Below are 57671 nucleotides of genomic sequence, written 5' to 3' on the forward strand. Positions count from 1 at the left end.
GGGGCATGTCCTCGGCAGTGTCATCCAGACGATGGTGTGCATGGTCCCGGTCGTGGGCGTCGCGCTCGCCGTCGGCTTCCGGTCCGGGGCGACCCCGCTGGAGTGGCTGGCCGCCGCCGGCCTCCTCACGGCCATCGCCTTCGCGGTGACCTGGCTGTCGGTGGCCCTCGGTCTGATCTCCAAGACCGTCGAGTCCGCGAGCAACAAGCCGCTGCTGATCCAGTTCCTGCCGTTCCTCGGCTCGGCGTTCGTACCGGCCGACTCGATGTCGCCGGGCCTGCGCTGGTTCGCCGAGAACCAGCCCTTCACACCGATGACGGAGACCCTGCGCGGCCTGCTCTCCGGCTCCGCGATCGGCAACGACGCCTGGATCTCGCTCGCCTGGTGCGCCGGCATCACCGTGGTCGGCTACGTCTGGTCACGCTCACTGTTCAACAGCACCACCAAGCGCTGAGAGCCCCGTCTCGCGGCCTCGGTCTGATCTCGCACAGGCACTGCGAGCGGAGGGCTCGATACCCACAGAGCCCTCCGCTCGCGGTGGTCCGGCATCCACTGCCCGGGGGACCGGCCGTGGGCTGCGGCCCATGGCCCACGGCCGGTCCCCCGGGCGGTGGCTCACGCGGCGTGGACGGTCCCGGCGTAGCGCTGGGCGAAGCGGGTGCCCGTCGCCGCGGAGACCGTGACGTCGTAGCGTCCGTCCTCGGTGCGCCACGTCAGCCGGGTGTGGCCGCCGGCCTTGACCCACAGGGTCTGTTCCTCGCCGGCGAAGTCGTTCGGCGTGATCGTGAAGGCCACCTCGGTGCCGCCGGCGTTGCGCAGGTCCAGTTCCACCGTCGCGTGCTCCGGGCGCCCGGGGTGCCGCAGGGTCGCGGTGACCGACGGCACGGCCACATCGCTCTGGCCCTCGCGGACCACCGTGCCGGAGAAGCGGCGGACGAACCCGTCGGCGCCGTACACGGAGAAGTCGTAGCGGCCGTCGGTGGCCGTGGCGTCCCACACATAGGTGCGGGAGGCGCCCGGCGCGACCGTGAACGGGGTGCCGGTGAAGGGCAGGGCGGTGTTCGGCAGCACGGTGAAGTGGTAGCCGACACTGCCCTGGTTGGTGAGCGTGCAGGTGACCTTGCCGGTGGCGCGGTCGACCGTGACATCGGCCCACGGCCGGTAGGGAAGCGCGCGGCGCGGGCGCGTGCCCTCCTCCTGCACGGGCATGGACTGCTGGTCGGGGATCTTCACCGCCGGCAGGGAGTTGCCGGCGTCGGCCTTGGCCATCAGGGCGACCGTGTCGGGCAGGTCGGGGATGCTGTAGTCGGGCCTGGTGAAGTCGAAGCAGCTGGTGAGGTCGCCGCAGACGGTGCGCCGCCAGTCGGAGATGTTGGGCTCCTGCACACCGGTGACGCGTTCGAGGAATCGCAGCACCGACGTGTGGTCGAACACCCGGGAGTTGGTCCAGCCGCCGCGCGACCACGGCGACGCCACCCACAGCGGCACCCGGCTGCCCAGGCCGATGGGCTTGCCGTTCGCGAACTCGTCCTTGGTGCCCGGCTCGGGGAACGGCGGGATGACGTGGTCGAAGTAGCCGTCGTTCTCGTCGTACATCAGAAGGAAGACGGTGTGCTTCCACACCTCGGGGTTGGAGAACAGCGACTGCAGCGCGGTGTTGACCCAGTGGGCGCCGTAGTCGGGGCCGGCGTTCGGGTGCTCGCAGAACAGGTAGGGCGCCACCAGCCAGGAGACCGTGGGCAGGGTGCCGTCCTTGCAGTGCTTGTCGAACGCCGTGAGGTCCCACTTCGTCATGGCGTTGATGTAGCGCGGGTCGTCCTTGGGGAACTCGTGGAACTGCTTGAAGTACGACAGCGCGTTGTCGTCGTAGTCGCCGTACCGGTCGTCGGAGCCGTCCGGGTTGTGGTAGACGCGCCAGGTGACGCCGGCCTTCTCCAGACGCTCGGCGTACGTCGTCCAGTCGGCCACCGGGTTGCCCGTGACAGGCGTGTTGTCGGTCCACGGGCCGGTGGTGCCGTCGACGCCGGGGCCCGCGGTGCCGGTCCACAGATAGAGGCGGTTGGGGTCGGTGGGGCCGTTCAGGGAGCAGAAGTAGCCGTCGCAGAGGGTGAAGGCGTCGGCCAGGGCGTACTGGTAGGGGATGTCCGCACGAGTGAAGTAGCCCATGGTGCGCTCGCCCTTGGACTGCACCCACTTGTGCAGGGTGACTCCGGGATGCGTTCCGCACGCGGCTGCGCGGCGGACGGCGGCCTCGAGGCGCGGGGCCGATGTTCCCCCTGGGGCTACCGCGCAGTAATCCCGCGCTTCTAGGCTGCCGTCAACTCGACTACAGATAAAGGGAGTTGGCGTGCGAGTGATGAGACGCGTGGCGGCGCTGCTGGGTGCCGCCGTGATGGTGATGGGCGTTGGGGGGAACGCGCATGCGGCGGGGTCCACGTTCGCCGATGCGACCACGATCGGGACGCACAACGCCTATGACAAGGCCAAGTACACCTACTTCGCGCAGGCGCTGGACTCCGGTGCCTCGCTGCTCGAACTGGACGTGTACGTGGACAGCCTGACCCACCGGTGGCGGGTCAGCCACAGCAACCCGCTCGGCAACGACAACAACTGCGAGGCCGCGAAGAACCCGGGTGAGCTGTACAGCAAGAGCCGCAACCAGGACCTGGGCAGCTGCCTGGACAACATCGCGGCCTGGAACCAGCTCCACCCCGACCACCCGCCGATCGTGTTCAAGGTCGAGATGAAGGTCGGCTTCAACGCCAAGGCGGGGCTCGGCCCGCACGAGTTCGACACACTGGTGTCGCAGAAACTCGGCAGCAGCGTGTACAAGCCGGCCGACCTGCTGGGCGGGACGTACTCCTCCCTGGACGCGGCGGCCAAGGCGAACGCCTGGCCCTCCCGCGACTCGCTCAAGGGCAAGTTCCTCTTCGAGCTGATTCCCGGCACCGTGGAGCAGGCCAACCCGTTCGACCACTACTGGACGGACCAGGAGTACGGCGATCACCTGCACGACCTGTACGCGGCGGGGAAGGTCGCCGAGGCGCAGGCCTTCCCGGCCGTGCTCGGCGCCGCGAACGGCGACCCGCGCACCAGCCGCTACGACGCCTCGATCCGCCCGTGGTTCGTGTTCTTCGACGGGGACGCGGCGACGTACGTCAACAACGGCTACGACACCGCCTGGTACGACGCCAACCACTACTTCCTGATCATGACGGACGCTGCGAACGTCTCGCCGGCGATCTCGTCCACGAACCCGACGGACGCGGAAGTGGCGGCACGGCTCGCACTGTTGGCCTCGCACCACGCGAGCGTGATCACCTCGGACTGGTCGGCCGAGTCGGCCTCGGTTCTGAGTTCGGTGGCCGACCGCGGCTGATACTCCCGCTCAGGGGGCATACCACCTGTACCAGGGTGAACCAGGCAGCGATCCCTGCCCCCACGAGCACTTCAGGGAGCCCTCATGCTGCAAGGCATCGATGTCAGCGCGTACCAGTCATCCGCGTACGACACGGACGGCCTCTCCTTCGTCTTCATCAAGGCGACGGAGGGGCGTTCGTATGTGAACCCCAAGCTCACCGCCCAGACCAAGACGGCCCGCGACGCCGGCTGCGTAGTCGGCTTCTATCACTTCCTGTGGCCCGGGGACCTCGCGGCCCAGGCCGAGTACTTCGTCTCCAAGGCCCCGGAGCGGGCCGGCGACGTGCTGGCCGTGGACTGGGAGACGACCGGCGACGGGACACACGCGAGCAACGCCGAGAAGGACAGCTTCATTCGCCAGGTGAAGAGCCTCCGGCCCCACAACCGCGTCGTCCTCTACACCAACCGCAACTTCTGGCTCACCATCGACACCACGTCCTACGCCGGGGACGGTCTGTGGATCGCGGACTACGTCACCGCGGGCAAGCCCCGCATCCAGGCGGCGTGGCGCTTCCACCAGTACACCTCCGACCCCGTGGACCGCGACGTCGCGAACTTCACGACCAAGGCCGCGCTCCAGCAGTGGGCGGCGGGTACCTGAGCCGCACACGGGCGGAGGCCGGGGCGGGCCGCGTTCGCCGGCCCGCCCCGGCCTCCGCGTCGGCGTGCTGGTGCAGCGCTAGCCCCGGAACTCCGATGTGCGCACCGCAGACGCCTCCGCCAGGGCCTTGGTGACCCCGTCCGTGCCGGCGCGCAGGCCGTACACGGGGGTGGCGGGCTGCTGGCGCCAGGAGTCGTCGATGCCACCCGCGTCGACGGTGTCGAAGCCCAGCTCGTCGATCAGGGCCCGCACCGTGCGCTTCGCCGTCTCGTCGTCGCCCGCGACCGGGAGCGCCATCCGGTCGGGGGCGCCGGCCGGGCGGGGGCGGTCCAGGATGTCCTGGGCGTAGGTGCCGTTGAACGCCTTGATCACGGGGTGGCCGATCTGCCGTTCGGTCCAGCGGCTCTCGGTGATGCCCTCGTCCTCGATGCCCGCGATCCTGCCGTCCCGCTCCCTGGGGTAGTAGTTGCCGGTGTCGATCACGGCGACGCCCTCGGCCGCGCCGTCCAGCAGTCCGGACGGCAGGTCCGGTACGGCCTTGACGGGGACCGTGACCACGACGACCTCGGCGCCGCGGGCCGCCTCCTCGACCGGGACCGGCTTCGCGCCGGTCTCCTCGGCCAGTGCGGTGAGCGTGTGGGGTCCTCGGGAGTTGGCGACGGAGACCTCGTGTCCGAGGGCGGTGAGCCGCCGGGTGAGGTTGCCGCCGATGTTGCCCGCGCCGATGATGCCGATCTTCATGACTCGCCTCGCCCTTCCGGGGGGTCGGTGTCCTTGTACAGCGTCCAGGGCAGAACCAACCGCCGCACCGCGCGGCCTATTCCTCGACCGGGCCGTTCGGGCGCGTCGACACCCGGGGACGGCGAAGGGCGCCCGTCCCCGGGAGGACGGGCGCCCCGACGCGCGAGCGGTCGTGTCACTGCTTGTTCAGGTACGTCCAGAACTCGTCGAACGACAGGACCTTGTCGCCGTTCAGGTCACGGGTCTTGATGACGGCCTCGGCCACCGCGTCGGTGACGTTCCAGTCGCCGCCCTGGGCCAGGGCCGACTTGAACTCGGCGGCGGTGATGAATCCGTCACCGTCCGCATCGATCCGCTCGAACTGATTGCGTGCTTCCTCGATGTCCGCCACCGATCCGCCCCTTCTTGGTGCCTTTGCCGTCGTACGGCCGTCCTACTGACGGAGGTCAGATTAACGGTCCGTCCGCGCCCTCAGTGCGGCGACCACCCAGGCGAAGTCCTCCCCGTGCGGTGGGGCGGGCGAGCCGTTCACCACGGACAGCAGTGCGCGGTAACGGGCGACCCGCTCGTCGAAGGCCGTCTCCATGCGTTCCAGCACCGCGACCGGGTCGGCGTCGCCGAGCAGTTCGCGCAGCACCGCGTCGGCCTCGGGGGCCTCGGGGACGACCCCGCGCCGCCGTGCCGCCCCCACCAGGTCGACGAGCCGCCTGACGAACCACAGGGACGCCCCGGCGGGCACATCGGGGCCCCGGTCGGCCGCGTTGAACTCGGCCGCCTTCCGCATCAGGTCCCGGAACTCCGGGTCCCGCACCATCTCGGCCAGCTCCACCCAGGCGTCCACCTGCTCGGGTGTGGGGTCCTCCGGCAGTTCCGTGGCCGAGCGGCGCATCCGCTCCCGGATCTCCGGATCGACGGTGTCGAGCCCGTGGAGCATCTCCTCCACGAACTCCTCCATGATCCGTCTCCGCTCGGCCACCGACAGCCGTGCCAGTCTGTTCATCAGGGTCGTCTCCTCCGCACTCGAGCCGCGCCGGGCCACCGTCGACAGCACCGCCCGGGTCACCTTCAGGGCGCTGATCTGCGCGTCCAGGGCGGCCACATGCGCGGCCGCCACCTCGGCGACGGTTCGCTCGCCGGCCAGCACGCCACGCACGTCGTCCAGGCCGAGGCCCAGCTCGCGCAGGGTGCGGATGAGTTCCAGACGGGCCACGGACCGCGGGTCGTAGAGCCGGTAGCCGCCCGAGGAGCGGGCGAGCGGGGGCAGGGCGCCCTCGTCCGACCAGTACCGGATGGTGCGGACGGTCAGTCCGGTGGCCCGCGCCAGCTCGCCGATGGTGAAGAGGCCGGTGCCGCTGTCGTTCATGCCTCCGAGTCTGGGCCTTCCAGCGGGTGGAGACTCAAGCCCGGGTCAGCGGTAGACGCCCGTGTGCCCCAGGGAGTAGCGGCCCGGCTGCGGATAGACCGCGAGGCCGTGCGGGCCGCTGCCCACCTTGATCCGGGCGAGCTGCTTCCCGGTCCGGGTGTCGATGGCGTAGACCACGGAGTTGTACCGGCCGGACAGCCACAGCACGGTGCCGTCGGTGGAGACGCCCCCCATGTCGGGGCTGCCGCCGCCCGGCAGGCGCCATTTGGCGGTCAGCTTGTCCTTCGCGAAGTCGAAGACGGAGATGGTGCCCTCGCCCCGGTTGGAGATGTACATCTCGTGGGAGTCGCGGCTGACGTAGAGACCGTGCGCCCCCTTGCCGGTGGCGAGGAAGGACGGCTTGGCGAAGGTGTCGCCGTTCAGGATCCACAGTCCGTCGGCCACCATGTCGGCGATGTAGAAGGTCTTGCCGTCCGGGGAGAGCTTGACGTCCTGCGGCATGGCTCCGTGGACCGCCAGCTTCTGCTCGCCGGTCACCTCCATCTTCGCGGTGTCGACCTTGAGCAGTTCCCCGCTGAACTCGCAGGAGACGATGAAGTAGCGGCCGTCGATGGAGAAGTCGGCGTGGTTGACGCCGTAGCAGCTCACCGGCAGCGCCTTGACCACCTTCATGGTGTGCGCGTCGCGGAACACCAGCTCGCGGTCCCTGGAGGCCATCACGACCGCGTACCGGCCGTCCGGCGTGAAGTACAGGTTGTACGGGTCGTGCACGGCGACGGGCTCGCCCGCCTCGCCGGTTCTCGGGTCGATCGGCGTGAGGGAGTTGCCCAGGTCGTTGTTGACCCACAGGGTCTTCAGGTCCCAGGAGGGCACCACGTGCTGGGGCTGGCGGCCGACCGGGATCGTGTCCAGGACCTGGTACGTCTTCGGGTCGATGACGGTCACCGTGTCGGAGTTGGTGTTGGGGACGTAGACCCGGGACGGGAAGTCCTTGACCACCTCGGAGAGCCGGCCCGGCCGGTCGGCCGAGTAGATGTCGCTCGGGTCGAGCACGGGCGGCATGCCCGGCAGCACCCGAACGGCGTTCTGCTGCTGGGCTCGGTCGATGGGGGCCTTGGAGGGCAGGGCCCGGTCCTTGTGGGATCCGCTGCTGCAGCCGGCGAGCGCGACGAGGGCGGCGCCGGCGATCAGTACGCGCGAGACGGTCGAGAGGGGCATCAGCTCAGCAGCTCCGTGGTGGTCACCGCGGCGAGGCCACGGTGGTCGAGTTCGTGGAGGATGGCGGGGAGGGCTGCGACCGTGTCCGCGTACCCGAAGTGCAGGCTCACCACCGACCCGTTGCGGATCTCGTCGGTGACCTTCTGAGTGACGGCCGGGGCGCCCGGCGAGGTGTAGTCGCGCGAGTCGACGTCGTACGACAGGACGTGCGGGTAGCCGACGTCACGGGCCAGCCGCTCGACGAGCGGGCTGGCGCGGGGCGCGCGCGAGGGGCGGAACCAGGTGCCGATGGATCCGGTGAGCCGCCGCAGCCGGTCCGCGCATCCCTGGATCTCCGCGCGTGCCTCCGCCTCGGTCATGGTGTTGATGGCGAGGTGGCGCTGCGTGTGATTGCCCAGGTCGTGACCGCCTCTCAGGATCCGGCGGACGATGTCGGGGTGCTCGTCCAGCCAGGAGCCGACCGCGAGCACGGTGACCCTCGCGTCCGCGTCCTCGGCCCGGTCGAGGATCGCCGCGGCGATGCCGGGGTCGCCCTGCCCGTGGAAGGTGAGGGCCACCCGGGGCCGGTCGCGCGGGCCGTGCTCGATCTCGGCGGGCTGCCCGGGGAAGGACCGCGGCGTGGGCGCCCAGGTGCCGGCGCGGGGGGAACCGCCGCCGTCGGAGGGGGAGGGAAGCGCGGGATGGACGACGGTCGGGCCGGGGGAACAGGCGGTGGCGAACGCGCCGGCTGCGAGCACCGCGCCCGCGCGCAGCGCCGAGCGGCGGTCGGGCACCGAGCGTGCGGTGCCCGTCGCGGGGTCCGGTGGTGGGGAGGGGACGGGCGTGGTCACTCTCCCCATTTAAGGGGCAGATGACGCCCAAAGCGGCGATTGGCCCACCCGGCGGCCTGGCGGGTCGCACCGGCGCATGATACGACGAACCGCCCACAGACCCGGCACAGGCAGGGTTCCATGACCGAACCCCGTCGCGCATCCGTGGTTCCGGTCTGCCATAGTCGACCTTGCGGCAGCCACCCATTGACCCGGGCAGCGGTTCGTCGCGGGTGTCGCGGCCAACACCCCAACTCTGTGCCGTACCACCCGAGGAAGCCCCGGCCGCCTCGCGACCGGGGCTTCCGTAGGGGCGCACGCACGCGATTCGGCGCCGGGCGCGGTCAGCGGTCGGCGGCCCGCATCTCGAACCATGTCATCTTGCCCCGCGGCAGCAGGTCGACGCCCCAGCGGTCGGCGAGCTTGTCGACGAGGAAGAGTCCGCGGCCGCTGACGTCCAGCTCCTGTACGGGCATCAGACAGGGCAGCCCTCGAGAGGGGTCGCGGATCTCGACACGGATTCGGCCCCGGCGCCGGTGCATACGTAATCCGAAGACGCGCGCGCCGGTGTGCCGTACGGCGTTGCCGACGAGTTCGGAGACGAGCAGGACCGCGTCCTCGGCCATTCTCGGGGAGAGCCCCCAGTGGCGCAGGACAACCACCTGGGCGAGGCGGCGCGCGATGGCCGCGGATTCAGGGAGGGACGGAAGCGGAACTTCCGTCTCGGCGGGGTTGCCGTACAACTCCAGTGCCTTCAGCGCCCGTTCGTCCTCGACCGCAGGCGACCAGCGTGCCGCGGTCGCACTCGCGTGCCGCCGCGGCTGTTCGATACCCTCCAGCCCCGCCATGACCCCATCATGGCCGCCCAGGGGCTCGCCGGGGGGCGATACGACGGAACACGACCCCAGGGATCACATATCCCACACGATTCGATTGACATATGCCAGGCGCAACTTGGAGCGGCGCATACCCCAACTGACCTGCGATCAAAGGTAAGTTGGGGGCATGAGTCAGTTGACGATGGCGGTGCAGCCTTAAGGTTGTCTTAAGGCTGCCATAATCCGCTCCTTCGAGGGACAGCGGATAAGACACGGCGTCAACTGCAAGTTGATCAGCGTGATTTCCTGAACAATTCTCAGATCCGCCCCACCGCCGTCCGCCGACCCCGTCAGACGAACTTCGCCTTGCCGGGGCCCTCCTCCACGAAGCTGCGCATGCCGCGCTCCCGGTCCTCGGTCGCGAACAGGCTCGCGAACCAGCTGCGTTCCACCGCGAGCCCGGTCTCGACGTTCGACTCCAGGCCCGCGTCGATGGACTCCTTCGCGGCGCGCAGCGCGATCGCGGGCCCCTTGGCGAGCCTGGCGGCCCAGGCGTGCGCCTCGGTGTACACGTCCCCGGCCGGCACCACCCGGTCCACGAGGCCCAGCGACAGCGCCTCGTCGGCCTTCACCATCCGCCCGGTGAAGATGAGGTCCTTGGCCTTCGACGGGCCGATCAGGCGCGCGAGCCGCTGGGTGCCGCCCGCTCCCGGGATCAGGCCGAGCTGGATCTCCGGCTGTCCGATCTTCGCGTCCTCGGCGGCGATGCGGTAGTCCGCGCAGAGCGCCAGCTCGCAGCCGCCACCCAGGGCGTAGCCGGTGACGGCTGCGACGACCGGCTTGGGGATGCGGGCCACGGTGGTGAAGCAGTCCTGCAGGGCGCGGGAGCGCAGCACCATCGCGGTGTGGTCCATGCCCTGCATCTCCTTGATGTCCGCGCCCGCCGCGAACACCTTCTCCCCGCCGTAGAGGATCACGGCGCGTACGTCCTCGCGGCGCGTGACCTCCTCGGCGAGTTCCCTGATCCGGTCCTGGATGGCGACATCCAGCGCGTTCATCGGCGGGCGGTCCAGGCGCAGGGTGCCGACGCCCTCGGCGACTTCGAGATGCACAGTCATGCCAGGTAGGTTAACGGGCACTAACGCGACGGGCCCGGTGCACCCGCTCACAGCGGTACACCGGGCCCGGCCTCTCGGGTGCTTCTACTTGATCCACTCGCTCCAGGGCATGTTCCAGCCGTTGAGCCCGTTGTCGGGCGCGACCGTGTGGTCGTGCGAGTTCTTCACGACGACGACGTCGCCGATCATCGAGTTGTCGTAGAACCACGCGGCCGGCACGGACTTGTCGTAGCCACCGCGGACATCGCGCAGGCCGACGCAGCCGTGGCTGGCGTTGTAGTTGCCGAAGGCGTCGCCGCCCCAGTAGTTGCCGTGGATGAAGGTGCCGGAGTCGGTCAGGCGCTGGGCGTGCGGCACGTCCTTGATGTCGTACTCGCCGCCGTAGCCGACGGTCTCGCCGTTCATCCGGGTCACGACGAGGCGCTCGCTGATGACCATCTGGCCGTTCCAGGTGTCGTAGCCCGGCTTGCCGGTCGTGGCCGGGAGGGTCTTGATGACCTTGCCGTCGCGCTTGACGACCATCTTGTGGGTCTTGGCGTCGACGGTGGAGACCTGGCTGCGGCCGATGGTGAAGTGCACGGTCTTCGCCTGCTTGCCGTAGACGCCGGGGCGGCCCTCGACACCGTCGAGGTCGAGCTTCACGGTGACCTTGGTGCCGGCCTTCCAGTACTCCTCGGGCCGGAAGTCGAGGCGGTCGTTGCCGAACCAGTGGCCGCGGACCTCGACGGCCGGCTCGGTCTTGATGGTGATGGCCTTCTCGACGGCCGCCGGGTGGGTGATGCCCCGGGTGAAGTGGATCGAGAACGGCATGCCGACGCCGACCGTGGTGCCGTCGTCGGGCTGGTAGGTGCCGATGAAGGTGTGCTGCGGGGTGAGCGTGGTGAACGAGGACTCCTCGGCGGAGGCGAGCCCCGCGGAGTCCTTGGCGACCGCGTGCACCTTGTACGTCGTGGCCCCGGTCAGATGGGTCGAGGGCGTCCAGGTGGTGCCCCCGCCGGATATCGTCCCGGCGACCTCGTGGCCCTTGGTGTCCACGACCTTGACCTCGGTCAGCTTGCCCTTCGCGGCGGTCACCTTGAGGGCGCCGCCGGTGTCCACGGCCTTGGCGCCGTTCTCGGGGGCGATGGTGACGACGGCCTGCGACTGCTTGTTCGCGGCCTCCCCCGAGTCCTTGCCCTTGCCGCCGCCGGCCCCCGAGCCGGCGTTCCCTCCCCCGCCGCACGCGGTGGCGGTCACCAGGAGGGCACCGAGTACCAGTGCCGTGAGCCCCTTGCGTCCCCGCCGGGCACTGCCGCTCCCCCGCTCCCGTCTTCCCCGCGCATCAACCGACGCCCCCGATATCGGTCGCCCGTTCACGTTCGTTCTCCCCTCGCACGGCCTGATCAGGCCCGCACACCCCGACATGTCTGCGCCTCAGGGACGCCCGAGCCGGTGGTGGTGACAACCGGCCGTGCTCAGCCCTTCGGGCCTGCGCGTGCTCGGTCTCCCGCCCCTGGCACGTCGCCGCCGTCCCGGCTCGCGACCCGCGCGCGCATTGCGCAAATCAATCACACGCCCCGGCCGGATGACTCCCCGCTATTGTCACTGTTCAGTCCCAACTTCGGGGCGCGCGAAGGAGCGTCCCGGACCGCCGGGCGCACACCCCCCGCGCACCCCCTCCCGGCCGACGGTCCGTCCCCCTCCCGACTACCGGTCCGCGCCGCCCGCCGTCCACTCCGGCCAGCTCATGTTCCAGCCGCCGAGCCCGTTGTCGGGAGCGACCTGCCTGTCCCTGCTGTGCACGACCTCGATCACGTCGCCGACGAGGCTGCGGTCGTAGAACCAGCCCGCGGGCGTGTGGGAGCCGCCGCCCTTGACGTCCTCGAGGCCCACGCAGCCGTGGCTGACGTTCCTGTGCCCGGGGGCGCCCGGTGCCCAGTAGTTGCCGTGCACGAAGGTGCCGGAGTCGGTCAGGCGCAGGGCGTGCGGGACATCGGGGATGTCGTACTCGCCACCGAAGCCGACCGTGCGGCCGTCCATGCGGGTGACCTCCAGCATCTCCATGACCACCATCTTCCCGTTGTACGTGGTGGTCTTCGGGGCGCCCGCGGTGATCGGCACGGTGGCGATCAGCCGGCCGTCGCGCCGGACCTGCATGGTGTGCGCGGCCGCGTCGACGAGGGAGACCTGACTGCGGCCGACGGTGAACGAGAACGTCTTGTACTGCAGGCCGTAGACACCGGGGGCGCCCTCCACGTCCCGCAGCCGCAGCGTGACGGTGACCCGGGTGCCGGGCCGCCAGTACCGGCGGGGCCTGAAGTCGACGCGGTCCCGGCCGAACCAGTGCGGGCGGATCTCCACCGGCGGGCTCGCGCTCACCCGGATCGCGCGCTCGACGGCGGCCCGGTGCTCGATCTCCCGGTTGAACTGGAGGGAGACGATCATCCCGGTGCCGACCGTGGCGCGGTCCTCGGGGGTGACGTAGCCGATGAACCGGCGGGCCGGGACGAACGTGGTGAAGGTGGCGTGCCGGGCGAAGCGGCGGCCGCTGCCGTCGTGGGCCACCGCGTCCACGGTGTAGCGGGCGGCGAGGGCGAGACGGTCGTCGTCGGGCCGCCAGACCCTGCCGTCGTCGGAGAGATGCCCGGGCACCGGGGTGTCCTGCGCGTCCTGGGCGGCGACGACGGTCACCGACTCCAGCCGGCCGTCGGCCACCCGCACCCGCAGCCGCCTTCCGGGGCCCACGGCCCTGCTGCCGTCGTCGGGGGAGACACGGATGACGTCCCGGGACGCGGGCGACTTCCCGAGCGCCTCGTCGAATCCGGAGCTGCAGCCGGTCACCAGGCCCGCCCAGGTCAGTGCGGCGGCCAGCGCGGCTCCCGCGCGCCGCCGTTGCGTCTGTACGTGGATCACGCCGGGCCCAACGACCCAGGCCCTCCTGGGGAAACGTGAGTGCGAGCCACGCTCTGGGCAGAACAGTGGGGAGGACGACGCGACGGGAAGCCGCGCCCCTGAGCCGCAAGGGCGCGCCCGTGCCGGGAGATCGGTGTGCGCGGGCTTTTGAGGCCCGCACGGCCGGTCCCCTGCACCGGCCCAGGCGCCCCGGAGCCGGGCAGGCCGGAAAGGGCGGATGCCGCACGCCCTTGTTCCGTGTCGCCCCGACGAGCCGCGGGAGGCTGAACGGTGTCGAGCGCAGCCGAGCAGGAGGCAGTGGAGAGGCAGCGGGCGGACGAGGGACGGTCCGCGCGCCCGGCCGCCGTGCTCAACGGCAGGCGCCGCCCGGTGCCGGCCGTACCCGTGTGGCCGGGTTCGCCCACTCCGCTCGGGGCGCGCTTTCGCGCGGGCCCGGACGGGGCCGTGGGCACCAACTTCGCGCTGTGGGCGGGTGGCGCCGAGGCGGTCGAGCTGTGCCTGTTCGACGGGCGGGGCGCCGAGAGCCGCGAGACCCGGGTCGCGCTCACGGAGTTGACGCACGAGATCTGGCACGGGTTCGTGCCGGGCGTGATGCCCGGTCAGCGGTACGGCTACCGGGTGCACGGCCGCTGGGACCCCTGGACGGGCGCGCGCTGGAACCCTGCGAAGCTTCTCCTCGACCCGTACGCGCGTGCCGTGGACGGCGACTTCGGTCTGCCGCCGGAGGTGTACGGGCATGTGCGGGACTGGCCCGACCAGCGGGTCGCGGACACCGTGCGCGACGAGCGGGACTCGGCGCCGTACGTCCCCAAGGGTGTCGTCGTGCACGACGGCGGACCCGACGACGAATGGACGTACGACCACCGTCCGAAGACCCCGTGGGCGGACTCGGTGATCTACGAGCTGCATGTCCGCGGCTTCACCCGCCTGCACCCCGGCATCCCCCCGGAACTGCGCGGCACCTACGCGGGCCTGGCGCACCCCGCGGCGGTCGACCATCTGGTGCGGCTCGGGGTGACGGCCGTGGAGCTGCTGCCCGTGCACCAGTTCGCGCACGAGGACCATCTGCTGCGGCGGGGCCTGCGCAACTACTGGGGCTACAACTCGATCGGCTACTTCGCCCCTCACGCGGCCTACGCCTCCACGGGCACGACCGGTCAGCAGGTCGGGGAGTTCAAGCGGATGGTGCGGGCGCTGCACACGGCCGGGATCGAGGTGATCCTCGACGTGGTCTACAACCACACGGCGGAGGCGGGCGAGCTGGGCCCGACGCTGTCGCTGAAGGGCATCGACAATCGCGGCTACTACCGTCTGCAATCCGACGGGCGCGGATACGCGGACTACACGGGCTGCGGCAACACCCTGCACGTGGTGCAGCCGCAGGTGCTGCGGCTGATCACCGACTCCCTGCGGTACTGGGTCACGGAGATGGGGGTGGACGGCTTCCGCTTCGATCTGGCGGCGGCGCTGGCGCGGTCGATGCACGACGTCGACATGCTCTCCCCGTTTCTGGCCGTGATCGCCCAGGACCCGGTGCTGCGCCGGGTGAAGCTGATCGCGGAGCCCTGGGACGTGGGCTCGGGCGGCTACCAGGTCGGCGCGTTCCCACCGCTGTGGACGGAGTGGAACGACCGCTACCGCAATGCCGTACGGGACTTCTGGCGGGGCGCGCTGCCGGACGTACGGGACCTGGGGTACCGCCTGTCGGGTTCCAGCGATCTGTACGCGTGGGGTGGCCGCCGCCCGTACGCGTCGGTCAACTTCGTGACGGCGCACGACGGTTTCACGCTCCGCGACCTGGTCTCCTACGAGCGCAAGCACAACGAGGCCAACGGCGAGGGCAATCGCGACGGCTCCGACGACAACCGCTCCTGGAACTGCGGCGCGGAGGGGGACACGGACGACGCGGGGGTACGGGCGCTGCGCCGGCGGCAGCTGCGGAATCTGCTGACCACCCTGCTGCTGTCGACGGGGGTGCCGATGCTGGTGGCGGGCGACGAGATGGGCCGCACCCAGCGCGGCAACAACAACGCCTACTGCCAGGACAACGAGACCGGCTGGGTGGACTGGAGCCTGCTCGAGGACCCGGGCTGGCGGGAGCTGTTCGAGCTGACCTCCCGGCTGATCGCGCTGCGCCACCGCCACCCGGTGCTGCGCCGACGGGCGTTCTTCTCCGGGCGGGCCCATTCGGCGGACGGCCTGCGGGACCTGGCGTGGTTCACGGCACACGGGCAGGAGATGACGGAGGGCGACTGGTACGCGCCCGCGTCGACCCTGGGCATGTATCTCTCGGGCCGCGACATACCGGGCCGTGACGCACGGGGGGCACCGGTGGTGGACGACAGCTTCCTCGCGGTGCTGCACGCCGGGGAGGCGCCGGTGGACTTCGTGCTGCCGGGAGGTCCCTGGGCGCGGCGCTACGAACTGGTGGTGGACACCTCCCGGGAGGAGCAGTCGCGTCCGCCGGGGACGCCGCACCGGGCGGCCACGACCGTCACGGTGCCCGCGCGGACGGTGCTGCTGCTGCGGGTGGTGGACTGACGGAAGGTCCGGCGCCGCGACGCCGGCTCGCGACGCACGGCACGGCACGGCACGGCACGGCACGGCACGGCACGGCACGGCACTAGCCGAGGATCCTCCGGTCGTAGGCCACCGTCACCGCCGCCGCGCGGTCCTTGACGCCCAGCTTGGCGTAGAGGTGGGTGAGGTGGGTCTTGACCGTGGCCTCGCTGATGAAGAGGACGCGGGCGATCTCGCGGTTGGAGGTGCCCTTGGCGACCAGGGCCGGCACTTCGCGTTCGCGGGCGGAGAGCGGCTCGTCGCCGGGGGCGCGGACCGCCGAGACCAGAGGGGAGGCCACCGCCGGGGACAGGACCTGCGGCCGTCGGCCGCGGCCCGTACCGCGGTGGGAGGCCGTGGACCACCGGCGGATCCGGGTCGGGCCAAAACTCGGTGGGCACTGTCAGTGCCGGTCCGTAGGCTCGCACTGATGCCCACTCAACCTGTGACACCCAAGGACCGCTCGGCCGTCCGCACGCTGCTGCGCCTGTGGCCCTATGTACGGCCGGTGCGGGCGCGGCTGCTGACCGCCGCGTTCGTCGCGATCGTCGCGTCGTGTGTCGGCCTGGTGATCCCGCTCGTCCTGAAGTGGATGGTGGACGGGCCGGTGGCCGACCGGGATCCGGCCGGTGTGTGGCTCGGTGCGCTGTATCTGCTGCTGCTCGGGATCGCCGAGGCGGTGCTGTTCGGGATACGGCGGTGGCTGGTGGCCCACCCGCTGTCCCGCGTCGAGGCCGACATGCGGGCGGATCTGTACCGGCATCTACAGCGCCTTCCGGTCGCCTTCCACGACCGCTGGGCCTCGGGACAGCTGCTGTCGCGGGGCACCACGGATCTGATGCTGCTGCGTCAGTTCCTCGCCTTCCCGCTGACGTTCCTGCTGGTCAACGGGGTGACCATCCTCGTGGGCGTGATCATCATGCTGTCCCAGGACGCGGTGCTCGGACTGGTCGTCCTGGGGCCCGGCATCCCGGTGGTGGTCATGTGCTGGGTCTTCGAGCGGCGTTACGCGGAGGTGGCGCGGCGGGCGCAGGACCAGGTGGGCGATCTGACGACCGTGGTCGAGGAGAGCGTGCTCGGCATCCGGATCGTCAAGGGGTTCGGCCGCCACCGCAGCCAGGCCCGGGCGTTCCGGGAGCTGTCGCGCACCCTGCGCGGGACGGAGCTGGAGAAGGCGCGGCTGCTCGCGTGGATCTGGGCGGTCATCGTCACCCTGCCGGAGCTGGCCATCGGGGTCGTGCTGGTGCTCGGGACGGTACGGGTGGCCGACGGCGCCCTGTCCGCGGGCACGCTGGTGGCGTTCCTGTCGACGGCGCTGGCGCTGCGCTGGCCGGTGGACTCGATCGGCTTCCTGCTGGCGATGAGCCAGGAGGCGGCCACGGCCACGGAGCGGTACTTCGAGGTGATGGACGAACGACCCGAGAGCGACGCGGTCGACGTGGGCGTGGAGTCCCTCGGTGTCCCGGCGGTCCCGCCGTCCGCGGTCACGGACGGACTGCGCTTCGACGGCGTCCGCTTCCGCTACCCCGACGCGCCCGCCGGTTCCGCCGCCGTCCTCGACGGCGTCGACCTCCACATCCGCCCCGGCGAGACCATGGCCCTCGTGGGCGCCACCGGCAGCGGCAAGACCACGCTGACCGCGCTCATCCCCCGGCTGCACGAGGTCACGTCGGGCCGGATCACGCTGGACGGCGAGGACATCACGGCCCTGTCCCGCGCGGAGCTGCGGACCCGGGTGGCCGTCGCCTTCGAGGAGCCGACCCTCTTCTCCGCGACCGTCGCCGACAACGTTCTCATGGGTGCCCCGGACACCGCCGGGGACCTGGAACTGGAGCGCGCCCTCGGCGTCGCGCAGGCCGACTTCGCCCACGCCCTGCCCCAGGGCACCCGGACCCAGGTCGGCGAGCAGGGCCTCAGCCTGTCCGGCGGCCAGCGGCAGCGCCTCGCGCTGGCCCGTGCCGTCGTCGGCACCCCCCGCTTCCTGGTGCTCGACGACCCGCTCTCCGCCCTGGACGTGCACACCGAGGCCGCGGTCGAGGCGGCGCTGCGCCGGGTGCTGGACGGCACCACCGCCCTGGTCGTCGCGCACCGCCCGTCCACGGTCCTGCTCGCCGACCGCGTCGCACTGCTCTCCGGCGGCCGCATCGCCGCCGTGGGCACCCACCAGGAACTGCTGCGCACGAACGCCGAGTACGCCCATCTGATGTCCGGACGCCCCGAGCACGGCGAGGACCGCGAGGAGGCCCGATGACGGCGCAGACGACCACCGCGCCGAACGACGAGGACGAGCGGCAGGGGCCCTCCGCCCCGCCGTCCGCCGCCTCCGGCGACCCGTTCGACCGTGACACCCTGCCCACGCCCCCGGGCGCCACGGCCGCGCTGCTGCGCTCCCTGCTCGCCCCGCTGCGGGCCCGGACCGTGGTGACCTGTGTGCTGCTCCTGCTCCAGCAGGCGGCCGTGCAGGTGGGCCCGCTGCTCGTGGCGTACGCCATCGACCGGGCCGTGCCCGCGTTCCGGGACGGCGACCACGGTCCGCTGATCGCGGTGGCGGTCGGCTATCTGCTGTCCGCCCTGGCCGGCGGCGGGCTCCAGTACGCGTTCATCATCGCCTCCGCCCGCGTCAACCAGGACGTGCTGCTCGATCTGCGCGGCCGGATCTTCCGCCATGCGCAGGCACTGAGCGTCGACTTCCACGAGCGCTACACCTCCGGCCGGCTGATCTCCCGGTCCACGACGGACGTGGAGTCGCTGCGGGAACTGCTCAGCGAGGGCCTGCAGGAACTGGTCACGGTCATCCTGTCGTTCGTCTACATCTCCGCGATGCTGCTCTGGCTGGACCTCGGCCTGGGCGCGGTGGCGGTGGTGTCCCTGGTGCCGCTGTACTGGCTGGTGCGGCTCTACCGGCGCCGGGCGGGCCGGATCTTCCGCCGCCGGTCGACCGCGATCGCCGCGGTCATCGTCAAGTTCGCGGAGACGATGAACGGCATCCGGCCGGTGCGCGCGTTCCGCCGCGAGGCCGCCAACGACGCCGGCTTCCGCGTCCTGAACGCGCGGCACGCGAAGACCAACGGCGACGCGCTGCTGGAGATGGCCCGCTATGTCACCGGCTCCCGGCTGGTGGCCAACACGGCGGTGGCCGGAATCGTGCTGTGGGGCGCGTCCCGGGTGGCGGACGGGTCGCTGGCGCTGGGCGTGCTCGCGGCCGCGGTCCTCTATCTGCGGCGCCTGTACGACCCCATCGACCGCCTCGGGATGTTCCTCAACGCCTACCAGTCGGCGGCGGCCTCGCTGGAGAAGATCGCGGGCCTGCTGGCGCAGACGCCTTCGGTGCCCGAGCCGTCCGCCCCCGTGCCGCTGCCGGCCCTCACGGGCGAACAGCCCGGCCGCCGGGTCGTGTTCGAGGACGTACGGTTCGCGTACCGCACGGGCGGGGAGGTGCTGCCGCACTTCTCGCTGACGCTGCCCGCCGGGCAGACGGTCGCGGTGGTCGGCGCGACGGGCGCCGGCAAGTCGACGCTCGCCAAGCTGCTCGCCCGCTTCTACGACCCCTCCGACGGCCGGGTCCTGCTGGACGGCGTGGACCTGCGGGACCTCGCCCTGCCCGAACTGCGCCGGGGGGTGGTGATGGTGACCCAGGAGGCGTTCCTGTTCTCCGGTACGGTCGCCGAGAACATCGCGATCGGCCGTCCGGACGCGACCCGCGAGGAGATCGAGCGGGCGGCCAAGGCGATCGGCGCGCACGACTTCATCAGCGCGCTGCCCGACGGCTACGACACCGACGTACGCAAGCGCGGCGGCCGTATCTCCGCCGGTCAGCGCCAGCTCGTCGCGTTCGCCCGCGCCCTGCTGGCGGATCCGGCGGTCCTGATCCTCGACGAGGCGACCAGCTCCCTGGACATCCCCGGCGAACGGGCCGTGCAGCGCGCCATGGAGACGGTGCTGCGGGGCCGTACGGCCGTCGTGATCGCGCACCGGCTGTCGACGGTGGAGATCGCGGACCGGGTCCTGGTCATGGAGGACGGACGTATCGTCGAGGACGGCCGCCCCGCCGAACTGATCGCGGGAACGGGCCGGTTCGCGGATCTGCACCGTGCCTGGCGGGACAGCCTGGCGTGACCGGGGCGGGCCGGGGGCCGGGGCCTTCGCCCGGGAGCGCGGGCATCTCCGTGGTGACCCAACTCACCGCGCGCAGCGCATGATTGACGTAGATTTCGTAGTGCGCGTAGCGACCCCGCCAGCGATGGATCACCGGCGAGCACGGAAGGACCACCCTTGAGCGGCATCGTGACCCGTCCCACCACCGAGGTCCGGCTGTTCGGATTCCACCATGCCGGGGGGTCGAGCGCTCTGTTCCACCCCTGGCGCCGGCTGCTTCCGGAGGGCTGGGAGCTGCGGGCGCTCGACGCGCCCGGGCACGGCACCCAGATGAGGCATCAGCCGATCGACGACCTCGACGCCCTCCTCGCGCACTTCCTCGACGTGGTCCCGCCCGAACCGGAGGTCCCCTACGCCTTCTTCGGGCACAGCATGGGTGGCATCGTCGCCTACGAGCTGACCCGCCGGCTGATCGCGGAGGGACGCGTACCCCCGGTCTGGCTCGGCGTCTCCGCCTGCCGGGCGCCCGGCACGCCGCTCTCCGTCCACCGGCACACGCTCGACGACGAGGGGCTGCGCAGGAGCGTCGCCGAGCTGGGCGGCACCCCCGCGCAACTGCTGGACAACCCGGCCCTGTGGGAGATATTCGGCCGGCTCATCCGGTCCGATCTTCGACTGGTGGAGACCTGGCACTCCGAGCCGGGCCCGCCGCTGCGCGTACCCCTGTCGGTGTTCGGCGGCCGCTACGACGTCTCCCCGCCTCCGGAGCAACTGGCCGCGTGGACCGGGCGGTCCTCCGCTTTTCTCGGTATGCGGATGTTCGACGGAGGCCACTTCTACTTCGCCGCGGACCCACAGCCCCTGCTCACCCATGTCGTACGGGACGTGCGCACCGCGGTTGACGCGGCCGCGCAGCGGGTCGGATGAGCCCCGCCGTGGCTTGCCGGGTGTGGTGGGCCGGGGCCGGCGACCACCGGCCGGAACTGGACGCCCTGCTGGGTCCAGCCGAGGCCGTACGACGCGAGCGGTACGCCAGTGCTGCGGACCGCCGTCGCTTCACCGTGTCCGCCGCCCTGCTGCGGCTGGCCGCCGCACGGGAGTTGGGGTGTGCGCCGCAGGAGGTGCCGGTGGCGCGGAACTGCCCGGACTGCGCCGTGCCGCACGGGCGGCCCCGGATCGAGGGGCCGGTGCATGTGTCGGTGTCGTACGCGGGGCAGGCCGTCGCCGTCGCGGTGAGCACGGGCGCGGCGGTCGGTCTCGACGCGGCCGAGGCCCCGGCCGGCGGGCCGACCCCGGCGAGCCTGGCCGCCCTCGAACGGGCGCTGCGGCCGGAGGAGCGGGCGGAGCTGCGCGAGGCGCCGGAGGGGACGCGGGCCGGGATGCTCGTGCGGTGGTGGACGTACAAGGAGGCCGTCCTCAAGGCCACCGGGGACGGTCTGCGCGTCCCGCCCACCGACATCGGGGTGAGCGAGCGGTTCGGGTCGGCCCGGCTGACGGCGTATCCGGGACGGCCCGAACTCCTGGACGGCGGAACGGTGTTGCGGTCGGCCGGCGCGTCCCTCGCCCGGCTCTCCCCGGCGGCCATGGCGTCCGTCGCGTTCTTGGTGGATCGTGGGACCCGTGTCGATCACGTACGAGGGGAAGACGGCCGGGAGCTGCTCGGCACCGTCGCCGTGCACTGAGTCGCTCCCCGGGCGTACCGGCACGACCGCACCGGCATCATCGAGGGGAGACACACCGTGACGGGACAGGCGAGGCCGCGGCTGACGGTCGTGGGCAGCGGAGGGCAGCCCTATCGGGAGTACTCCTTCCGCGCGCTCGTCGAGGACTACGAGCTGACGGCGGTCCTGCCGACGCCCCCCACCTGGCAGTCCCGGTATCTGACGGACCACCGGGTGGCCGACTGCACGGACCCCGGCGCGATCGCCGCCGCGGTGTCCGAACTCGCCGGGCCGGACGGGCGGGGCGGGGTGTTCACCTGGGACGAGCTGGTCCTGGAGGCCACCGCCGTGGCCGCCGGAAAGCTCGGACTGCCGCATATGTCGGCCACCGCGGTGGCCCGGTGCCGGGACAAGTACCTGACGAGGTCGCTGATGGCCGAGGCGGGGCTGCCCTCGCCGCGCCACCGGCTGGTGCGGTCCGCGGACGAGGCGGCGCGCGCGGCGGCGGAGTTCGGCCGGCCGGTCGTGGTGAAGCCGCGCTCCCTGGCGGGCAGCATCGGGGTGGTCAGGGCCGAGGACGAGGCCGCGGTCCGTACGGCGTTCGAGCTGGCCTCCGGGGCGGCGTACGCCACGCTGCCGGCCGGTGAGGGCATCCTCGTCGAGGAGTATCTGGACGGCCCCGAGATCAGTGTCGACAGCGTTGTCTTCGAGGGCGAGGTCCGCTGTGTGCACGTGGCCCGCAAGCGGCTCGGGTTCCCGCCCTACTTCGAGGAGGTGGGCCATCTGGTGACGGCCCTCACCTCGCAGGCGCTGGATCCGGAGGTGGTGGAGCTGGTGCGCGCCACGCACCAGGTGCTCGGGGTCGACTTCGGTGTCACGCACGCCGAGGTCCGGCTCACCCCGGCCGGACCCCGGCTGGTCGAGCTGAACGGACGGCTCGGCGGGGACCTGATCCCCCTGATCAGCCGGATGGCCACCGGGATCGACCTGGTGAAGGCGGCCGCCGAGATCGCCCTGGGCCGGGTGCCCCGGTTCTCCGAGGGCGGGGGCGGCGGGCCGGGCCGCACCGCGGAGGTCCGCTTCGTCTATCCGGCGCAGGACTGCGAGGTGCGCGGCGTCGATCTCCAGGAAGCGGCCGCCGTGCCCGGCATCGCCCACGCCACGGTGCTGGCCCCGCCCGGGACACGGCTGCTGCTGCCGCCGAAGAACCCGATCCCGCGGCTCGCGGCACTGGTCGCGGTGGCCGACGACGAGAAGGCCACGGGGCACGCGCTGGACGTCGCCGAGCAGAAGGTCGTGGCGGACACCGTCCCGCTGCCCGGCTGAGCACGGCCGGGAGCCGGTCCGGGAGCGATCGGCACGACCCCCGGTCGGGTCGGTGCCGACTTCGGGCCGGCTCCTAGCTCTCGGCCGGCGCCTAGCTCTCGGCCGGCGCCTTGGCGAGGCGGGCGACGAAGAAGCCCTCGAAGGTGTCGGTGGGCGCCACCCGGACGGCGTTCCTCACGCGCTCGTCGAACTTCATACCGCGCCAGGAGGTGACGCCGGGCAGGAACGACGGTTCGGCGAAGTCCAGGGGCTCCACGGTGAGGTCCTTGTGCCGTTCCAGGTTCTTGCTGACCGGGAACTCGTTCTCCTCGGGGCTGAGGGTGCAGGTGGAGTACACCATGACGCCGCCGGGCCGCAGCAGCTTGTAGGCCGCGGTGATCATCTTGGTCTGGAGGAACTTGTACTTCTCGATGCGCTCCTCGGACCAGAACTTCAGGGAGCTGGAGCGGCGCAGATCGATCCGTCCCTCGCCGGAGCACTGGACGTCCAGCAGGATGCGGTCGAAGGACTCGGCGGGCAGCGACTTGTCGATGTACTGCGCGGGGTGCGTGGTCAGCTCCGCGTAGCGCACGCCGTACAGCTCGGCGAGCTCGCCCATCTTGCGGGCGCGGGGGGCGGCACCGTCGTTGAGCCACAGCCGGCAGTCGTTGCCGACGCGCGCGGCGACGTGGAAGGCCTTTCCGCCGGGGGCGGCGGCCACGTCGAGGAGGTCCTCGCCGGGGCGCGGCGACAGCGCGACGGGCGGGATGAGGCTGGAGGCGTTCTGCAGATAGACCCGGCCCTGGTGGGCCAGCTCGAGCATGTCCTCGAAGCCGTCGTTCTCCGGCCACAGGAAGGTGTGCTCGCACCAGTCGACCGGGAAGGCCTTGGGTGCCTTCTCGCGCACGGCCCGCAGCGTGTCCTGGTACGTCTCCTCGTCGAGCAGCCGGTTGACGCGGATGGAGGTCGGGCGGGCCCCCCGGAAGATCTCCTTGACCTCGGTCGGTCGGATCCGGAGGACCTCGGCCATACGCTGCTCGAACTGGCGGATGGTCCGCGCACTGGACACGGCCGGGCTCCCTTCTGGCCGACCCCGCGGTCGGATGGTCTCTGGGCCACCAGTCTCTCACTCGACGGTGGCCCACAGATCCGTGCGACGGAGCGGCCGGAACCTCGGCCTATTCGAACACGAGTTTGACGCGCTTCCGGGTCTCCTCGTGCAGATACGGGATCCGGTCGACGTCCGTGCAGTGATAGAAGGCGTCGTAGGTGTACATCCAGCCCTCACGGGTGGCCTTCGACTCACCACGGGCCGGCACCCGGTGGCCCGGCTCCAGATACTGCTGCTCGAAGTCGAACTCCGGCTGGGCGTGCACCCAGTCCAGCCCGGTGAACTCCTTGAAGATCCCGGACTCCTCGGCGTTGACGAACACCCCGAGGAGGAAGCCCTCCTTGGCGCGCGGGTACGTCCGCGGCAGCGGCTCGCCCATCTGGAGCTTGCGGCCCATGTCCCGGACGTCGACGCCGAGCCACGCGATGAGCGTCTTGGCCACGCTGCCCCCGCCGATCCGCGGGTTCACCTCGATGATCGACACGCGCTCGCCGTCCCACTTCAGCTCGATGTGGACGAAGGTGTCGTCCACGCCGAGCTTGCGCAGCGCGTCCTGGAGGATCACACGGATGCGTTCCTCTTCCTCGGCCGAGACGAAGGGGGTCGGGCAGACGTTCGCCGTCTCCAGCCGGAAGCCGCCCTCCTGGGCCCACAGCAGCTTCTCCTGGATCAGCAGCGACACCAGTTGGCCGCTCTGCATGAACGCCTCGAAGGACAGCTCCCGGCCCTCGCCGATGAAGGACTCCAGCAGCACCTCGCCCCGCGGGTCCCACACTCGGGTCCCGTCGTCGAACGGGCCGTGCGGATGGCCCTCCCGCAGACTCTCGAAGGTCTCCGCCAGCTCGTCGTAGGCACGCTCCGGGTCCTGGACGATCTCCACGAAGGCGCTCGCCGTGCCCCAGATCGGCTTGATCACAAAGGGCACGCCCAGCCGCTCGACCGCCGCGGCGACGTTCTCCCGCGACAGGTCCGCGGCCTTGAACACCTCGGTGCGCAGCGGCAGCATGCCGCCGAGCACCTCCCGCAGCCGGGGCTTGATGCGGCAGTTCAGCTGCCCCTCGAAGCCGGGGAAGTCCATGCCGAGGCGGCGTGCGGCGCCCAACTGCACCGGCCAGATCTTGTCGTTGATGATCGAGAACCGGTCGAGCCTGCCCCGGTAGGGGCTCAGCGCCTCGACCACCGCGTCCTCGGAGAAGACATCGGAACAGACGATCACTTCGTCCGCGCACTCCTCGTACACCGAGACGAACTCGGCGGCGCAGAGGAAGAGAACGGGAACGCCGTGCTCGCGGAGACTTCGGGCGCGGTTTCGCAACTCCGGCCAGAGTTCCATTCCAGGAATGGACACCTCGACGAAATATCCCGTATCCACGGACGAGTTGTGCTGGTCCATTGCATTCACGGTGGTCACGCTAACACCGGCCCGCAGGGGCGGCAAGGTTCGATGAAGCGGTCCACCAAGGGATGTGACGGCATGTCAAGCAAGGTCCACGGATCTCGGGGGCCGGGCGTGGAGTTCTTGCGGCTGATCCCCCGGACCTCATAGGATCCGAGCGGCCGATGGAATGGCGGGGGAGGTGGCCGGTGAGCACGACCGAGACGGGCTTCGACGATACCGCTGTCGTTTCGGCCAGAGGCCTGAAAAAGCAGTTCGGCTCGTTCGAAGCGGTGGGCGGCATCGATTTCGAGGTGGCCCGCGGTGAGGCATTCGGCCTGCTGGGTCCGAACGGCGCGGGCAAGTCCTCGACCATGCGGATGATCGCCTGCACCTCTCCCCGCACCGGCGGCACCCTGAGCGTGCTCGGCATGGACCCGCAGACGCACGGCCCGGCCATCCGGGCCCGGATCGGCACCGTGCCGCAGACCGACAACCTGGACATGGAGCTGACCGTACGGCAGAACCTCCAGACCTACGGGCGGTACTTCGGGCTGTCGCGGGCGCATGTGCGCGGCAAGGCCGTCGAGCTGATGGAGTTCGCCCGGCTCTCCGACCGCGCGGACGACGAGGTCCAGCCGCTGTCCGGCGGCATGAAGAGACGGCTGGCCATCGCCCGCGGTCTGGTCAACGACCCCGAGGTGCTGCTCCTCGACGAGCCGACCACCGGGCTGGACCCGCAGGCCCGGCATCTGCTGTGGGAGCGGCTGTTCCGGCTCAAACAGAGCGGAGTCACCCTCATCCTGACCACGCACTACATGGACGAGGCCGAGCAGCTGTGCGACCGCCTGGTCGTGATGGACGGCGGCCGGATCGTCGCCGAGGGGTCCCCCGCCGGCCTCATCGAGCAGTACTCCACCCGTGAGGTGCTGGAGCTGCGCTTCCACCCCGGCACCCAGACCCGGCACGTGTCCGCGGTGGAGGACCTGGCCGAGCGCGTCGAGGTGCTGCCGGACCGGCTGCTGCTCTACACCAAGAACGCCGACGCGACGGCGACCCGGGTCGTCGAGCGGGACGTCCATCCGCTGTCCAGCCTGGTGCGGCGCTCCACCCTGGAGGACGTCTTCCTGCGGCTGACCGGCCGGACCCTGGTGGACTGAGATGGCCACCGACACCTCCCGGCAGACCCTCGCCCCGCCCGCCCGGGCCACGGGCGCCGTGGTCGGCCCCTGGCGGGCCATGGGCTTGCGTCTGGAGGTCCAGTGGGCCTGGTACCGGCGCTACTGGCGGGCGAACCTGTACTCCTCCGGCCTCCAGCCGCTGCTGTTCCTCGGCGCGATGGGCCTCGGCCTCGGCTCCCAGGTCAAGGACGCCTCGTTCCTCGGCGGGCACACCTATCTCCAGTACATCGCCCCGACGCTGCTGGTCAGCGGCATCGTGGCCACCGCGGTCAACGAGGCGGGCCACCCCGTCCTGTCCGGCTTCAAGTGGAAGCAGGACTACATCGCGGTCGTCGCCACCCCCATCACCCCCCAGCAGCTGTACGGGGCACAGCTGTTGTGGATCGCCCTGCGTCTGTCGATCTCCGCGGTGATCTACGGGATCACCGCCGCCCTCTTCGGGGCGTGGACCGGATTCGGGGTGCTGCTCGCCCTGCCGCTGACGGTGTTCACCGGGGCGGCCTGCGCCGCGCCGGTCATGGCCTTCGCCGCCGTCACCCGCGGGGAGGGGCACGCCTTCGTCGCCCTGAACCGGTTCGTCGTGCTGCCGATGACCCTGTTCGCCGGCACCTACTTCCCCGTCGACCGGCTGCCCGGGCCGTGTCTGCCCCTGGTGTGGATCTCCCCGATCTGGCACGGCAACGAGCTGGTCAGGGGGGTCACCCTGGGCGGTCTGTCGCCCCTGCCTGCCCTGGGGCACGCGCTGTTCCTGCTGGCCATGCTGGTCATCGGCGTGCTGCTCGGCCGCCGGAGCTTCTCCCGCAGGCTGGTGGTCTGACGTGAACGAGCCGACGACCACCGCCCGGACCCCCGAGGCCGGTGCCCGGCCCACCGTCGGCGGGCGGCCCGTCGGCGGCGGTCCGCTGCTGCGGATGCTGCCCGCCGGCTCGTACTCCGGACTGTCCTTCCGCCTGGTCGAACGCAGTGTGCTGCTGTACTCCCGGGCCTGGCTGGTGCTGGTGTCCGGAGTCTTCGAGCCGCTGTTCTATCTGCTGGCGTTCCAGGTCGGGTTCAGCTCGCTGATCGGCGAGGTGACCGGTCCGGACGGCCGTCCCATGAGCTACGTCGCGTTCGTCGCCCCGGCGCTGCTGGTGGCCTCCGCGATGAACGGCGCGGTCTACGAGACGCTGAGCATCTTCTACAAACTGCGCTTCGACCGGCTCTACGACGCGGTGCTGGCGACCCCCATGGGCACGCTGGACGTGGCGATCGGCGAGATCTCCTGGGCGGTGCTGCGCAGCGGTCTGTACGCGGTGGCGTTCCTCGGTGTGATGGCGGCCATGGGGCTCGCCACATCCCCGTGGGCCCTGCTGCTGATCCCGACGGCCCTGCTCATCGCGACCGCGTTCGCGGCGATCGGCATGGTGTGCGCGACGCTGCTGCGGTCGTCCTCGCAGTTCGACTACATCCATGCCGTCGTGATGCCGATGTTCCTGTTCTCCACGACCTTCTACCCGATGTCGGTGTACCCGGCGTCGCTGCGGTGGCTGGTGGAGCTGTCGCCGCTCTACCACGGCATCGAGCTGGCCCGGGGACTGTCCGTCGGGGTGCTGGACCCGACCATGATCGGACACGTCGGGTTCCTCGCCGTACTGGCCGCCGGCGGGCTGTACATCGCCTCGCGCCGGATCGGGAAGCTGCTGCTGAGCTGAGGACCGGCCCCGGACGACGGCGGGGCCGGTTCGGAGGGTGTCAGAGGGTGGGCGCCAGTTCGTACCACCTGACGGGCGGGTCGTCCGCCCGCAGCGGCAGCAGGAACCGGTCGATCTCCAGATCGGCCAGGGGGTAGCGCTGGAATCCGTCCTGGAATCGCCGGCGTATCGCCTCGGAACGCGGGTGGTAGTCGTCTTTCGTCAGCACCCGCACGATCGCCGCCTCGGGCTGGAGCATGAAGATGAAATGGCCCTCGACACCATTCATGTACCGCGAATGGTCATGCGGGTAGCACGGCGCGAACACACTGATGAAACATTCCTCTCCCTCCAGAACGAAGTACCACCGGGGATCGGTCGCGATCGCCGGATCAAGACCCGCGGGAGCCGCTTCCGTGAGATTCCGGTGCAAGAACTCCATGAAATTCCGGAAAACCTGGGTCAGCTCGTCGAACGTGTCGCCGAACACCCGGGTGGGAAAGGCGTAGACGAATCCGTCGATGACATCGCGGTCCAGAATCCGCAGGAAGCGGCGCACGGCCGGCAGGGACGCCTTCATGTTGTCCGCGAACGAGCGGTCCTCGTCGTAGGACGGCGGTCCCCACAGCACCGACTTCTGGGCGAACGGGCAGAAGGTCTCCATCTGGATGGGGCGGATGAGCCGGACGGACTCGGCCCGGGACGGGTCGAACTCCGACTCCGCCACCGCCCGTTCCCTGCCCCGGGTGGACTCCAGCAACCGCACCAGCTGCTCGCTCAGCTCCTCGTACGAGGCGAAGCCGGCGATCGCGGCCCTCAGCACGTCGGGCAGCAGCCGGCGCAGGGCCACGAGGTCCGGATCGCCGCCCTGCCGGGCGTCGGAGCGATGGAAGGCCATGGTCCGGCGGACCGGCTCGGCGGCGGCGGTCAGCCGGTCCACGGCCTCGGGCAGCGGCAGCGGCCGCTCGGGCCACAGCGACGCCTCGGTCAGGTCGGCGGGCCAGGACGACTCGATGAACGCCTGTTGCAGCGGGATGCCGTAGCCGTTGGCCAGGGCCACCGCCGCGACGATCACCTCGGCGAGGTGCCGCCCCGCGGCGGACCGGTCGGCGGCATCGCCGCCACCGGCCTCGCGCAGGGCGGCCACCCGCTCGGCGAGATACACATCGGCCGGGTCCGGCGCCCAGTACGGGCCCCGGTCCTCGACCATGCGGCGCACCGCCTCCTGGATGCGCGCGATGTGCGGCCTCATCCCGCCGCCCCCTCCACGCCTCCTTCCGAGACGTCCTTGCGCACGAGGAACGGTCCGATGGCCAGATAGTCGATCTCGGTCTTGAGGAAGGTGGCCAGGGCGTCGGCCGGCGAGCAGATGATGGGCTCCTGGTCGTTGAACGAGGTGTTCAGGACCATGGGGACACCCGTGAGCGCCTCGAACTCGCTGATGATGCGGTGGAAGCGCGGGTTGACGTCGGCGCGCACGGCCTGGATGCGGCAGGTGTTGTCGACGTGCAGCACGGCACCCATCCGGTCGTACTTGTCGGCCTTCGCCGGGTACGCCATCAGCATGAAGTCGCCCGCGCTGGTCTCCTTGGCGACCTCGAACCACTCGGGCACCGCCTCGCTGAGCACGCTGGGCGCCAGCGGACGGAAATACTCCCGGTGCTTGACCTTGTGGTTGAGGTCGTCGCGCATGGAGCGGCTGCGAGGGTCGCCGATGATGCTGCGGTTGCCGAGCGCCCGGGGGCCGAGTTCCATGGCCCCCTGGAACAGCCCGATGACATGGCCCTCGCTGAGCAGGTGCGCCACCCGCTTCTCGTAGTCCTCGGGGCGCTCCACGACCAGGCCGTCGCGGGCGGACAGCTCCTTCTCGATCTCCGCCTCGGTGTAGGACGGACCCCAGTAGGCGTGGCGCATCTCCGAGCCGCGCTTCTGGCCGAGGATCGCGTTCCACACATGGAGGGCGGCGCCCAGGGCGAGTCCGCCGTCGTGAGCCGCGGGCTGGACGTACAGCTCGTCGAACGGGCCCTGCTCGAAGGCCACCTGGTTGGTGACGCAGTTGAGGGCGACGCCGCCCGCCAGGCAGAGCCGGGTCGCGCCCGTCACGTCGTGCAGATGGCGCGCCATGTGCAGGACGAGTTCGTTGGTCTTCTCCTGGAGCGCCGCGGCGATGTCGTGGTGCACGTCCTCCAGCGGCTCGTCGGGGCGCCGGGGCCGGACGCCGAGCACCGACTCCAGGCCCGAGGTGTCGGCGGACGGCGGGTAGTACAGGATGTCGCTGAACTTCAGCAGGTCGTGGCGCATGTCGAAGCCGCCGTCCTCGGTGGTCCGGGCGAGCCGGTCGAAGCCCTCCGTGAACCGTGCCGGTTCGCCGTACGCGGCGAGGCCCATGACCTTGGCGGCGTCGTAGACCCCGAAGCCGAGGAAGACCGAGACCAGTTCCCACAGATAGCCGATGGAGGCCGGGTAGCGGACGCTCTGTACGCACTCCAGGGCGTTGCCCCGGCCGTGGTAGAAGCGGGTCGAGTAGGCGTCGTCGCCGAGCGCGTCGACGACCAGGACCGCGGCGTCGGGGAAGGCGGACGCGAAGTACGCCGACGCGCCGTGCGCGGTGTGGTGCGCCACCCAGTGGAAGTCACCGGTGAAGCCCGACTCCGCGAACTTCTTGGGGATGCCGGGCAGGGTGGCGAGGAACAGCGACTGCTTCTCGGTGCTGTCCCAGGGGGAGGGCAGTCCGCCGTCCCTGACGGCCTGGATCTCCGCCGGGTCGGCCGCGCAGGTGACGTGGTCCACGTCCGCCAGGGTGATGCCCGCCTTGTCCAGGCAGAACCGGATGGCGTTCATGGGCAGTTCGTCGGGGTTGTCGGCACGGGCCTGCTTGCCGTGCTTGACGCGGTTGAAGCGCTCCTCCTCCGCCGACGCGACCAGTTCGCCGTCCTTCAGCAGAGCGGCCGAGGACTCGTGGTAGACCGAGTTGATGCCGAGGATGTACATGGGGGCTCCCATCGTGAGCGGTCAGACCAGCGGCTGGTAGGCGAGACGGGGGAAGTAGTCCTCGCGGGTCCCCTCGCGCCGCACGTCCCAGGTGGCGCAGTGCAGGGAGCCGCCGTACTCGAAGACGTTGCGGAAGGGGACGGTGAAGACCTCGAAGCCGAGCTTGTCGAGCAGGTCCTGCAGGGGCTTCTCCTGCTCCTCGCAGATCAGCTTCGTCGGGGAGATGCTGAGCACGTTCATCGACAGCCACTTGGAGGACTGGCAGTACAGCGGCATCTCGTCGTTGTTCAGGACCGGCTGCGGGGCCTCGACCAGCTCCCAGTCGTTGTCCAGGAACATCCGCTCCTCGCCCTCGCGCAGCGGGCGCTCCGGGTTGGTGAGGATGAGTCCCGGGCGCAGCGGCACGAAGGTGCAGTCGATGTGCGAGGGGAAGAAGTCCAGCGGGAAGTGGACCGGGTGGACGCGGAAGCCACGCGGCTCCAGATGGCGCCTGAGCCAGTGGATGCCGGCCCGGTTGGTGGTCATCGACTCCTGGACCAGGATGTCGCGGCCCAGCCGGCTCATGTCGGCGGCGTCGAAGACGACCTCGTCCTGGTTGACGCAGAACTCGAAGGAGTGCATCTTGGCGTGCCGCTCCTGAAGCGGCCACTCCCAGAACTCCTCGCGGTACATCCCGTCGGCCATCGACGGCTTGGGCGCGGTCGTCCACTCGACGCGGGGGTCGGCGTTCCAGTACTCGTAGACCAGCTTGCGGTAGGGCTGGTACTCGAAGTACCGGGCGCGGCGCGACATGGTGGCCTCGATGATCTCGTTGCCCATGGTGATCATCACGTCGCGCGGGCAGACCGCGCAGTACTGGTTCTCCACCTCGAAGTCGGGGGTGCGCACCGGGGCCGAGAAGTCGTGCGGCTCGGGGCGGCGCACGGTGACGCCCTGGGACTGAAGCACCCGGACCAGACCGTCGAGTTCCTCGTTGGCCCGGTCGATGGCCTCCTTGGACTTGGGGCCGGTGGGGAACGGGGTGTCGGGCGCGTTGCGGACGGCGGGCCGGCTGCCGGGCTCCACGGGTTCGAAGGAGGCGTTGTCGGCGGAGCCGACCACCATCTCCTGCAGCGGGTCCCACTCGTTCCACGAGTTGACGATCAGCGGCTTGTCCATGAGCGGTACCTGTCTCCTGGTGTCGGATGTGCGGGAGTCGTGACGGGCCGCGCGGGGTCGGTCGGGGACCTCGGACGCGGGTTCAGTCGTAGGCCTTGGAGAAGAGCTCCACCACGTAGGGGCCGAACTGGACGGCCTCGTAGCGCGGCGGGTTCTCGTCGTCGCAGCAGACGTCCAGCGGGCTGATCACGGCGTCGTAGGCGGGCTCGAAGAAGAAGGGGATCGAGTAGCGGTCGACGGCCCCCGGGAGCTGCACGCGGTGCCAGGTGGCGCGGTAGCGGTCGTTGGTCCAGCGCTGCATCATCTGGCCGATGTTGACGAGGAAGGTCCCGGGGATGTGCGGTGCCGGGATCCACGCACCCTCCGCGTTCAGCACCTCCAGACCGCCCACCTCGTCCTGCTGGAGCACCGCGAGGAAGCCGTAGTCGACATGCGCGCCGAAGCCGTGGTCGACCTCCGCCATCGCCAGCTTCTCGGGCGCGGTCCGGCCGACGGTCTCGTTGTACGGCGGGTAGTGCACCATCCGCAGGTCGCTCAGCTCCACGCCGTGGTACGGCGCGAAGTGGTGCTCGTCGACGCCGAGGCTGAGGGCCATACCGGCGGCGATACGGGCGCTCAGGCCGTACAGCTGGTCCCAGGCGCGCATCACGGTCTCCCGGAACGACGGCAGCGCCGGCGGCCACTGGCCCGGGTCGTCCAGCGGGTGGACGCCGGCGCGCCGGGCCGCCGCGGCGGCGGCGATGGTGCTGGCCTGCCGGCCGGACTCCGGCTGGAGGTCCAGGCACTCGTGCCAGTCCGTCTTGCCCGCGGTGACCTCGCCGCCCAGCGGGACATAGCCGCGGAACTGTTCGGTGATGCCGAGCCGGATCCTCATCTTCTCCTCCAGCGGGAGGGCGAAGAAGTCCCGGGCCGCGCCGAACAGGGCGCGGCTGTCCGCCTCGGAGATGCCGTGGTCGGTGATGTAGAAGAAGCCGACGTCGCGGCAGGCCTCGCCGATCCGCTCCACGGTCAGCCGCAGCTCCTCGGGGTCGGGGTCGGCGGTGACCAGCGGGCCGATGCCGATGACCGGGACTTCCTTGAAGGCCGTTCCGTGGGTGTTGTGGTTCATTGCCCCTCTCCGTTCTCGGTGTGCGTGCCGTCGTCGTTCCGTCCGGGGAAGATCACGTTCATGCGCGCCCACTCAAGCTCGCCGACGGGGGTGGCCGGGTTCGGCCCCCGGCCCCCGGCGAGCCATGAGTTGCCGGCGGGCACCGCGAGGGGGCCGCTCAGCCGCGGTCCGGCCGCGCGGTCCACCGGGACCAGCGGGCGGCGCAGGTCGGGCAGGAAGAACGACGCGTAGGAAAGCCGCTCGCCGCGCAGCGCCGAGTTGTGGACGCGGTGCGGACAGGCCCGGTAGTAGCCGTGCGTCCACACCTCCATCAGTTCGCCGCCGAACACCGACAGGACGTCGGCGGGCGGCTCCACGGGCAGCCAGCGGCCGTCCGCCGCCTCGGCCTCGAGTCCCGGCTGCTCCTGGAGGCTGACGGTGAGCAGCCCGCTGTCGGTGTGCCGTCCCAGCCGGGTCTGGTCGGCGCCGAAGCCGGCCGGGTCGCGGTAGCGGATCAGCCGCGAGTAGGAGCACAGCTCGCCGGCCGTGACGGAGTCCTCCGCGTCGGCCGGCTGGTCCAGGGTGAGCAGCAGACCGCGCAGCACCGCCAGGGCGATACGGTCCATGGCCGCCGAGTACGCCTCGACCACGGGCCGGAAGCGGGGCAGCACGGACGCGTCGGGCCACTGGTTCGGGCCGTACAGGGCGGCGTGCCAGGGCTGCTCCTCGCCCTCGGGCGCGGTGGTCTCCCTGCCGAACTCGAAGGACTCCTTCAGATCGGGCACGCCGCCCGTGTACTCGGCCCCCTGCGCGACATAGCCCCGGTAGTTGGCCGACCTGTCGATGTCCAGTGCCTGCTTGGCCGCTTCGGGCAGGGCGAAGAACGCCCGTGTCTGCTCGTGGAGCGCGGGGAAGAACCCGGGTCCGAGGTCGGCTCGGGCGTCGACATGGACGAGGGCGTGTTCACGGAGCGCGTCGTGCAGCCGGTCGAGCGTCGCGGGCCGGCCGGCCTCCAGGTCGGCGAGTGCGAGTACAGGGATCACGGGCTCTCCTCGGGTCGGGGCTCGGTGTGCACTCGGGCAGGTTCAGCGCGGCAGCTCCTCGACACGCAGCTCGGGACGGTCGGCCAGTGCCTCCAGCAACGCCCGGAACCTGGCGGCCCAGGCGCGGACACGGGCGTCGTCGAAGAGGTCCGTGCGGTAGTCGAAGTCCAGGCGCAGTCCGCCGTCGTGCTCCAGGGCGTCTAGGCGGAAGTCGGTGAGGGCGAACCGTGTCGGCACGGGCCGGAACTCGGCCTGGAGCCCGTCGAAGTCGGGGCACGGGGTGGCCCGGTCCAGGTTGAAGACCGTACGCAGCGGCAGCGGGAAGGCGGCGGGGTCCGCGCCGAGCGCGTCGCGCACCCGGGTGAACGGCACCTCCTGGTGCTCGAACGCGGCCAGCACGGCCTGCCGGGTGGCTCGCAGTTGGCCGGCGAGGGTGGTGTCAGAGGCCAGGGTGCTGCGGACCGGCAGGAAGTGGGCGCAGTAGCCGACGGCCGAGTCGCTGTCCTTCAGGGAGCGGCCCGCCTGGGGGGTGCCGACCACGATGTCGTCCTGGCCCGTCAGTTCGTGGACGAGCAGGTTGTACGCGGTGAGCAGGGTCATGAACAGGCTGGCCTTGTGGGCCCGTCCGGCCTTCTTGACCGCGGTGAGCGAATCGGCGTCGAGGGTGGTGGTGAAACGGGCGCCGTGGTGGGTGCCCGGGTCGCCGTCCCGGTCGCGGTCGGTGGGCAGCAGCGTGTCGGGGAAGCCGTCGTGGAACCTCTCCAGCCAGTACGCCTGGTGCTCGGCGAGCTCGGGCCGCCGCCGCTCCTGCCACTGCACGATGTCCCGGTGCTGGAGGGGACGGCCGAGCGTCGCGGGGGTGCCGCGGCGTTCGGCGGTGTAGAGGGCGGCCAGCTCCTCGGTGAGGACGGACACCGACCAGCCGTCGGAGACGATGTGGTGGGCGAGCAGGGCCAGTTCGTGCAGATCGTGGGCGAGCCGGAGCACGGCGACGCGCAGCAGCGGCCCCTCGGTGAGGGAGAACGGCCGCGCCATCGCCTCCCGCCACCACGCCTCGACCGCTTCGTCCCGCCGGTCGGCGGGGACCTCGGTGAGATCGACGGTCTCCACCGGGAGGTCGACGGCGGCCCGTACCTCAGCGGTCCCGTTCGCGCCGCCGTCGGGGAAGACCGTGCGCAGCGCCTCGTGGCGAGCGGTCAGTGCGGCCACGGCGCGGCGCAGTGCGGGCAGGTCGAGGGGACCGCGCAGCCGGATGTCCTCGGGGACCGTCCAGGAGGGCGCGCCCTCGGCGGCGGCGCGCTCCAGGGCCAGCAGGGGGCGCTGCTCCTCGCCGAGGGGGACGGGGCCGGCGGCGGCACCGGGGGCGGGCGGCAGGAACTCCCCCTCGCGCATGGCCGCGACGGACTCCCTGACGGCGGTGACGATGCCGTCGATGTCCTCGTCGGTGTGCGCGGTGGACAGGAAGCAGGTGCGCCCCTCCCAGAGGTAGATGCCCCGGGTCAGCAGGTGGAAGTGGAACACCTCGATCTCCAGCGGCTGGTACGCGTAGCTGGCGTTGCCGCGCCACGCGAACCGGAACACCGAGGAGAAGTGCAGGACCCGGATGGGCACCTCCTCGGCCTCGAAGAAGGCGTTGAGGGTCTCCGCGAGCAGGGTGGTGCGCGCGGTGAGGGCCTCCTGGAGCCCGGGGCCCTGGTCGCGCAGATGCCGCAGGATGCCCCGGGCACTGGCCATGGCCAGCGGGTGCATCTCGAACGTGGACCCGATGTAGGTCTTCTCGCTGTCGGGGTCGGGGCCCGGCCCGTCGGCCCACACCCCGCCGTCGACGCGGTCCAGGTACTCGGCCTTGCCGGCGACGACGCTCACCGGCAGGCCGCCGCCGACGACCTTTCCGTAGGCGACGAGGTCGGCCTGCACCCCGAAGTACGCCTGCGCGCCGCCCGGGTGGACCCGGAAGCCGGTGATCACCTCGTCGAAGATGAGGGGGATGCCGAGCCGCGCCGTCAGCTCCCGCAGTTCCTTCAGGAACTCCGCCGGCTGAAGCGCCGGGTTGCGGCTCTGCACGGGCTCGACGAGCACACCCGCCAGTTGGTCGGCGTGCTTCTCGATGGTTCTCAGGGCGGAGGCGGCGCCGTAGGTGAGGATCAGCGGGTCCTGGGCGGCCTGCGGGGAGATGCCGGGCGCCATCGGCACGGAGTGCGTGGGGTCGCCGAGCACGTCCGGCAGGGCCAGCACCCGGTCGTCCTGGCCGTGGTAGGACCCGGAGAACATCACGAACCGGGAGCGGCCGGTGGCCGCCTGGGCCATGCGCAGCGCGCCCCGGACCGCGTCGGTGCCGGTCACCGCGAAGAACAGCCGCTCGACGCCGGTCATCTCGCACACCAGCTCGGCGACCTCGTCGGACAGCGACGAGATGGGGCCGAGCTGGAGGCCGTGGCCCAGCCGGTCGGCGACGGCACCGGCGACGAAGTCGGGGTCGTGGCCGCACAGCAGCACGCCGACGCCCATGGCGATGTCGATGTACTCGTTGCCGTCGATGTCCCAGAAGTGGGCGCCGTGCGCGCGCTCGCCGATGACGGGGTACGACACGGAGCGGGTCTCGGGCCGCACCGAGCGCATCCGGGTGTCGGCCCGCCGCGCCCGGTGGTCGACGGCCCGCGCCAGCGAGCCCGCGGTCCGCTTCTTGTACGTGTCCAGCAGCTCGTCCAGGTGCGCCCGCTGGACGGAGGTCAGCTCCCGTGGCGAGGCGGCGGCCGGGGCGGGGCGCCGGGCGGCGTCGGGCCGGGCGGTGGGGGCCGGTGCGGGGGCCGTCTCGCGACGGGGCGCGGGGAGGACTGCGGCAGCAACCGCGGGTGCGGGCAGCGCGGCGGGAACGGTCTCGCCGTGCCCGGCCAGAACCTCCAACTGCCGCTGCATCACCTGGAGTTGCGCCGCCATCAACTGGGCGAGGCCGCCCTGGTCCGCGGCGGCGGCCGGGAGGACGGGCAGGGCGGCGGGGGCGGGCGGCCGCGCCGGAGCGGACTGCTGCGCCGGGGCGGGCTGCTGCGCCGGGGCGGGGACGTCGCCCGGCAGGGGGTGCCCGGCCGGGACATGGGAGTCCAGGTGCTCGGCGATGGCCTCGGGGGTGTCCAGGTCGTCGAAGAGACGGCCGACGGTGAGCGTGATGCCGTAGAGATCGGTGATGTCCTGGATGATCCGCACCATCAGCAGCGAATCCGCCCCGAGGTCGACCAGGGTGGTCCCGGGCGTCATGTCCGAGACCACCATCTCCAGTCCGGCGCCGACGCGTTCACGCAGATCGGCGAGGATGCGCTCGCGCCGCCCGGCCTCGGTGGCCGGCGCGGGGGCGTACACCTGGGGCGAGGCTTGCTCAGGCACAGTGGGCTCTTCTCTCCGTGCGAACCAGTGGGGAGTGCGCTGGAAGGGATACGTGGGGGCGGGCACACGACGGCGCGGGTACGGGCCGTCGAACGCGGCCCAGTCGACGTCCACGCCCGCGGTGTACAACTCGGCGACGCTGTGCAGCAGTTGCTTCCAGTCGTCGCGGCCCTCCCACAGGGAGGACGGCCAGCGCACGGCGGGCCCGGTCCAGCTCTGCCGGCCGAGCAGTTGCAGCACCGGCTGCGGACCGATCTCCAGGATCGCGCCGCAGTCCTCGCGCGCGAGGGCGGCCATCCCGTCGGAGAACCGGACCGGCTCGCGCATATGACGGCACCAGTAGGCGGCGTCCACCGCGTCGACCGGTGCGCCGGTCACGTTCGAGATCATCCTCACCCGTGGCGCGGCGTAGGTGACCTGCGCGGCGGCCTTCTCGTACGCGGCGAGCGCGGGCTCGATCATCGGGGAGTGCGGGGCGTGCGGGATGCGCAGCGGGCGGCCGTCCAGCCCCCGGGCCTTCAGCGCCGCGAGCGCCTCGGCGACGGCGTCGGCGGTGCCCGCGATCAGGGTCTCGCGGGGCCCGTTCAGCCCGGCGACGCCGACCTGCCCGGCGAAGGGCTCGAGCGCCGGTACGACCTCGTCCGCCGGGGCGAGGACCGCCGCCGTGGCGCCGCCCGAGGTGGTGTCCTCGATGAGCCGGGCGCGCCGGGCGACCAGCCCGAGCCCGTCCTCCAGGCCGAAGAAACCCGCCACACAGGCGGCCGCGTACTCACCCGTGCTGTGGCCGAGCACGACCTGCGGCTCGACGCCCCACGAGCGCCACAGCTCCGCGAGCGCGTACTCCAGCGCGAAGAGGGCGGGCTGGGCGTGCGAGGTGCGGTCGATCAGGCCCTGTCCCGGGCCGCCCGGCCTCGGGTACAGCACGTCGAGCAGCGGGACGTCCAGCAGAGCCTGCCCGCGCAGGATCTCGTCGCAGGTCTCCAGCGTGCGCCGGAAGCCCGGGTGCGTGTCGAACAGCAGCCGGCCCATTCCCTCGTACTGGGAGCCCTGGCCGGTGAACAGGAACGCGACGCCCGGGCGTGCGGGGCCATGGCCCGACGAGACACGGGCGCGGCGCCCCTCCGCGTAGGCGGCCAGCAGTCCGGCCGCCTCGGCGCCGTCCGCCGCGGGGACCGCCAGCCGGTGCGGGTGGACCGAACGCGCCGTGCCGGCGGTGTGGGCCGCGTCGGCGAGCGCGGGCGCGCCGGGGCCGGTCAGGAAGGCGGCGTACCGGCCGGCGAGCTCGCGCAGGGCCTCCGGGGTGCGCGCGGACAGCGGGAGTACGTGACGGGGGCGGTCGGGGAGCGGGGCCGCCTCGGGTGCGGCGGGGTCCGTGGGGACGGTCGCGGCGCAGGCGGCGGGCGCGGGCTCCAGGACGACATGGGCGTTGGTGCCGCTGAAGCCGAAGGAGCTGACTCCGGCGGCGCGGGCGCCCTCGGGCCACGCCCGTAGCTCGGTGGGCACCTCCACGGGCAGGTCCGCCCAGGGAATGTGCGGGTTGGGCTCCTGGAAGTTGAGGTTGGCGGGCACCTGGCCGTGCCGGAGCGCCTGCACCGCCTTGATCAGCCCGGCGGCCCCGGCGGCGGCCTCCAGATGCCCGATGTTGGTCTTCGCGGCGCCGATCAGCAGCGGCCCCGCCGGGCCCCGGTCGGCGAAGACCGTGCCGAGCGCCTCCACCTCGATGGGGTCGCCGAGCTGGGTGCCGGTGCCGTGCGCCTCGACATAGCCCACCTCGTGCGGCGCGATCCCCGCGTCCGCCAGGGCCGCCCGGATGACCTCCTGCTGGGCGAGGCCGTTGGGCGCGGTCAGTCCGTTGGTCCGTCCGTCCTGGTTGACGGCCGTGCCCCGGATCACCGCGTGCACCGGGTCGCCCGCCGCGACGGCGTCCGCGAGCCGCTTCAGTACGACGACGCCCGCGCCCTCGCCGCGGGCGTAGCCGTCGGCGCGGCTGTCGAAGGTCTTGCAGCGGCCGTCGGCGGCGAGCGCGGAGCCCTTGCAGAACGCGATGAACGCGTCCGGCGACAGCATCAGGCTGGCTCCGCCGGCGAGCGCCATGTCGCACTCGCCGGAGCGCAGGCTGCGGACCGCCAGATGCACGGCGACCAGGGCAGACGAGCAGGCCGTGTCCAGGGCCAGGCTGGGACCGCGCAGCCCGAGGTGGTAGGAGAGCCGGCCGCTCGCCACGCTCAGGGCCGTGCCCGTCACATCGTGCATCTCCACGGAGTGCGCGGCAGAACGCTGCATCTGGTGGAGGTACTCGGCCTCCGAGATGCCGACGAACACACCGGTACGGCTGCCGCCCAGCCGGCGCGGGTCGTGCCCGGAGTCCTCCAGCGCCTCCCACGCGACTTCGAGCAGCAGCCGCTGCTGCGGGTCGAGCCGTTTGGCCTCGCGCGGCGAGATGCCGAAGAAGCCCGTGTCGAACCCGGCGACATCGTCGAGGAAGCCGCCACGTCGGCAGTACATACGGTCCTCGGCACCGGGGTCGGGATCGTAGAGCCCGTCCACGTCCCACCGGTCGGCGGGGATGTCCCCGATCGCTTCGCGGCCGGTGCGCAGCAGCTCCCAGTAGGCGTCCGGGTCGGGGGCCGACGGGAGGCGGCAGCCCATGCCGATGACGGCGATCGGCTGCGACCGTTCCTGTTCGAGTTCGCGGACCCGGGCCTGGAGTCCGCGGATGGCGGTGAGCGCCTTGCGCAGTCGGAGCGCGTCGTTGCTGTCGTGGTGGTCGGTCACGGCGTGGCGTCCTCATCGTCGTTCAGCAGCAGGTCGAGTTCGCGGTCGACGAGCGCCCGCAGGTCGTCCAGGGGCAGTGCGTCCGGGCTGCCGGAGGCGTCGGGGCCATCGGCGGCGTTCGCCGAGCCGGGGGCCGACGCGGTTGCCGCCGTGCCGCCGGGCTCCGGGTCGAGGCCCAGCTGTTCCTCCAGATGGGTCTGGAGCTGTTCGACCGTGGGGTGGTTGAAGGCGACGGTCGAGCCGAGTGACACCTCCAGATCGCGCTGGAGGCGGTTGCGCAGCTCGACGACCATCAGCGAGTCCATGCCGAGTTCGGAGAACGTGGTGTGCCCGTCGACGCGGTACCCGGCGGGCAGCTCCATCAGAGCGATGAGCTGCCGCTCCAGATAGCCTCGCAGCAGCCCGGAACGCTCGGCGGCCGGCGCCTGCGTCAGCCGGGTGCGCCAGGACTCGGAACGGGCGGCCGGGGCGGACTCGGCGCCGTCACCGGACCCGGCCCGGCGGGGACGGTCGCGGCCCACGGTCGGCATCACGCCGATCTGGGCGACGGGGGCACCGAGCAGGGCCATGAGCGCGTCGGCGCCCAGCTCCGGGGGGATCATCGCGGTGCCGGTCCTGGCCATGCGGTCGGCCATATGGGCGGCCATGCCGACCTCGGCCCAGGGACCCCAGTTGACCGCGAGACCCGGCAGACCGTCGGCACGGCGGCGCGCCATCAGCACGTCCAGGAAGGCATTGGCGGCCGCGTAGTTGCCCTGGCCGCCGTCCTCCAGGAGGGCGGCGACGGAGGAGAAGGCGACGAAGAAGTCCAACGGCACCTTCCGGTCCCGGATCACCCGGTCCAGCTCACCCGCACCCACCACCTTCGGCCCGAACACCCGCCCGAACCGCTCCCCCGACTGCGCCCCCAACACCCCGTCGTCCAACACACCCGCCGCATGCACCACACCCCGCAACGGAGCCACCGCACACACCCGATCCACCAGATGCCCCACCTCACCCGGCACCGACACATCAGCAACCACCAGATGCACCCGCGCCCCCAACGCCTCCATCTCCCCAACCGCGGCCCTCACCCCAGCCGACGGCTCCCCCGCACCCCGACCCGCCAACACCACATGACCCGCACCCTCCGCCGCCAACCGGCGCGCCACAACCAACCCCAGACCACCCAGACCACCCGTGACCAGATAGGCCGACCCCGACGACAACCGCACGGGCCGGTCGAAGGTGAGCACGACCTTCCCGATGTGCCGGGTGTGCTGCATATGGGCATAGGCACGGGCCGCGTCCCGGCGGGGGAACACCGTCATGGGCAGCGGGCGCAGCGCGCCGGACGCGAACAGCTCGCCCAGCGCCTTGAACAGGCCGGGCAGCAGCGTGCCGTCGCGTTCGGCGTCGTCACCGAGGTCGAACGGGAAGTAGCCGACGTCGGGCCGTTCGCTCCGCATCCGGTCGGGGGACCAGATGCCGAGCTTGCCCATCTCGACGAAGCGACCGCCGGGCGCGAGCACCGACAGACCGGCGGGGATGAAGTCGCCGCTGAGGCTGTTGAGGATGACGTCGACACCCTTTTGGCCGGTGAGGGCGAGCAGTTCCTCGGCGAACGAGGTGCTGCGGGAGTCCAGGACATGGGTGACGCCCAGGGCCCGTACGGCGTCCCGCTTGCCGGCGCCGGCCGTGGCGAACACCTCCGCGCCGAGGGCCTGCGCGATCTGCACCGCGGCCCCGCCCACGCCGCCGGAGGCCGCGTGCACCAGCACCCGTTCGCCGGGCCGCAGCGCGGCCAGGCGGGCGAGGGCGTAGTAGGCGGTCAGGAACGCCAGCGGGACCGTGGCGCCCTCGGTCATGGACAGCCCTTCGGGCAGCGGGGCGACCTGGGTCGCCGACGTGGTGACGTAGTCCGCGAAGCCGCCCTCGGTCATCGCCATCACCGCGTCGCCGACGGCCGGTCGGGTCACCCCGGGACCCACGGCGGTGACGACGCCCGCGCATTCGAAGCCGAGCGGGACGTCCCCGGCGCGTTCGAGACCGTAGGCCTGCGCGTAGTGGTCCCGCATCATGCCCAACGAGACCAGCACATCACGGAAGTTGAGGCCGGCGGCCCGCACCTCGATCTCGACCTCGCCCACCTGCGGGGGCCGGCGCCGGACCGGCTGCGACCGCAGATACTCCGGTCCGCCGTACTCGGTGAGCACCAGCCTGCTGGGGTCCGGGGCGGGGGTGGGGTCCGCGACGGGAGTCAGTTCCGGGCGCAGCCGCCGCGTGCCCCGTACCGCGCTGTACGGCAGTTCCGTACGCAGCAACCGCTCCAACGGCGTCGCCCCGTCACCGTCCACCACCACACACCGCAGCTCCGGATGCTCGGCATGCACCGTCCGCACCAGACCCCACAACGCACCCTGCGCCGGATCAGGCCGCTCCAGCCCCCGCACCACCTGACCCAGACGCGTCACCACATACAACCGCGGCGGCACCGCACACGCCGCCAACCGCTGCACCAACCCCAGCAACCCCACCGACAACGACAACGCACGCGACGCGTCATCAGCACCCGCCGACAGTCCCCCATCCATCACCACGTCGCCCGCGGAAGCCACGAACACCACGTGCTCCGCCTCCGCCACATCCCCCACCAACGACACACCCGGCCCCAGATCCACCAGGCCGGAACCACCGAAACCACCGGACCCACCGGACCCGTCGACTACGCACCACCGCCCCGAAAGCCCAGGACCCACAACCTCCCCAGCCACCTCCGACCACTCCACCCCCACCAACCACTCCACCCACTCCGCAGGAGCGGCCGTGAGGGCACGGGCAGGACGGTCCTCGAAGCCCTCGACCTCGGTCAGGGGCCTGCCGTCGGCGTCCAGGAGGTCGATGTCCCACCGGCCGTCGCCGGTACGGCGGGCGTGGATCCAGTGGGCGCGTTCGTCGGCGTGCGGATGCACCACGAGCCGGGCCACCGCGAACGGCAGCCGGGCCTCGTCCGGCGCGTCCGAGGCGAACGCACACGCCTCGGTGACCTGGAACAACGCATCCAGCAGGCCGGGGTGGACGGGGGCGAGCGGGGCGGCGCCCGGCTCCGGCGGGGTCACGGTGGCCAGGGCCTCGTCCGTGTCCGCCCAGATCCGGTCGAGCCTGCGGAAGCGGGGCCCCAGTTCGATGCCGTGGGCGGCGAGCCGTGCGTAGAGCGCGTCCCGGTCGGTCTCCCGGCCGAGCCGGTCCCGCACGGCGGCCACCTCCACGACCCGGTCCGTCCCGGGTCCTTGCGAGGTGACCACCCGGCCGCCGGCGAACACGGGAGCGCTCGCGGGGTCCTCGGGCCCGTCGGCGTCGGCCCCCTCCGCCTCGGTGGCGTCGAGCAGCTGGAACTCCTGCTCGGAGGCGTCCTGAGCCGGGCTCAGCACGAGTTGGACGGTGCGCGTGCCGTCGTCGGGCAGCACCAGCGGGCCGGGGAACACCACATCGCGCAGGACGACCGTGCGCGCGCCGTGGGCCGCCTCGGCCGCGCTCGCGGCCATCGCCAGATGGCAGGCGCCGGGCGACACCACGGCCCCGCCCACCCGGTGTTCGCCGAGGAAGGGCAGGATGCCGGTGCCCAGCTCGGTCTGGAAGACCGTCGCCCGGTGCAGCGGAAGGCGGACCCGGGTGTCGAGCAGGGGCCTGACCCGGGTGGCGGCCCGGGCCACGCCTCCCGGCGGCGCCGTGAACCAGTGGCGCTCGCGCTGGAAGGGGTAGGTGGGCAGAGGCACCCGCCGGGCGTGGGTACGGCCGTCCACGGCCGCCCAGTCCACGGGTACGCCCCGCACATGCAGGGCAGCGGCGCCGGACAGCAGCTCGGACCACTCCCGGCCGGGCCTGAGGCTCGGCACCCAGGCCGTGGCGCTGTCCGCGTCGTCCACGGCGTCCACGTCGTTCCCGGCATCGGGCAGGCAGGCCCGGCCCAGGCTCAGCAGCACCGGCTTGGGACCGGCTTCCACGAACACCCGGGCGCCCTCGCTGTGCGCGGCCCGTACGGCGTCGGCGAACCGCACCGGCTGAAGGGCGTGCCGTACCCAGTACTCGGGGTCGCACAGCTCGTCCGCGTCCGCCGGGGCACCGGTCAGGTCCGACACCACGGTGATGCGCGGGGCCGTGTAGCGCAGCCGTCGCGCGAGAGCGCGCAGCGGCTCGGCGACCGGGGCCATGAGCGGGGAGTGGAAGGCGTGCGACACCGGCAGACGGCGGGCCTCGACGCCCTGTTCGGCGAGCGCGGCCACGACCGACTCCACCTGGTCGGCCGCACCGGAGACGACCACCTCGCCGGGCGCGTTCACGGCGGCGATCGACACCAGGGGGTGCGGGACGACGGCGGCGGCGACGGCGGCCTCGTCCGCGCGCAGCGACACCATCACCCCGCCGTCCGGCAGCGCCCCCATCAGCCGGCCCCGCTCGGCCACCAGCGCGGTCGCGTCCTCCAGCGTGAACACCCCGGCCACACAGGCCGCGACGATCCCGCCGACGCTGTGGCCGAGCACCACGTCGGGGGTGACGCCCCAGGAGCGCCACAGTTCCGCGAGGGCGTACTCGACCGTGAACAGGGCGGGCTGGGTGTACTCCGTACGGTCCAGCGGCTTCTGCCCCGGGCCGCCTTCCCCGTCCCGTACGGCGCCGGTGACCTCCGGGTGCAGTACGGAGAGCAGGGGGCGGTCCAGGTGGCGGTCGAAGAGCACGGCGCAGCGGTCGACCGTCCGGCGGAACACCGGCTGGGCCGCGTACAGCTCGCGTGCCATGCCCGGGTACTGCGCGCCCTGCCCGGTGAAGAGGAAGGCCACGGTCGGCTCGGGCCGGTGCGCGGGGACGTGTCCGCGGGCCCCGGTGCCCGAGATCAGTCGTTCGGCGAGTTCCCCGGCCGAGCCGCCCACCACGGCGAGCCGGTGCTCGAAGTGGTCCCGTCCGGCGTCGGCGGTGAAGCAGACGTCGGCGAGGGAGGCCCCGCCCGCACCCTCGGCCAGGAAGCCGGCCATCCGGCGGGTGGCGTCGGCCAGCGCGGTCTCGGTGCGCCCGGACACGGCCAGGACGTGCACGGGACGGCCGGACTCCGCGGACCCGGGGGCGTCGAGGGCGTCGGGGGCGGCGGCGAGCACGATGTGCGCGTTGGTGCCGCTCATGCCGAAGGAGCTGACCCCCGCGACCCGGGCGCCGCCCGCCGAAGGCCACGCGGTGGGCGCGGTCGGCACGGTGAACGGCAGGTCCGCCCAGTCGACGTGCGGATTGGGCTCGGTGAAGTGGACGTTGCCGGGGATCTCGCCGTGCCGCAGCGCCAGAACCGTCTTGATGACACCGGCGATCCCGGCCGCGCCCTCGGTGTGCCCGATGTTGCTCTTCACGGCCCCGAGCAGCACCGGGTGCGGGCTGCGGCCGAACACCGCGGCGAGGGCGCCGACCTCGATCGGGTCGCCCAGGGCGGTGCCGGTGCCGTGGGTCTCGACGAAGGACACCTCGTCCGGTGCGACGTCCGCGTTGGCGAGCGCGTCGCGGATCAGGGAGATCTGCGCGGACTGGTTGGGGACGGTGAAGCCGCTCGCGGGACCGTCGTGGTTGACGGCCGACCCGCGTACGACGGCGAGGACGGTGTCGCCGTCCCGGCGGGCGTCGGACAGCCGCTTGAGGACGACGATCCCGCAGCCCTCGCTGCGGCCGAACCCGTCCGCGCGGGCGTCGAAGGTCTTGCACCGGCCGTCCGGGGCCAGCGCCCCGGTCCTGGCCAGCGACAGCGAGGTGGTCGGGGACAGCCGCAGATGCACCCCTCCCGCGAGGGCGAGGTCGCACTCGCCGAGCCGCAGCGCGGACACCGCCTGGTGGAGGGCGACCAGTGAGCTGGAACAGCCCGTGTCCATGGCCATGTTGGGGCCCTGGAGCCCGAGGACGTGGGAGAGCCGGCCGGAGGCGAAGCAGAAGCCGGTGCCGGTGGCGTCGTAGTGCTCCAGCCGGGTGCCGGCGGCCTCCTCGACGAGGCGCGCGTAGTCGTTCTCGGCGATGCCCACATAGACGCCGGTGCGGCTGCCGCGCAGGGTTCTCGGGGCGTGCCCGGCGTCCTCCAGGGCCTCCCAGGTGACCTCCAGCAGCATCCGGTGCTGGGGGTCGAGCCGGGCCGCCTCCTTGGGGGAGATGCCGAAGAACAGCGGGTCGAACCGGTCCACGCCGTCCACGAAGCCGCCGTAGCGGGTGTACAGCTTTCCGGCGGCGGCCGGGTCCGGGTCGTACAGCGCCGCCATGTCCCAGCGGTCCGGCGGGACTTCGGTGATGGCGTCCGTGCCCTCGCGCAGCAGCCGCCAGAACTCGGCCGTGCCGTTCGCGGAGGGGAACCGGCAGGACATGCCGACGATCGCGATCTCCTCGCGGCTGCGGGCGAGTTCGCTCTCCAGCTTGTCGATGACGTACACGGACTGCTCCAGCGAGGCCAGCAGCTCGTCGTGCGGCGTCGTTCCGGCCATGGTGGCGTTTCCCTCCAACAACTCGGCGGTTCGGAGCGGCGGTTCAGTGCGCGAAGGCGCGTAGGAGGCGCACCTCGGTGCCGCGCCGCGGCAGTGCGTCGGCCAGTGCCGTGGGAGCGGTGCGGGCGGACCGCGGACAGGTCGGCCGGGTCGGCGCGCGGTCCGCGGCGGTGTCAGCCTGCCCGGCCATCAGCGGCTCTCCGGGCGGGTGCGGGAGGGGTGGGGGCGGCCGGAGGGGGGCGGCGCACGGTGGCGGTGAGGGTCGTCACTGTCTCGGTACCTGTCCCTTTCTCGGTACGTGTCGCGGTGCTGCGGGAGCACCCGGTCGGTGCTCCCGCGGCCGGTACGCCGGGTCAGGCGCGCCGGTGTGAGCGGTACTTCTCCGAGATGCGGGCCATCAGCTCGCTCGCCGATGTGTCGGCGGAAGCCGTGGCGCCGGAGCCCTCCTGCTCCACGTCACCGGCCGGGTCCTCGGCCGGTTCGGCGGACGGGAGGGCGAGTTGCTGTGCCAGGAACGGCACGAGATCGTCGAGGTTCGGGTGGGTGAAGGCCAGGGTGGTGGGGAGCTTCAGCTCCAGGGCGTCCGACAGCCGCGCCCGGAACTCCACGGCCATCAGCGAGTCCATGCCGAGGGAGGCGAAGCCCTGGTGCCGGCCGACCGGCTGCCGGGAGCCGAGAACCCGGCGCAGCATCAGCTCGACCCGTTCCGCCAGCAGGGCATGGGGGTCGCGGACGGCGGCCAGCTCGGCGCGCAGCGACGGCGACCCGTCCGCGGCGCCACTCGCCGCACCCGTGCGCCCGGCACCGACCGGGGTGGCCGGGGACCCTGCGGCCGGACCGGCGAGCCGGTCCAGATACCCCTCCGGCAGGGTGTCGCCGAGCAGGGAGCGGAAGGCCGCCCAGTCGGCCGGTACGACGGCGACACCCGCGGTGGCCGGGGCGGCGCGGGCCAGCCGGACCGCGACACGGGCTCCGCTGTCCGCCGGGATCGGCCGCAGTCCGGTCTTCTCATGGTCGGCGGAGTCCCGGGCGGCCATGCCGACCTCGGCCCAGGGACCCCAGTTGACCGCGAGACCCGGCAGACCGTCGGCACGGCGGCGCGCCATCAGCACGTCCAGGAAGGCATTGGCGGCACCGTATCCGCCCGTCCCCAGAGTGGGGACGAGGGCGGCGACGGAGGAGAAGGCGACGAAGAAGTCCAACGGCACCTTCCGGTCCCGGATCACCCGGTCCAGCTCACCCGCACCCACCACCTTCGGCCCGAACACCCGCCCGAACCGCTCCCCCGACTGCGCCCCCAACACCCCGTCGTCCAACACACCCGCCGCATGCACCACACCCCGCAACGGAGCCACCGCACACACCCGATCCACCAGACGCCCCACCTCACCCGGCACCGACACATCAGCAACCACCAGATGCACCCGCGCCCCCAACGCCTCCATCTCCCCAACCGCGGCCCTCACCCCAGCCGACGGCTCCCCCGCACCCCGACCCGCCAACACCACATGACCCGCACCCTCCGCCGCCAACCGGCGCGCCACAACCAACCCCAGACCACCCAGACCACCCGTGACCAGATAGGCCGACCCCGACGACAACCGCACGGCCGGCTTCGCCGCTGGGGAGTCGGGAACGAGGTGGGCAGCCGGGGTCAGTTCCGGGCGCAGCCGCCGCGCGCCTCGTACCGCGCTGTACGGCAGTTCCGTACGCAGCAACCGCTCCAACGGCGTCGCCCCGTCACCGTCCACCACCACACACCGCAGCTCCGGATGCTCGGCATGCACCGTCCGCACCAGACCCCACAACGCACCCTGCGCCGGATCAGGCCGCTCCAGCCCCCGCACCACCTGACCCAGACGCGTCACCACATACAACCGCGGCGGCACCGCACACGCCGCCAACCGCTGCACCAACCCCAGCAACCCCACCGACAACGACAACGCACGCGACGCGTCATCAGCACCCGCCGACAGTCCCCCATCCATCACCACGTCGCCCGCGGAAGCCACGAACACCACGTGCTCCGCCTCCGCCACATCCCCCACCAACGACACACCCGGCCCCAGATCCACCAAACCGGAACCACCGAAACCACCGGACCCACCGGACCCGTCGACCACGCACCACCGCCCCGAAAGCCCAGGACCCACAACCTCCCCAGCCACCTCCGACCACTCAACCCCCACCAACCACTCCACCCACTCCGCAGGAGCACCGGCTGCGGTGGAGCGAACCGGCGCGGTCGGCCGGGACTCCTCGCTGAACCAGTGGCGTTCGTGCTGGAACGGGTAGGTCGGGAGGGCGACACGGCGTCCTGCCGGGCGGCGGCCCTGGTGGAAGGCCGCCCAGTCGACAGGGACGCCGTGGACATGGAGCGTGGCCAGGCTCCCCAGAAGTTCGCTGCTGTCACGGCCGGGGCGCAGGCTGGGCAGCCAGAGCGCGTCGGCGTCGGGCAGAGCGCCACGCCCCAGCCCGAGCAGCACGGGCCTGGGCCCGATCTCCACGAAGGCGCGGGCCCCCGAGGCGCGCAGGGCGCGCAGCCCGTCCGCGAAGCGGACCGGGGCCAGGGCGTGCCGCGCCCAGTAGCCGGGGTCGCGCAGTTCCTCCGCGCCCACGGGTCCGCCGGTGACGTTGGAGATCACGGGGATGCGGGGCGCACTGAACCGGACGGAGCGGGCCGCCGCGGTCAGGGGCGCGGTGACGGGCTCCATGAGCGGCGAGTGGAAGGCGTGCGAGACGCGCAGATCGCGCCCGGTGACACCGTGCCGGCCGAGTTCGGCGACCGCCTCGCGCACCTGCGCCTCGTCGCCCGAGACCACCACGTCCTCGGGGCCGTTGACGGCGGCCACGGACACCAGCGGATGGCGCCGTACGACGTCCTCGACCAGGTCGGGCCGGCCGCGCAGCGCGACCATCACTCCGCCGGCCGGGAGCTCCTGCATCAGCCGGGCGCGTTCGGCGACCAGGCGCAGGCCGTCGGCGAGGGAGAACACCCCGGCGACGCAGGCGGCGGTGTACTCGCCGACGCTGTGCCCGAGCACGGCCACGGGTTCGATCCCCCACGACCGCCACAGCCTGGCCAGGGCGTACTCCACGGCGAACAGCGCGGGTTGGGTGAAGCGCGTGTTCCGTAGCTCCTCGGCGGCCGTGTCCGCGTTTGCCGGGTCCGGGTACAGCAGGGTGGTGAGCGGGCGGCCCAGGATCGGGTCCAGGATCCGCGCGCACTCGTCGAGGGACCGGCGGAACACCGGCTGCGTCTCGTAGAGTTCCCGTCCCATGTCCGGGTACTGGGAGCCCTGGCCGGTGAACAGGAACGCGACCTCGGGGACCGAGCGCGCGCCCCGGACCTGTCCGTCGAAGGTGCCGGGGCCGCCGTCGGTGAGCCCGCGGACCAGTTCGGCGGCGGAGTCGGCGACGACCGCCCGACGGTGTTCGAGATGGCTGCGCCCGGTGCCGGCGGTGAGACAGACGTCGGCGAGGGACGCCCCGCCCGCGCCGTCGGCCACGAACGCGGCCGTCCGCGCCGCCGCCTCGTCGAGCGCCGCCGGGGTCGCGCCCGAGACGGTGAGGACGTGGGCGGTCCCGTCGGCGGAGGGCTCCGCGTCCGTCACGGCCGTGTCCTCGGGGCCCGGACCCTCCAGAACCACATGGCAGTTGGTGCCGCTGAAGCCGAACGAGCTGACTCCGGCCAGGCGGCGCTCCTCGTGCCAGGGCTCCAGGGCGGTGGGCACCTTCAGGGGCAGTGCGTCCCAGTCGATCAGCGGGCTGGGGTGGTCGAGGTGCAGCGTGGGCGGGAGGGCACCGGCGCGCAGCGCGAGGACGGCCTTGATGACACCCGCGACACCGGCGGCCGCCTCCAGGTGCCCCAGGTTCGACTTGACCGAGCCGATCGCGAGGGGCCGGGTCCGGCCGGCGAAGACCGCGCCGAGCGCGGCGGCCTCGATGGGGTCGCCGAGCGCCGTACCGGTGCCGTGCGCCTCGACATAACCGATCTCGTGCGGCTCGGCGCCCGCGTCCCGCAGCGCCTGCCAGATGACGTCCTGCTGCGAGGGGCCGTGCGGCACGGTCAGACCGCTGCGGTGCCCGTCCTGGTTGGTGGCGCTGCCCCGGATGACGGCGAGCACGCGGTCGCCGTCCCGCCGGGCGTCGGCGAGCCGTTTGAGGACGATCATTCCGCAGCCCTCGGCGCGTACGTATCCGTCGGCGGCGGCGTCGAAGGGCTTGCAGCGGCCGTCCGGGGCCATCATGCGCGCCTTGGAGAGGCTGATCGTCTCGTGCGGGGTGACGATCTGGTTGACCCCTCCGGCCAGCGCCACGTCACAGGCTCCGGAGCGGAGGTTCATGACGGCCAGGTGCAGCGAGACCAGGGAGGACGAGCATGCGGTGTCGACGGAGAGGGAGGGGCCGGTCAGTCCGAGGAAGTACGACAGCCGTCCGCTGGCCGTGCTGGTGGTGCTGCCGGAGCTGAAGTAGCCGTCCAGGGCGTCGGCGCCCTGGGCCACCATCGCCTCGCGGTAGTCGACGTTGCTGATGCCGACGAAGACCCCGGTGCGGGCGGGCAGGCTCTTCACGGGCATGCCCGCGTCCTCGAACGCCTCCCACGACACCTCCATCAGCAGCCGCTGCTGGGGGTCGACGCTGGCCGCCTCGCGGGCGGAGATACCGAACAGCGCGGCGTCGAAGCCGGTCAGGTCGTCCAGGAAGCCGCCGTGCCGGGTGGACATCCGGCCGGGCGCGTCCGGGTCGGGGTCGTAGTAGGCGTCCACGTCCCAGCGGTCGGCGGGCACCTCGGTGATCGCGTCACGGCCCTCGGCCAGCAGCCGCCAGTACGCCTCGGGGCTCCCGGCGCCCGGGAAGCGGCACCCCATGCCCACGATCGCGACCGGCTCCCGGCCCCCCGCGCCGGAGCGGGCCCGGGCGACCTCCTGCTCCAGTTCCTCGATCCGTGCCAGGGCCCCCTTCAGCAGGGCCTCGTAGCGGTCGTTCTTCTCACGCATGGTCGAAGTTCCCGATCCCCAGCTTCTTGGCCAGCAGTTCCGCCACGTCGTCGGCCCCCGAGCCGTCGGTGTCCCGGGGCTCCTCGGCCGCGCCCGCGGTGTCGTCGTCCGTGGTCGCGTCCGAGTCGTCGTCGAGGTCCTCGTCGAGGCCGAGGACCTCGCCGAGGTGCCCGGTCAGGGACGACAGCGTCGGGTGGTCGAAGACGACGGTCTGGCTCAGCCGGCAGCCCAGCACGGTCCCCAGCCGGTTGCGCAGTTCGATGGAGCCCAGTGAGTCCAGGCCGAGCGAGAACAGGCCCACGTTCGGCTCCAGTCCGGTGTCCGAGCCCAGGGCGTGCACCACCTGCTCCCACACCGTGTCGGCGAGCAGCCGGTGGCGTCGCCGCGGGTGCTCGGCCGCCAGCCGGTCCTGGAACGTGGCGGACCCGGCGGGGGCGGCGCCCGTCGCGGGGTCCGGCCGGAACCCGGACAGGAAGGGGACGGGGCCGATCTGGTGCTCCAGGAACCGGGGCCAGTCGATGGGCAGGACGGCGACCGCACCGCCCTCGGGACGGGCCCCGAGCAGTGCGCCCAGCGCCTCCACGCCCTGGCGGAGCGGGATGACGCCCTCTCCCATCCGCTCCAGCTTCTCGTCGAGGCCCAGCCGGGCGCTCATGCCCGCCCCGGCCCAGGAGCCCCACTGCACGGCCAGGGCCGGCAGTCCGAGGCCCCGGCGGTAGGAGGCGAGGCCGTCCGTATAGGCGTTGGCGGCGGCGTAGTTGGCCTGGCCGGGCGCGCCGAGCGCGGAGGACACCGACGAGAACAGCACGAAGAGGTCCAGGGGCAGGTCGCGGGTCAGCCGGTGCAGCAGCCAGGCCCCGTTCGCCTTGGGTCCGTGCACCCGGGCGAACCGCTGCGCGGTCTGCTCGCCGATCACGCCGTCGTCGAGGGCGCCCGCGAGGTGCAGCACCCCGCGCAGCGGAGGCAGTTCGGGATCGTCGGCGATCCGCCGCAGACAGTCCGTCAGCGCGGCCTCGTCCCCGACGTCGACGGCGGCGGTGTCCACGCGGGTGCCGGCGGCCCGTAGCTCGTCGATCACCTCCTCGGCGTCCGGGCCGGGCGCGCCCCGCCCGGCCAGCACCAGATGGCGGGCGCCCTGCTCGTGCAGCAGCCGCGCGGTCTGCAGGCCGAGTCCGCCGAGTCCGCCGGTGATCAGATAGGTGGCGTCCGGGGAGACGGCCGGGGCGTCGGTGGTCGGGGGGGTCGTCCGGGTGAGCCGGGCCAGGTGCCGGGTGCCGTCGCGGTGGCCGATCTGGTTCTCGTCGGAGCCCCCGGCGGCCAGGGCCAGTTCGGCGGCGAGCGCCGTGGCCTGCGCGGCGAGGGGGCGCGCCGGGTCCAGGTCGATCTGCACCGGTCGTAGATCCATCTGTTCGAGCCCGACCACCCGGCCGAGGCCCCACAGGGCCGTCTGGGCCGGGTCGGTCACCTCGTGGCCCGCCACGGCCTGCGCGCCCCGGGTCACCACGCACAGCCGGGGTGTGTTCTCGCCCCGCCCGGCCAGGGCCTGGACGAGGTGCACCAGCCGTACGCCGTGCCGGAGTGCCGCGTCCGCGTGGGCCGTGGGCCCGGTGCCGTCGTCCGCGCTCCCGGGCTGTTCGGCGGGCCAGGCGGCCACGACCAGGTCGCAGCGTCCGTCGGCGCCGGCGAGCGCGTGGCCGAGCAGGCGCCCGACGTCCTCGGGTCCGTCGGCGCCGGAGGGGTCGAGGGTGCGGACCGTGACGCCGTGGGTCCGGGCGGCCGCGGTCAGCGCCGGGGCGAGCGGCCCCTCGGACAGGACGAGCCAGTGCCCGCCGCGGCCCCCGGGCGCCGGTACGGCGGCGGGCTCCGGTGTCCACGAGGTCCGGTAGAGCCAGTCGCGCCAGGCGGCCCCGGGGCGGCCCAGCATGGCCTGCCGCTGGGCCCGCTTGAGCAGGACGCCCTCCATGGTGAGGACGACCCGGCCCTCGCCGTCGTAGAGGTCCACGTCGCCGTGCAGGGTCTCGGGGTCGTCGCTGTCCGCGGGCCGCAGCCGGGCGTGGCACCACGCCGTGGTGCCCACCCGCTCGTGGAACAGCATGCGTTCCACACCGACCGGCACATACGTCCGGCGCCCGTACTTCTCCGGGTAGGTGACCGTCAGCGCCAGGAAGCACGCTTCGAGCAGCACCGGATGGATCCGGTGGAGCGGCGCCTCGTCGGTCAGCTCGCTCGGCAGGGCGATCCGGGACAGACAGGTCGCGTCCTTGCGCCACAGGCGTTCGGTGGCCCAGAACAGCGGTCCGAGGTCGATCTCGCGTTCCCGTTCGCCCTGGTAGATCTCCTCGACCGGGACCTCCCCGGTGAAGCGGGCGGTCAGATCCGCCAGGGGTTCGGCCGGGGCGGTCCGCGCCTGCCTCGGTCCCGGCGCGAGCCGTCCCGAGATGTGCGTGGTCCAGGGCTCGGTGCCGGCCGCCCCGACGGGCCGGGAGTGGACACGGAGCGCGTACGCGTTCCCCGACTGCCCGCCCTCCGGTTTCAGGACGGTCTGCATGTCCCGGTCGACGCCCTCGTCGGGGAAGGTCATGGCCCGGTGGATGAAGAAGTCCCGCAGTTCGACGCCCTCGGTGCCGAAGGCCTCCTGGCCGGCGGCGAACGCCGTCGCCAGATAGGCCACTCCGGGCATCACCACCGTCTGGAACACCCGGTGGTCCCCCAGCCAGCGCAGATCCCGTACGCCCACCACGGACGCGAAGCGGACGTCGTCGCTGTCGGCCAGCTCCAGCCGCCGCCCGATCAGCGGTGCGGTCCCGGCCCGCGCGGCGGGCGGGGCGGCGGCCCCGGCCGGGGCGTCGATCCAGTGCCGCCGCCGCTGCCACGGGTAGGTGGGCAGGGCGACACGCCGGTGCCGCCCCGGCGCCCGGAGCCGCCGCAGGTCGACCGGACGTCCGGCCTCCCACAGGGCACCGGCCGCCGTCAGCAGCTGACGCTGCTCGCCGCCCCGGCGCAGGCTCGGCACCAGCCGGGCGGGAAACCGGTCGGCGACCTGCTCGTTCACGAACGGCAGCAGCGTGGGGCGGGGGGAGATCTCCAGGAAGACGTCCGCGCCGGACGCCGCCATGGCCGCCGCGCCGTCGGCGAACCGTACCGGCCGCATGATGTGCTCGACCCAGTACTCGGCGCGCGCCAGTTCCTCACCGGCCGGCTCGCCGGTGACGTTGGAGACGACCGGAACACGGGGCGGGGCGTACCGGACGGACGCGGCGACCTCGGCGAACCGCTCCAGCACGGGCCGCATCAGCGGTGAGTGGAAGGCGTGCGACACCGTCAGTTCACGGTGGCGGAGGCCGCGTTCGTCCAGGGCGGCGACGATCTCCGCGACGGCGGCCCCGGCGCCGGACAGGACGGTGGAGCGGGCCCCGTTGACCGCCGCGATCGAGACCGTGTCCCGATACGGCGCGATGAGCCGGTCCACCTCGTCCTCGGGCGCGGCCACGGACACCATGCGGCCGCCGACGGGCAGCGCACCCATCAGCCGGCCGCGCTCGGTGACCAGGGTCAGCGCGTCCTGGAGGGAGAACACCCCGGCGCGGCAGGCCGCGACGTACTCGCCGAGGCTGTGGCCGATGACCACGTCGGGCCGTACGCCCCAGGACTCCCACAGCTCCGCGAGGGCGAACTCGAAGGCGAACAGGGCCGGTTGGGCGTACTCGGTGGAGTCGACCGGAGAGTCCTCGCCCTCGGCGGGGAACAGCACCTCGAGCAGCGGCCGGGGCAGCCGCCCGGCCAGCAGCTCGGCGCAGCGGTCGAGAGCGGCCCGGAAGACGGGCTGGGTGCCGTACAGCTCGCGTCCCATGCCCGCGTACTGCGATCCCTGGCCGCTGAACACGAACGCGGTCCGGCCGCCCGGCGGGAGGGCCGCCCGGCCGGGCTGAGCCTCGGCGCCGAGCGCGTCGGCGGCCTCCTCGGCGCTCGCCGCGACGACCGCGAGCCGGTGCTCGAACGCCCGGCGGCCGGTCGCCGCGGTGAAGCACACGTCGGCGAACGGGAGTCGGGGCTGTTCCTTGAGGTGGCGGGTGTAGCGGTCCGCCAGCTCCCGCAGCGCCTCGGGCGTGCGCGCGCTGAGGGTGAGCAGCTGGGCGCCCTCGGGCGCGGGGCGAGCGCCGGACCCGGCGACGGGGCCTTCCTCCAGCACCACATGGCAGTTGGTGCCGCCCATGCCGAAGGAGCTGACCCCGGCCCGGCGCGGGGTCTCCCCCTCGGGCCAGGCGGTGGTGGCCGTGTTGACGTGGAACGGCCCGGAGGCGAAGTCGATACGCGGGTTCGGCTCGGTGAAGTGCAGGCTGGGCGGCAGGGTCCGGTGCTCCAGGGCGAGCGCGGTCTTGATCAGCCCGGCGATGCCGGCCGCCTCGTCCAGATGCCCGATGTTGGTCTTCACCGACCCGATGGCGCAGGAGCCCGCGACGACGGGCCGCTCGGTGCCTGCCCGGAACGCCTCGGTGAGCGCGGCGATCTCGATGGGGTCGCCCATCGCGGTGCCCGTGCCGTGCGCCTCGACATAGCCGATGGTCGCGGAGTCGACACCGGCGTCGTCCAGGGCGTCCCCGACGACCTCGGCCTGCCGCTCGACGCTCGGCGCGGTGAAGCCCACCTTGTCCGCGCCGTCGTTGTTGACCGCGGAGCCCTTGATGACCGCGACGATCCGGTCGCCGTCGGCGAGGGCGTCGTCGAGCCGCTTGAGCACCACGAGGCCGCAGCCGTTGCCGAAGAGCGTGCCCTCCGCCCGGGCGTCGAAGGCCCGGCAGTGCCCGTCGCGCGAGCGGATCATGCCCTCTTCGTGGAGGTAGCCGCCCTTCTGCGGTACGACGATCGAGACGCCGCCGGCCAGCGCCATGTCGCTCTCGCCGGACCTCAGGCTGCGGCAGGCGAGGTGCACCGCGACCAGGGAGGTGGAGCAGGCGGTCTGCACGTTCACGCTCGGGCCGCGCAGGCCCAGCTTGTACGAGGCGCGGGTGGGCAGGTAGTTGCGGTCGTTGCCGAGCTTCAGCTGGAACTGGATCATGTCGGCCTCGATGAACGGGCCGCCGTGCGGATACCCGAAGTGCGGGGCGAGGTTGTTCACCAGATACGTGCTCATGCCGGACCCGGCGAAGACGCCGACCGGCCCCAGCTCCTCGCCCGGCGCGTATCCGGCGTTCTCGAAGGCCTCCCACGCGCACTCAAGGAAGACGCGCTGCTGGGGGTCGACGGTGGCGGCGTCCTTGGCGGTGATGTCGAAGAACGCCGCGTCGAACAGGTCGATGTCCGGCAGCACCGCGCCGGCCGGCACATAGTCGGGGTGGTCGAACAGCCGCCGGTCGGCCTGGTCCAGTTCCTCCGGGCCGAACCGGGTGACGGACTCGATGCCGTCGCGCAGGTTCTCCCAGAAGGTCTCCGTGTCTCCGGCGCCGGGGAAGCGGCCCGCCATGCCGATGATCGCGATGTCGGCCCCGGCCGCGCCCGCGCCCGTACGGCGGGGGCGGCGACGCCCGGTTGTGGGGGCCGCCACGTCGTCGAGGCGGGCGGCGAGCGCCCGTACGGTGGGGTGGCGGAACAGATCGACGACCGGGAGGGCCCGGCCCAGCAGCTCGGTCAGCCGGCGCTGGACCGTGACCAGGTGCAGTGAGGTGCCGCCGATGTCGAAGAAGTTGTCGTGGACGCCGACGGCGTCCAGCCCGAGCACGTCCCGCCACACCTCGGCCAGCAGGCGTTCGGTGTCCGTGTCGGCCCCCACCGGCGCGGTGTCGGAGAGCCGCTCGAACACGGCGGGCGGGGTGAGCCTGCGGC

Annotated in this window: 34 protein-coding genes and 1 pseudogene (2 of these 35 cut by a window edge); 12 read left to right on the plus strand and 23 right to left on the minus strand. The window is 72.3% G+C overall.

Features of this window, described 5'->3' with window-relative positions; all coding sequences use genetic code 11:
* Positions 1-454 carry the 3' portion of an ABC transporter permease gene (locus tag ACFY2Z_RS16640; RefSeq protein ID WP_390744872.1) on the plus strand. 329 nt of this gene lie to the left of the window's left edge, so the window shows 454 of its 783 coding nt (coding positions 330-783); the start codon falls outside the window, past its left edge; its stop codon occupies positions 452-454.
* A gap of 161 nt (positions 455-615) precedes the next feature.
* Here the strand turns inward: ACFY2Z_RS16640 and ACFY2Z_RS16645 are convergent, their stop codons facing one another.
* Complete coding sequence (locus ACFY2Z_RS16645) at positions 616-2190, minus strand: alkaline phosphatase family protein (protein WP_390744873.1); 1575 nt, start codon at positions 2188-2190, stop codon at positions 616-618.
* 166 nt (positions 2191-2356) lie between these two features.
* On the opposite strand from ACFY2Z_RS16645, the gene ACFY2Z_RS16650 reads away from it, so the two are divergent.
* A complete protein-coding gene (locus ACFY2Z_RS16650; RefSeq protein ID WP_390744874.1) occupies positions 2357-3379 on the plus strand; it encodes a phosphatidylinositol-specific phospholipase C domain-containing protein in 1023 nt (340 codons plus the stop codon).
* Between the two features lie 84 nt (positions 3380-3463).
* On the plus strand, positions 3464-4021 hold the full coding sequence (locus tag ACFY2Z_RS16655) for a glycoside hydrolase family 25 protein (protein ID WP_390744875.1): 558 nt from the start codon (positions 3464-3466) through the stop codon (positions 4019-4021).
* Between the two features lie 78 nt (positions 4022-4099).
* Here ACFY2Z_RS16655 and ACFY2Z_RS16660 read toward each other — a convergent pair whose 3' ends face one another.
* The 9 genes from ACFY2Z_RS16660 to ACFY2Z_RS16700 form a co-directional block, all read right to left on the minus strand.
* Positions 4100-4810 (minus strand): NADPH-dependent F420 reductase, encoded by a 711-nt coding sequence (locus tag ACFY2Z_RS16660; RefSeq protein ID WP_390744917.1) that lies wholly within the window; start codon positions 4808-4810, stop codon positions 4100-4102.
* Between the two features lie 127 nt (positions 4811-4937).
* Positions 4938-5153, minus strand: coding sequence for an EF-hand domain-containing protein (locus ACFY2Z_RS16665; RefSeq protein ID WP_311696254.1), 216 nt, complete (start codon positions 5151-5153; stop codon positions 4938-4940).
* Between the two features lie 60 nt (positions 5154-5213).
* Entirely contained in the window at positions 5214-6125 is a 912-nt protein-coding gene (locus ACFY2Z_RS16670) for a MerR family transcriptional regulator (protein ID WP_390744876.1), read from the minus strand.
* 45 nt (positions 6126-6170) lie between these two features.
* The gene (locus tag ACFY2Z_RS16675) at positions 6171-7343 is read right to left on the minus strand and encodes a beta-propeller fold lactonase family protein (RefSeq protein ID WP_390744877.1); all 1173 of its coding nucleotides are present in this window, start codon (positions 7341-7343) and stop codon (positions 6171-6173) included.
* Entirely contained in the window at positions 7343-8182 is an 840-nt protein-coding gene (locus tag ACFY2Z_RS16680; RefSeq protein ID WP_390744878.1) for a polysaccharide deacetylase family protein, read from the minus strand. The genes ACFY2Z_RS16675 and ACFY2Z_RS16680 overlap by 1 nt, the downstream gene beginning before the upstream one ends.
* Positions 8183-8496: 314 nt before the next feature.
* Complete coding sequence (locus ACFY2Z_RS16685; RefSeq protein WP_390744879.1) at positions 8497-9000, minus strand: ATP-binding protein; 504 nt, start codon at positions 8998-9000, stop codon at positions 8497-8499.
* A 320-nt stretch (positions 9001-9320) separates the two neighbouring features.
* Complete coding sequence (locus tag ACFY2Z_RS16690) at positions 9321-10088, minus strand: enoyl-CoA hydratase/isomerase family protein (RefSeq protein ID WP_390744880.1); 768 nt, start codon at positions 10086-10088, stop codon at positions 9321-9323.
* An 84-nt stretch (positions 10089-10172) separates the two neighbouring features.
* The gene (locus ACFY2Z_RS16695) at positions 10173-11444 is read right to left on the minus strand and encodes an Ig-like domain-containing protein (protein WP_390744881.1); all 1272 of its coding nucleotides are present in this window, start codon (positions 11442-11444) and stop codon (positions 10173-10175) included.
* Positions 11445-11774: 330 nt separating this feature from the next.
* Entirely contained in the window at positions 11775-12980 is a 1206-nt protein-coding gene (locus ACFY2Z_RS16700; RefSeq protein WP_390744882.1) for an Ig-like domain-containing protein, read from the minus strand.
* Positions 12981-13250: 270 nt separating this feature from the next.
* Here ACFY2Z_RS16700 and glgX point away from each other — a divergent pair, with 270 nt between their 5' ends.
* Positions 13251-15521: a glycogen debranching protein GlgX gene (gene glgX, locus ACFY2Z_RS16705; protein WP_390744883.1), complete on the plus strand. Its 2271-nt coding sequence runs from the start codon at positions 13251-13253 to the stop codon at positions 15519-15521.
* Positions 15522-15603: 82 nt separating this feature from the next.
* Here glgX and ACFY2Z_RS16710 read toward each other — a convergent pair.
* Positions 15604-15887: pseudogene (locus tag ACFY2Z_RS16710) on the minus strand (response regulator transcription factor); the annotation flags it as partial.
* 82 nt (positions 15888-15969) lie between these two features.
* On the opposite strand from ACFY2Z_RS16710, the gene ACFY2Z_RS16715 reads away from it, so the two are divergent.
* The 5 genes from ACFY2Z_RS16715 (at position 15970) to ACFY2Z_RS16735 (ending at position 22621) form a co-directional block, all read left to right on the plus strand.
* Positions 15970-17790, plus strand: a complete 1821-nt coding sequence (locus tag ACFY2Z_RS16715; RefSeq protein ID WP_390744884.1) for an ABC transporter ATP-binding protein — start codon at positions 15970-15972, stop codon at positions 17788-17790.
* On the plus strand, positions 17787-19655 hold the full coding sequence (locus tag ACFY2Z_RS16720; protein WP_390744885.1) for an ABC transporter ATP-binding protein: 1869 nt from the start codon (positions 17787-17789) through the stop codon (positions 19653-19655). The genes ACFY2Z_RS16715 and ACFY2Z_RS16720 overlap by 4 nt, the downstream gene beginning before the upstream one ends.
* 156 nt (positions 19656-19811) lie before the next feature.
* Entirely contained in the window at positions 19812-20561 is a 750-nt protein-coding gene (locus ACFY2Z_RS16725; RefSeq protein ID WP_390744886.1) for a thioesterase II family protein, read from the plus strand.
* 8 nt (positions 20562-20569) lie between these two features.
* Complete coding sequence (locus ACFY2Z_RS16730; protein WP_390744887.1) at positions 20570-21316, plus strand: 4'-phosphopantetheinyl transferase family protein; 747 nt, start codon at positions 20570-20572, stop codon at positions 21314-21316.
* A 57-nt stretch (positions 21317-21373) separates the two neighbouring features.
* The gene (locus tag ACFY2Z_RS16735) at positions 21374-22621 is read left to right on the plus strand and encodes an acetyl-CoA carboxylase biotin carboxylase subunit family protein (protein ID WP_390744888.1); all 1248 of its coding nucleotides are present in this window, start codon (positions 21374-21376) and stop codon (positions 22619-22621) included.
* A gap of 91 nt (positions 22622-22712) precedes the next feature.
* On the opposite strand, the gene ACFY2Z_RS16740 is transcribed toward ACFY2Z_RS16735, so the two are convergent.
* Both ACFY2Z_RS16740 and ACFY2Z_RS16745 read right to left on the minus strand, forming a co-directional pair.
* A complete protein-coding gene (locus tag ACFY2Z_RS16740; protein ID WP_390744889.1) occupies positions 22713-23669 on the minus strand; it encodes a hypothetical protein in 957 nt (318 codons plus the stop codon).
* Between the two features lie 109 nt (positions 23670-23778).
* Entirely contained in the window at positions 23779-25104 is a 1326-nt protein-coding gene (locus ACFY2Z_RS16745) for an acetyl-CoA carboxylase biotin carboxylase subunit family protein (protein WP_390744890.1), read from the minus strand.
* A gap of 191 nt (positions 25105-25295) precedes the next feature.
* Here ACFY2Z_RS16745 and ACFY2Z_RS16750 point away from each other — a divergent pair, with 191 nt between their 5' ends.
* Genes ACFY2Z_RS16750 through ACFY2Z_RS16760 form a run of 3 tightly spaced genes read left to right on the plus strand, consistent with a single transcriptional unit; the run spans position 25296 to position 27958 of the window.
* Positions 25296-26246 (plus strand): ABC transporter ATP-binding protein, encoded by a 951-nt coding sequence (locus ACFY2Z_RS16750; protein ID WP_390744891.1) that lies wholly within the window; start codon positions 25296-25298, stop codon positions 26244-26246.
* A 1-nt stretch (position 26247) separates the two neighbouring features.
* Positions 26248-27084, plus strand: coding sequence for an ABC transporter permease (locus tag ACFY2Z_RS16755; protein WP_390744892.1), 837 nt, complete (start codon positions 26248-26250; stop codon positions 27082-27084).
* Between the two features lies 1 nt (position 27085).
* Entirely contained in the window at positions 27086-27958 is an 873-nt protein-coding gene (locus ACFY2Z_RS16760; protein ID WP_390744893.1) for an ABC transporter permease, read from the plus strand.
* 40 nt (positions 27959-27998) lie between these two features.
* Here ACFY2Z_RS16760 and ACFY2Z_RS16765 read toward each other — a convergent pair whose 3' ends face one another.
* From ACFY2Z_RS16765 to ACFY2Z_RS16810, 10 genes are all read right to left on the minus strand, one after another.
* Positions 27999-29189, minus strand: coding sequence for a YqcI/YcgG family protein (locus tag ACFY2Z_RS16765; RefSeq protein ID WP_390744894.1), 1191 nt, complete (start codon positions 29187-29189; stop codon positions 27999-28001).
* Positions 29186-30928 carry a carbamoyltransferase gene (locus ACFY2Z_RS16770; protein ID WP_390744895.1) on the minus strand — a complete coding sequence of 581 codons (1743 nt, stop codon included), beginning with the start codon at positions 30926-30928 and terminating at the stop codon, positions 29186-29188. Before ACFY2Z_RS16770 ends, ACFY2Z_RS16765 begins: the two co-directional genes overlap by 4 nt.
* Positions 30929-30949: 21 nt before the next feature.
* On the minus strand, positions 30950-32086 hold the full coding sequence (locus ACFY2Z_RS16775) for a glycine amidinotransferase (protein WP_390744896.1): 1137 nt from the start codon (positions 32084-32086) through the stop codon (positions 30950-30952).
* An 82-nt stretch (positions 32087-32168) separates the two neighbouring features.
* On the minus strand, positions 32169-33194 hold the full coding sequence (locus ACFY2Z_RS16780) for an isopenicillin N synthase family dioxygenase (RefSeq protein ID WP_390744897.1): 1026 nt from the start codon (positions 33192-33194) through the stop codon (positions 32169-32171).
* Positions 33191-34216 (minus strand): isopenicillin N synthase family dioxygenase, encoded by a 1026-nt coding sequence (locus tag ACFY2Z_RS16785; RefSeq protein WP_390744898.1) that lies wholly within the window; start codon positions 34214-34216, stop codon positions 33191-33193. The genes ACFY2Z_RS16780 and ACFY2Z_RS16785 overlap by 4 nt, the downstream gene beginning before the upstream one ends.
* Before the next feature lie 42 nt (positions 34217-34258).
* Complete coding sequence (locus ACFY2Z_RS16790) at positions 34259-40369, minus strand: aminotransferase class III-fold pyridoxal phosphate-dependent enzyme (protein ID WP_390744899.1); 6111 nt, start codon at positions 40367-40369, stop codon at positions 34259-34261.
* Positions 40366-46851 carry an SDR family NAD(P)-dependent oxidoreductase gene (locus ACFY2Z_RS16795; protein WP_390744900.1) on the minus strand — a complete coding sequence of 2162 codons (6486 nt, stop codon included), beginning with the start codon at positions 46849-46851 and terminating at the stop codon, positions 40366-40368. Before ACFY2Z_RS16795 ends, ACFY2Z_RS16790 begins: the two co-directional genes overlap by 4 nt.
* A 43-nt stretch (positions 46852-46894) precedes the next feature.
* Positions 46895-47041: a hypothetical protein gene (locus ACFY2Z_RS16800; RefSeq protein WP_390744901.1), complete on the minus strand. Its 147-nt coding sequence runs from the start codon at positions 47039-47041 to the stop codon at positions 46895-46897.
* 163 nt (positions 47042-47204) lie between these two features.
* Positions 47205-51851, minus strand: coding sequence for an SDR family NAD(P)-dependent oxidoreductase (locus ACFY2Z_RS16805; RefSeq protein ID WP_390744902.1), 4647 nt, complete (start codon positions 51849-51851; stop codon positions 47205-47207).
* Positions 51844-57671, minus strand: partial view of an amino acid adenylation domain-containing protein gene (locus ACFY2Z_RS16810; RefSeq protein WP_390744903.1) — the 3' portion only. The gene runs 1600 nt beyond the window's last position; 5828 of the gene's 7428 nt are visible here — the last part of the coding sequence; its start codon lies off the right edge, out of view — the gene reads right to left on this strand; its stop codon occupies positions 51844-51846. Before ACFY2Z_RS16810 ends, ACFY2Z_RS16805 begins: the two co-directional genes overlap by 8 nt.

Origin of the sequence: Streptomyces sp. NPDC001222, from assembly GCF_042896945.1 — a bacterium.
Classification (GTDB): Bacteria; Actinomycetota; Actinomycetes; order Streptomycetales; family Streptomycetaceae; genus Streptomyces; species Streptomyces gibsoniae.

Bases quoted from the DNA above. Each gene is read 5' to 3' on its own strand.
- ACFY2Z_RS16650 (WP_390744874.1), top strand. From the start codon at position 2,357: ATGAGACGCGTGGCGGCGCTGCTGGGTGCCGCCGTGATGGTGATGGGC.
- ACFY2Z_RS16655 (WP_390744875.1), top strand. From the start codon at position 3,464: ATGCTGCAAGGCATCGATGTCAGCGCGTACCAGTCATCCGCGTACGAC.
- ACFY2Z_RS16670 (WP_390744876.1), bottom strand. From the start codon at position 6,125: ATGAACGACAGCGGCACCGGCCTCTTCACCATCGGCGAGCTGGCGCGG.
- ACFY2Z_RS16675 (WP_390744877.1), bottom strand. From the start codon at position 7,343: ATGCCCCTCTCGACCGTCTCGCGCGTACTGATCGCCGGCGCCGCCCTC.
- ACFY2Z_RS16680 (WP_390744878.1), bottom strand. From the start codon at position 8,182: ATGGGGAGAGTGACCACGCCCGTCCCCTCCCCACCACCGGACCCCGCG.
- ACFY2Z_RS16685 (WP_390744879.1), bottom strand. From the start codon at position 9,000: ATGGCGGGGCTGGAGGGTATCGAACAGCCGCGGCGGCACGCGAGTGCG.
- ACFY2Z_RS16690 (WP_390744880.1), bottom strand. From the start codon at position 10,088: ATGACTGTGCATCTCGAAGTCGCCGAGGGCGTCGGCACCCTGCGCCTG.
- ACFY2Z_RS16715 (WP_390744884.1), top strand. From the start codon at position 15,970: ATGCCCACTCAACCTGTGACACCCAAGGACCGCTCGGCCGTCCGCACG.
- ACFY2Z_RS16720 (WP_390744885.1), top strand. From the start codon at position 17,787: ATGACGGCGCAGACGACCACCGCGCCGAACGACGAGGACGAGCGGCAG.
- ACFY2Z_RS16745 (WP_390744890.1), bottom strand. From the start codon at position 25,104: ATGGACCAGCACAACTCGTCCGTGGATACGGGATATTTCGTCGAGGTG.
- ACFY2Z_RS16755 (WP_390744892.1), top strand. From the start codon at position 26,248: ATGGCCACCGACACCTCCCGGCAGACCCTCGCCCCGCCCGCCCGGGCC.
- ACFY2Z_RS16765 (WP_390744894.1), bottom strand. From the start codon at position 29,189: ATGAGGCCGCACATCGCGCGCATCCAGGAGGCGGTGCGCCGCATGGTC.
- ACFY2Z_RS16770 (WP_390744895.1), bottom strand. From the start codon at position 30,928: ATGTACATCCTCGGCATCAACTCGGTCTACCACGAGTCCTCGGCCGCT.
- ACFY2Z_RS16775 (WP_390744896.1), bottom strand. From the start codon at position 32,086: ATGGACAAGCCGCTGATCGTCAACTCGTGGAACGAGTGGGACCCGCTG.
- ACFY2Z_RS16780 (WP_390744897.1), bottom strand. From the start codon at position 33,194: ATGAACCACAACACCCACGGAACGGCCTTCAAGGAAGTCCCGGTCATC.
- ACFY2Z_RS16795 (WP_390744900.1), bottom strand. From the start codon at position 46,851: ATGGCCGGAACGACGCCGCACGACGAGCTGCTGGCCTCGCTGGAGCAG.
- ACFY2Z_RS16800 (WP_390744901.1), bottom strand. From the start codon at position 47,041: ATGGCCGGGCAGGCTGACACCGCCGCGGACCGCGCGCCGACCCGGCCG.
- ACFY2Z_RS16805 (WP_390744902.1), bottom strand. From the start codon at position 51,851: ATGCGTGAGAAGAACGACCGCTACGAGGCCCTGCTGAAGGGGGCCCTG.